This is a genomic window from Methylobacterium iners (genome assembly GCF_022179305.1).
GTDB lineage: Bacteria > Pseudomonadota > Alphaproteobacteria > Rhizobiales > Beijerinckiaceae > Methylobacterium > Methylobacterium iners.
The window spans coordinates 1-50,232 of sequence record NZ_BPQP01000065.1 but is presented as its reverse complement, the minus strand read 5'-3'; the positions used below and the strand labels follow the sequence as shown (position 1 = coordinate 50,232).

Annotated in this window: 43 protein-coding genes and 2 pseudogenes; 20 read left to right on the top strand and 25 right to left on the bottom strand. The window is 58.8% G+C overall.

Annotated features, from left to right (window positions below; translation table 11 throughout):
* Positions 1 to 116: 116 nt before the first annotated feature.
* A complete protein-coding gene (rfbA, locus tag MFF55_RS19375; protein WP_238245747.1) occupies positions 117 to 983 on the top strand; it encodes a glucose-1-phosphate thymidylyltransferase RfbA in 867 nt (288 codons plus the stop codon).
* A gap of 121 nt (positions 984 to 1,104) precedes the next feature.
* Here rfbA and MFF55_RS19370 read toward each other — a convergent pair whose 3' ends face one another.
* From MFF55_RS19370 to MFF55_RS19335, 9 genes and pseudogenes are all read right to left on the bottom strand, one after another.
* A complete protein-coding gene (locus MFF55_RS19370; protein WP_238245746.1) occupies positions 1,105 to 1,293 on the bottom strand; it encodes an ATP-binding protein in 189 nt (62 codons plus the stop codon).
* Positions 1,294 to 1,487: 194 nt separating this feature from the next.
* Entirely contained in the window at positions 1,488 to 1,643 is a 156-nt protein-coding gene (locus tag MFF55_RS19365; protein WP_238245745.1) for a hypothetical protein, read from the bottom strand.
* 8 nt (positions 1,644 to 1,651) lie between these two features.
* Positions 1,652 to 1,903: pseudogene (locus MFF55_RS27215) on the bottom strand (IS3 family transposase); the annotation flags it as partial.
* Between the two features lie 35 nt (positions 1,904 to 1,938).
* Entirely contained in the window at positions 1,939 to 2,073 is a 135-nt protein-coding gene (locus MFF55_RS27210) for a hypothetical protein (protein WP_373874842.1), read from the bottom strand.
* Between the two features lie 255 nt (positions 2,074 to 2,328).
* On the bottom strand, positions 2,329 to 3,495 hold the full coding sequence (locus tag MFF55_RS19355) for a DegT/DnrJ/EryC1/StrS family aminotransferase (protein ID WP_238245744.1): 1,167 nt from the start codon (positions 3,493 to 3,495) through the stop codon (positions 2,329 to 2,331).
* Positions 3,495 to 4,421: a GDP-L-fucose synthase family protein gene (locus tag MFF55_RS19350; RefSeq protein ID WP_238245743.1), complete on the bottom strand. Its 927-nt coding sequence runs from the start codon at positions 4,419 to 4,421 to the stop codon at positions 3,495 to 3,497. Before MFF55_RS19350 ends, MFF55_RS19355 begins: the two co-directional genes overlap by 1 nt.
* A complete protein-coding gene (gene gmd / locus MFF55_RS19345; RefSeq protein ID WP_238245742.1) occupies positions 4,418 to 5,521 on the bottom strand; it encodes a GDP-mannose 4,6-dehydratase in 1,104 nt (367 codons plus the stop codon). The genes MFF55_RS19350 and gmd overlap by 4 nt, the downstream gene beginning before the upstream one ends.
* A 55-nt stretch (positions 5,522 to 5,576) precedes the next feature.
* Positions 5,577 to 6,527 carry an NAD-dependent epimerase/dehydratase family protein gene (locus tag MFF55_RS19340; protein ID WP_238245741.1) on the bottom strand — a complete coding sequence of 317 codons (951 nt, stop codon included), beginning with the start codon at positions 6,525 to 6,527 and terminating at the stop codon, positions 5,577 to 5,579.
* Positions 6,528 to 6,982: 455 nt separating this feature from the next.
* Positions 6,983 to 8,146 (bottom strand): hypothetical protein, encoded by a 1,164-nt coding sequence (locus MFF55_RS19335; protein WP_238245740.1) that lies wholly within the window; start codon positions 8,144 to 8,146, stop codon positions 6,983 to 6,985.
* Positions 8,147 to 8,469: 323 nt separating this feature from the next.
* Here MFF55_RS19335 and MFF55_RS19330 point away from each other — a divergent pair, with 323 nt between their 5' ends.
* The 9 genes from MFF55_RS19330 to MFF55_RS19295 all read left to right on the top strand — a co-directional run bounded on the left by MFF55_RS19330 (position 8,470) and on the right by MFF55_RS19295 (position 19,758).
* On the top strand, positions 8,470 to 10,068 hold the full coding sequence (locus tag MFF55_RS19330; RefSeq protein WP_238245739.1) for a class I SAM-dependent methyltransferase: 1,599 nt from the start codon (positions 8,470 to 8,472) through the stop codon (positions 10,066 to 10,068).
* A complete protein-coding gene (locus MFF55_RS19325) occupies positions 10,068 to 12,845 on the top strand; it encodes a rhamnan synthesis F family protein (protein ID WP_238245738.1) in 2,778 nt (925 codons plus the stop codon). Before MFF55_RS19330 ends, MFF55_RS19325 begins: the two co-directional genes overlap by 1 nt.
* Before the next feature lie 285 nt (positions 12,846 to 13,130).
* Entirely contained in the window at positions 13,131 to 13,832 is a 702-nt protein-coding gene (locus tag MFF55_RS26870) for a class I SAM-dependent methyltransferase (RefSeq protein WP_283206772.1), read from the top strand.
* A gap of 598 nt (positions 13,833 to 14,430) precedes the next feature.
* Positions 14,431 to 14,730 carry a hypothetical protein gene (locus tag MFF55_RS19315; RefSeq protein ID WP_238245737.1) on the top strand — a complete coding sequence of 100 codons (300 nt, stop codon included), beginning with the start codon at positions 14,431 to 14,433 and terminating at the stop codon, positions 14,728 to 14,730.
* A gap of 244 nt (positions 14,731 to 14,974) precedes the next feature.
* Positions 14,975 to 15,181, top strand: a complete 207-nt coding sequence (locus tag MFF55_RS19310; protein WP_238245736.1) for a hypothetical protein — start codon at positions 14,975 to 14,977, stop codon at positions 15,179 to 15,181.
* Between the two features lie 616 nt (positions 15,182 to 15,797).
* A complete protein-coding gene (locus MFF55_RS19305; RefSeq protein ID WP_238245735.1) occupies positions 15,798 to 16,862 on the top strand; it encodes an inositol monophosphatase family protein in 1,065 nt (354 codons plus the stop codon).
* Positions 16,863 to 16,993: 131 nt separating this feature from the next.
* Entirely contained in the window at positions 16,994 to 18,265 is a 1,272-nt protein-coding gene (locus MFF55_RS19300; RefSeq protein WP_238245734.1) for a hypothetical protein, read from the top strand.
* A 203-nt stretch (positions 18,266 to 18,468) separates the two neighbouring features.
* Positions 18,469 to 18,597: a hypothetical protein gene (locus MFF55_RS26865; protein ID WP_283206771.1), complete on the top strand. Its 129-nt coding sequence runs from the start codon at positions 18,469 to 18,471 to the stop codon at positions 18,595 to 18,597.
* Positions 18,598 to 18,963: 366 nt separating this feature from the next.
* Entirely contained in the window at positions 18,964 to 19,758 is a 795-nt protein-coding gene (locus MFF55_RS19295) for an ABC transporter permease (RefSeq protein WP_238245733.1), read from the top strand.
* A 1,281-nt stretch (positions 19,759 to 21,039) separates the two neighbouring features.
* Here the strand turns inward: MFF55_RS19295 and MFF55_RS19290 are convergent.
* Both MFF55_RS19290 and MFF55_RS19285 read right to left on the bottom strand, forming a co-directional pair.
* Complete coding sequence (locus MFF55_RS19290) at positions 21,040 to 21,678, bottom strand: sulfotransferase family protein (protein WP_238245732.1); 639 nt, start codon at positions 21,676 to 21,678, stop codon at positions 21,040 to 21,042.
* Between the two features lie 233 nt (positions 21,679 to 21,911).
* Positions 21,912 to 22,115 carry a hypothetical protein gene (locus MFF55_RS19285; RefSeq protein WP_238245731.1) on the bottom strand — a complete coding sequence of 68 codons (204 nt, stop codon included), beginning with the start codon at positions 22,113 to 22,115 and terminating at the stop codon, positions 21,912 to 21,914.
* Between the two features lie 344 nt (positions 22,116 to 22,459).
* On the opposite strand from MFF55_RS19285, the pseudogene MFF55_RS19280 reads away from it, so the two are divergent.
* Positions 22,460 to 23,698: pseudogene (locus tag MFF55_RS19280) on the top strand (IS3 family transposase).
* Positions 23,699 to 23,817: 119 nt separating this feature from the next.
* Here MFF55_RS19280 and MFF55_RS19275 read toward each other — a convergent pair.
* The 3 genes from MFF55_RS19275 to MFF55_RS19265 form a co-directional block, all read right to left on the bottom strand.
* On the bottom strand, positions 23,818 to 23,958 hold the full coding sequence (locus MFF55_RS19275; RefSeq protein WP_238245730.1) for a hypothetical protein: 141 nt from the start codon (positions 23,956 to 23,958) through the stop codon (positions 23,818 to 23,820).
* 470 nt (positions 23,959 to 24,428) lie between these two features.
* A complete protein-coding gene (locus tag MFF55_RS19270) occupies positions 24,429 to 24,665 on the bottom strand; it encodes a hypothetical protein (RefSeq protein WP_238245729.1) in 237 nt (78 codons plus the stop codon).
* A 448-nt stretch (positions 24,666 to 25,113) separates the two neighbouring features.
* The gene (locus MFF55_RS19265; RefSeq protein WP_238245728.1) at positions 25,114 to 25,395 is read right to left on the bottom strand and encodes a hypothetical protein; all 282 of its coding nucleotides are present in this window, start codon (positions 25,393 to 25,395) and stop codon (positions 25,114 to 25,116) included.
* Between the two features lie 577 nt (positions 25,396 to 25,972).
* Here MFF55_RS19265 and MFF55_RS19255 point away from each other — a divergent pair.
* The 4 genes from MFF55_RS19255 (at position 25,973) to MFF55_RS19240 (ending at position 31,461) form a co-directional block, all read left to right on the top strand.
* Positions 25,973 to 29,239, top strand: coding sequence for a glycosyltransferase (locus tag MFF55_RS19255; protein WP_238245727.1), 3,267 nt, complete (start codon positions 25,973 to 25,975; stop codon positions 29,237 to 29,239).
* A 96-nt stretch (positions 29,240 to 29,335) separates the two neighbouring features.
* Entirely contained in the window at positions 29,336 to 29,806 is a 471-nt protein-coding gene (locus MFF55_RS19250) for a GspH/FimT family pseudopilin (protein WP_283206770.1), read from the top strand.
* Positions 29,807 to 29,903: 97 nt separating this feature from the next.
* Positions 29,904 to 30,590, top strand: coding sequence for a PulJ/GspJ family protein (locus MFF55_RS19245; protein ID WP_238245726.1), 687 nt, complete (start codon positions 29,904 to 29,906; stop codon positions 30,588 to 30,590).
* A gap of 1 nt (position 30,591) precedes the next feature.
* Positions 30,592 to 31,461, top strand: a complete 870-nt coding sequence (locus MFF55_RS19240; protein ID WP_238245725.1) for a type II secretion system minor pseudopilin — start codon at positions 30,592 to 30,594, stop codon at positions 31,459 to 31,461.
* Between the two features lie 17 nt (positions 31,462 to 31,478).
* On the opposite strand, the gene MFF55_RS19235 is transcribed toward MFF55_RS19240, so the two are convergent.
* From MFF55_RS19235 to gspD, 6 genes are all read right to left on the bottom strand, one after another.
* Complete coding sequence (locus MFF55_RS19235; RefSeq protein ID WP_238245724.1) at positions 31,479 to 32,552, bottom strand: class I SAM-dependent methyltransferase; 1,074 nt, start codon at positions 32,550 to 32,552, stop codon at positions 31,479 to 31,481.
* A gap of 73 nt (positions 32,553 to 32,625) precedes the next feature.
* Complete coding sequence (locus MFF55_RS19230) at positions 32,626 to 33,138, bottom strand: prepilin-type N-terminal cleavage/methylation domain-containing protein (RefSeq protein ID WP_283206769.1); 513 nt, start codon at positions 33,136 to 33,138, stop codon at positions 32,626 to 32,628.
* On the bottom strand, positions 33,119 to 33,568 hold the full coding sequence (gene gspG / locus MFF55_RS19225; RefSeq protein WP_238245722.1) for a type II secretion system major pseudopilin GspG: 450 nt from the start codon (positions 33,566 to 33,568) through the stop codon (positions 33,119 to 33,121). The genes MFF55_RS19230 and gspG overlap by 20 nt, the downstream gene beginning before the upstream one ends.
* A gap of 12 nt (positions 33,569 to 33,580) precedes the next feature.
* Entirely contained in the window at positions 33,581 to 34,801 is a 1,221-nt protein-coding gene (locus tag MFF55_RS19220; RefSeq protein WP_238245721.1) for a type II secretion system F family protein, read from the bottom strand.
* Positions 34,802 to 35,422, bottom strand: coding sequence for a prepilin peptidase (locus MFF55_RS19215; RefSeq protein ID WP_238245720.1), 621 nt, complete (start codon positions 35,420 to 35,422; stop codon positions 34,802 to 34,804).
* Positions 35,422 to 37,785, bottom strand: a complete 2,364-nt coding sequence (gene gspD, locus MFF55_RS19210) for a type II secretion system secretin GspD (RefSeq protein WP_238245719.1) — start codon at positions 37,783 to 37,785, stop codon at positions 35,422 to 35,424. The genes MFF55_RS19215 and gspD overlap by 1 nt, the downstream gene beginning before the upstream one ends.
* 300 nt (positions 37,786 to 38,085) lie before the next feature.
* Here gspD and MFF55_RS19205 point away from each other — a divergent pair, with 300 nt between their 5' ends.
* On the top strand, positions 38,086 to 38,979 hold the full coding sequence (locus MFF55_RS19205) for a ferritin-like domain-containing protein (protein WP_238245718.1): 894 nt from the start codon (positions 38,086 to 38,088) through the stop codon (positions 38,977 to 38,979).
* An 860-nt stretch (positions 38,980 to 39,839) separates the two neighbouring features.
* On the opposite strand, the gene gspM is transcribed toward MFF55_RS19205, so the two are convergent.
* From gspM to MFF55_RS19190, 3 genes are read right to left on the bottom strand one after another with little or no spacing between them, the layout of a single operon-like run.
* The gene (gspM, locus tag MFF55_RS19200) at positions 39,840 to 40,406 is read right to left on the bottom strand and encodes a type II secretion system protein GspM (protein ID WP_238245717.1); all 567 of its coding nucleotides are present in this window, start codon (positions 40,404 to 40,406) and stop codon (positions 39,840 to 39,842) included.
* Positions 40,403 to 41,470: a PilN domain-containing protein gene (locus MFF55_RS19195; protein ID WP_238245716.1), complete on the bottom strand. Its 1,068-nt coding sequence runs from the start codon at positions 41,468 to 41,470 to the stop codon at positions 40,403 to 40,405. Before MFF55_RS19195 ends, gspM begins: the two co-directional genes overlap by 4 nt.
* 31 nt (positions 41,471 to 41,501) lie before the next feature.
* On the bottom strand, positions 41,502 to 43,178 hold the full coding sequence (locus tag MFF55_RS19190; protein ID WP_238245715.1) for a GspE/PulE family protein: 1,677 nt from the start codon (positions 43,176 to 43,178) through the stop codon (positions 41,502 to 41,504).
* 359 nt (positions 43,179 to 43,537) lie between these two features.
* Here MFF55_RS19190 and MFF55_RS19185 point away from each other — a divergent pair, with 359 nt between their 5' ends.
* The 4 genes from MFF55_RS19185 (at position 43,538) to MFF55_RS19170 (ending at position 49,123) form a co-directional block, all read left to right on the top strand.
* On the top strand, positions 43,538 to 44,260 hold the full coding sequence (locus tag MFF55_RS19185; protein ID WP_238245714.1) for a hypothetical protein: 723 nt from the start codon (positions 43,538 to 43,540) through the stop codon (positions 44,258 to 44,260).
* A 140-nt stretch (positions 44,261 to 44,400) separates the two neighbouring features.
* On the top strand, positions 44,401 to 46,137 hold the full coding sequence (locus MFF55_RS19180; protein ID WP_306421464.1) for a glycosyltransferase: 1,737 nt from the start codon (positions 44,401 to 44,403) through the stop codon (positions 46,135 to 46,137).
* Positions 46,134 to 48,281, top strand: a complete 2,148-nt coding sequence (locus tag MFF55_RS19175; RefSeq protein ID WP_238245712.1) for a glycosyltransferase — start codon at positions 46,134 to 46,136, stop codon at positions 48,279 to 48,281. Before MFF55_RS19180 ends, MFF55_RS19175 begins: the two co-directional genes overlap by 4 nt.
* The gene (locus tag MFF55_RS19170) at positions 48,278 to 49,123 is read left to right on the top strand and encodes a hypothetical protein (protein ID WP_238245711.1); all 846 of its coding nucleotides are present in this window, start codon (positions 48,278 to 48,280) and stop codon (positions 49,121 to 49,123) included. Before MFF55_RS19175 ends, MFF55_RS19170 begins: the two co-directional genes overlap by 4 nt.
* A 258-nt stretch (positions 49,124 to 49,381) precedes the next feature.
* Here MFF55_RS19170 and MFF55_RS27205 read toward each other — a convergent pair whose 3' ends face one another.
* Both MFF55_RS27205 and MFF55_RS19165 read right to left on the bottom strand, forming a co-directional pair.
* On the bottom strand, positions 49,382 to 49,768 hold the full coding sequence (locus MFF55_RS27205) for an HNH endonuclease signature motif containing protein (protein ID WP_373874841.1): 387 nt from the start codon (positions 49,766 to 49,768) through the stop codon (positions 49,382 to 49,384).
* Complete coding sequence (locus MFF55_RS19165; protein WP_238245710.1) at positions 49,758 to 49,985, bottom strand: hypothetical protein; 228 nt, start codon at positions 49,983 to 49,985, stop codon at positions 49,758 to 49,760. The genes MFF55_RS27205 and MFF55_RS19165 overlap by 11 nt, the downstream gene beginning before the upstream one ends.
* Positions 49,986 to 50,232: the final 247 nt, after the last annotated feature.

Below are 50,232 nucleotides of genomic sequence, written 5' to 3'. Positions count from 1 at the left end.
CGAGGACCTCCTCGACCGGCTCGTCGGTCCGGTTCTTGCGGAACACAACCCGGTTCCTGCAGCAGACAACGTGGAAGACAGCCTCATGAAGGTCGCACCATGAAGGGCATCGTCATATGAAGGGCATCGTCCTGGCCGGCGGCTCCGGCACCCGGCTGCATCCGGCAACGCTGTCGATCAACAAGCAGCTCCTGCCCGTCTACGACAAGCCGATGATCTACTACCCCGTCTCGGTGCTGATGCTGGCCGGCATCCGCGAGATCCTGATCATCTCGTCTCCCGAGCACCTCGACAACTACAAGCGCCTGTTCGGCACGGGCGAGCAGTTCGGGCTGTCCTTCAGTTACGCGGTGCAGCCCCGGCCCGAGGGCCTGGCCCAGGCCTTCGTCATCGGCCGCGCGTTCGTCGGCTCCGACCCCGTCGCCCTGGTCCTGGGCGACAACCTGTTCTTCGGCTCGGGGCTGAGCGAGCTGCTGGCGCGCGCGCGGGAGCGCACGAGCGGGGCGACGGTGTTTGCCTACCATGTCGACAACCCGCAGGCCTACGGCGTGGTCAGCCTCGACAAGGCCGGCCGGCCGCTGCGGCTGGTCGAGAAGCCGCCCGAGCCCGACAGCCCCTGGGCGGTGACGGGGCTGTACTTCTACGACAACGAGGTGCTCGACATCGCCGCTGCGGTGACGCCCTCAGGCCGGGGCGAGCTGGAGATCACCAGCGTGAACCAGGCCTACCTGGAGCGCGGGCAGCTCTTCGTGGAGCGGATGAGCCGGGGCTATGCCTGGCTCGACACGGGCACGCATGACAGCCTCCTGGAGGCGGCCGAGTTCGTGCGCACGCTGCAGCACCGGCAGGGCTTGCAGGTGGCCTGCCTGGAGGAGATCGCCTACCTGCAGGGCTTCATCGGCCGCGACCAGCTCATCGCCCGCGGCGAGATGTTTGCCAAAACACCCTACGGCCAAAACCTGCTCAAATTGGCCCGCGAGTAGGTATTGCGTCGGTTCAAGCACTAACGTTCATCTTTATGCGAAAGGGGCACATCTGTGGACCGGCCTCGCGGCATCCGGCGGGAGTCTCTACCACCTACCTGGCGCTGGCTAACTCCAAGATCTAGAAGTGATGGGTGGAACGGGCGAGCAGAGCCCTCGTCATTTTGGCGTAGCCAACCACGCTTGGCCACTCGTCGAAGCGCCCGTTCGTCGACACGATCGCCGAGGTGCACTCGTACAGACGAATGATTAGGTGGAACAGCATCCGACAAATCAGCCATGGAAGCGGCAGATTCCCTAGCTCGTCCAAGATAACTAGGTCCGTGCGCGCGAGCTGCGTGGCCAGTCACCCCCTTCTTGCCTGCCTCCGTCTCCGCTTCCAGAGGGGTGATTAGATCGACCCTATTGAGGAAAAGTACCCAGACAATGCAATCGTGCACATGGGAAACATAAATCGCAATAGCACTGCCCGTAAGTGCCCGCGGCTCAGGAGCAGGGTCTCGTTCAAGCACCCGGCTCGGAGACGTCGTTGAACAGCTTCATGAACGCCCACCGGATTGGCTTGCCAGGGGCGACGCAGTGCCACTCCACCCCGAACTCCGGGCACCAGCGCAGGATTGGGATGGGGGTGAGTTCGGTGCCGTAATAGTTCGTTATCATGGGCAGCCTGCCAAGACATCGATCACGTTGGCTGCCTTGAGCTTGCGTGCGACCCGGATCGCCAAGCACTCGCGGGTGAACTCGTCGGTCACGTTGAGCATGCGCGCCTTCCGGCCATCGTGGGTGCGCGCTTCGACAAAGTCGTAGGACCAGGCGTGATCACGCCGCTCAGGCCGCAGCCGCAAGCAGGAGCCTTCGTTGTCCCAGAGCCGCCCGCGCCTGGGTTGGCGGACCGGCACCTTCAGCCCCTCGCGCCGCCATCCGCTCGACTCATCAGCCCGCCGAACTCACGGCGTCAGCGATAGTAAGTAACCCCGCTCACGCCGATCAACCAGTTTGCCTCCGCCACGCTCGTACCTTGGCCGACTAGCACGTCGGCTCGGCGCAGCTTCGCGACGATCTCCTCGGCCTCGGGTCGCTTCCTCGACATCGATCCGTCCTCCTGGCTCAAAAGCCATACTAAAGAACGGACCACTCGGCTGGCGACGGATCAGATGTGCCGCAGAAACAGGCGCTCAGATCACCACCGATTACCTTAACGTTGAATGCTCGTACCTATACAAATAAGCAGAGATCATCGCACATGAAGAGCCGTCACAAACCATTCTCAAGGAACAGCATCAGGAGCACAGAACGCAAACGTCTGATGTAGTAATAGTATATGATGGGCAGAGTGGCTGAAACCTCATAAAGCACCAAGCGCCGAAATGGCGTCTCGTATCTCATAATGATGGTTGCCGATGAACACACCATAGTTATGAACATGATCTGCATTCACAAGTTCACCAGCTATCTCCGAATACAAATGATTAATGACAGGATTCCGCGTGAAGTTTCCAGCTACGATGGGCCGAGACTCCAGTCCGACATTGTTCAACCGCTCAACAAGCGCTTTCCGCGTCAAATCCGAACCGCCGCGTATTACAAGACTAAAGCCAAACCAGCTACTCTCCCCTATCTCCTTCTGTATCATCAGGTCTGGGTGTTCCGACATAACCTCACAAAATAAAGCAGCATTGTCTCGACGAGCAGAAATGATACTAGGTAGCTTTTTCAACTGCTCAATACCTAAAGCCCCCGACATTTCCAGGGGCCGAACATTGTAGCCGGGCAACACAAACTTGAACGATTCGTCGAAATCATCGTCCGATTTTGTCCCCGTAACCAAATTATGCTTAGGAAGGTTGCGCGTCCAACCATGCGCGCGCAAGGACAGTAAAATGTGATAAAGTTCTTCGTCATCGGTCGCGATTAAGCCACCCTCCATCGTAGAAATATGATGCGAAAAAAACGTACTGAATGTACCCATGACCCCAAACGAGCCCGACCGCCGACCTTCAAATTTTGCGCCCATCGCCTCACAATTATCTTCGAGAACAAGAATATTGCGTCTTCCAATGATTTCCATGATGCTGCTAAAATCATTTGGATTGCCTAACAGATTGACCGCCAGCACCGCCCTAGTCCGATCAGTTATAGCATTGCGAAGCGACTCAAGATCAAAGTTTAGTGTCTCAATATCAATATCAACGAATTTCAACTTAAGCCCATATTGCGAAACCGGATAATAAGTCGTTGCCCAAGAAACGGCGGGCACAATTACTTCATCCCCCGCCTTTAATCTCAATTTCTCGTTGCCCGTAAACATCAAAGCTGCAATCATGAGAAGATTTGCTGAAGAACCTGAATTGACCATCACGGAGTACCGGCTACCTTGCCAGTCCGCAAATCTGTTTTCGAACTCATGCACCGCCCGCCCCATAGTGAAGGTCCCAGCAGCGATAACGCGCTGGAGAGCTTCATACTCGGCCTCGTCCCAGGTAGTAGTAGCCAAAGGGAATCGGTAAGACATCAGCGATTGATCTCCTGAAATCCGCGGTAGGTCATAGCCAGCCCGTCATAAAGGGTTGTCAAGGGGCGCCATCCCCACTCGGCCTGTCGTGTGACGTCAACTAATTTACGCCTCATGCCAACGGGCTTTGTTTCGTCGTAGGTAAAATAACCACGCCAATCTACCGCAGCAGCCGCAGCTTTATAATATTCCAAAACCGAGAAGTCATAACCTAGCCCAACGTTCATAAGTTCTGGCAGTCTTTCAAAGTCCCGAATCGCCCTCAATATCGCGTTTGCCAGATCGCCGGTGTAAAGAAACTCGCGACGCGCGGTGCCATCACCCCAAATTTCCACCGATTCGCTACCGAGCCTTTTTGCTGTCGCAATTTTTTGAATGGCGGCCGGAACGAGATGAGAAACCTCTGGATTAAAATGATCGTTCGGGCCGTAAAGATTGCAGGGAATTAACGTTTTGAAATACGCCGAGCCCGATTGGCGATTAAGATACTGACAAAGCCGCAAAGCAAAAATCTTCGCAATAGCATAACCTTCATTTGTGGGTTCAAGCGGCCCACTGAGGATGTCTTCCTCTCGCAAAGCAACATCCCGATCATTGGGGTAAACGCAAGAGCTAGCGAGATTGATAAACTTCCGCACTCCCGCAGCATTCGCACCTAAAATGACATTTCGCCCAATATCCGTATTCATAACCAAAAAATCCACAGGCTCAGATATGTTAGCCTGTATACCACCAACTCGGCCGGCAGCATGCACAATGGCATCCGGACGAAAATCCGCGATAAAAACCGCAGTGGCCCGAGCGTCAGTAAGGTCCAGTTCTGCTCTCGAGGGTGCGGCTATGGTCCACTCAGCCGGATCGAGTTGCTCCAACAACGTCCGACCAACCATCCCGCGGCCGCCCGTAACAAAGATGCGCGGCCTCATTTGACAACTCGGCTGGAGTTCGCCGACGCGAGACGAGACTCTGCGGTCCGAAGGTCAAATAGTGCCATTTCGCGCACAAGCTCTTCAAACGATGTTTTCGCTGACCATCCGAGCTTCGATCGAGCTCTGCTCGCATCTCCAAGCAGCGACTCGACCTCCGTCGGGCGAAAGTAACGGGGGTCAACGGTTACAATTGGTTTGCCTATCAATGGCGAAAGCGCCTCATCCAGCGCGGCAGTTAAAATGCCACGCTCACCAAGACCCGAGCCAACCCACTCGATCGTCATACCAAGCACAGCTGCAGATTTTTCAACGAACTCCCGAACGGAATGCTGCTCACCTGTAGCGATCACAAAATCTTCAGCTTCCGTCTGCTGCAACATCAACCACTGCATTTCGACATAATCACGAGCATGCCCCCAGTCACGCAGCGCGTCCATATTACCAAGCGCCAGCGAAGATTGCAGGCCTAATCGAATTTGCGCTAAGGCACGAGTGATCTTCCGCGTCACAAAGGTTTCACCGCGAATAGGCGATTCATGGTTAAATAGAATTCCATTGCACGCATACATTCCATATGCTTCCCGATAATTTACGGTTATCCAGTAGGCATAAAGCTTGGCAACCCCATAAGGTGACCGTGGGTAAAATGGTGTCCGTTCAGACTGAGGTACTTCCTGCACCAGACCATACAGCTCGGAGGTTGAAGCCTGATAGAAACGGGTTTTGCCCACTAGCCCTAAGATTCGTATCGCCTCAAGAATTCGCAGTACTCCCACTGCATCAGAGTTCGCAGTATATTCCGGCTCCTCAAAGCTCACAGCAACGTGGCTCTGCGCAGCCAGATTATATATCTCATCAGGTTGCACCTGTTGAATAATACGCAGAAGCGACGAGGAATCCGTCATGTCGCCATGATGTAGCACAAACGGTAGCTTGCCATCCTGAGACTCTGCAAAGAGATGATCGATACGCGCAGTATTGAATAGCGAAGTACGGCGTTTAACGCCATGAACCTCATAACCTTTATTCAAGAGGAACTCTGACAAATAGGCTCCGTCCTGCCCGGTAACGCCTGTGATGAGTGCAACTTTCTTCATTTCTCGTCCGTCTGCCTCTCGTGCCGTTTGAGTTCCAAAGTCCTGTGACTACGACTCAATAACTGTCTGGAAATTCTCGACCTTCGGCTAAGTTCGACAAGGTAAGTCGCATACCTTCCCGAAGTGTCAGCCGCGGAGACCAGCCGTAGACCCGTTTGATCCGTTCAACTGAAAGCACGTTTGCCGATACATCGAAGCTGCGTCCGACCAATCGTTGGACAGTAATCCGACGACCAATACCAGCTTCTAAATGCTCGACAAGTTGGTTGAGTGACGTTCCTAGACCACTTCCAACATTGAATATATATTCGTCCGAGATAGGAGCCTTGGCAATTTCAGCCAGACATATTGCGACGTCAGAAATGTGGATGTAATCACGAACGACCTCACCGTCACCGAAGATCGATATCGGTTCATTCTTCAATGCTTTGTCGATAAAAGTTGTCACTGCACCTAAGCCGCGAGCGACATTCTGCCCCGCCCCGTAAGGGTTTGCGATTCTAGCGATACGGCAGTCAACTCCGTGCATTTGGCGGTATAGCTGCAGGTACAACTCAGCCGTCGCCTTGCCCGTGCCGTAAGCAGTAACAGGCCGAATGGCATGATCTTCGGAAATCGGGAGTTGAAGGATGTTTCCGTAAACCGTCCCGCCGGAGGAGGCAAAGATTAAAGTTCCACTACCTCGGCGCACTAACGCATCAAGCAAATTTATTGTAGGACGAACATTCCGAGAAAGGTCGCCGCCCGGATCCTTGTTGGCACTCGCCGGAATGGAGTCCCAAGCGTAGTGATGAACCACGTCAGCCTGAGCGACCAAGTCGTCCCAATTAGGCGCGTCGAGTTCGGCTTGCCGCCAATTGACCCGCGTGCTTGCCTCACTCGGCAGAATAAAAGCCGGTGCGTTCCGATCGACAAGGGTCACGGTATCGCCATTGAGCGCTAGGCGATTTGCAACGTGACGACCTATGAACCCGCAACCGCCAAGGATGAGATGCCGACTCGTCAAGGCGTACTGCCCTTCTTTGATCCTCGCGTCAGCGAGAGTTGCGTCGGGAGTCGCCCTCCCGTTCTCTGGCTCATCGTGCAGCTAACGCACAATCGATGAGAGTGCCAGCAGCAATGAGTGCAGTGTCAAACCGAATGCGCCACCACTCAGATTTGCCAGCCTCGACGACCCTCGATTATCCCATGTTCCAGGAAGTGTATGAGTGGATTAGCTCCCGCATTGCGCACGTCGGGATTAGCGGCCAAATAACCTTGGACGCTGAAGTGGCGGCACGGGTTACGACCCTCCTTCCATCCATGTTCCAGAAAGTGCTGGAGTGGATCGCATCCCGCAGCAGCAACATCTGGATTCCAAAGAATATAATACTCGGTGTCAAATCCGAAAATCGGTCGGCGCAATTTCGCCGAACGGAACAACTTTTTAATCATTGAGATACCTCGGAACATCTTCGATCGCTAACCGACTACATCACCTTCCTCAATAAAGCGCGACATCCTCGACAGCATTGGCATGGTAAGTAGTTGATCAAGTCGCTTCACCAATCCACCCTTTCCATGATGAAAATTTGCGAGGGCTTGGTCGCGAGCAGCATTGCGCCAGGCGGCCGGATTGCTGCGACAGCGCTCCCAGCCGCTTTCAATTGTCTTGAATAGCGCGCGGAGCCGTTTCAAAGGATCATCAACCAAGTCATAACTCTGGTCGATTAATCCGTCGAAGGTGCAGAACCCCATTTCAGCTAAGCGCTGGACTGACCTGGGCGCACCGACGATAATGAAAGGCACCCCCATTGCCGCAGCTTTTACAGCCTTCTCAGTCACGCGTTCGATGCCAGGCACGAAGAAATCTGACTCGGTGACAATCGACAAATCGGAGTATGCATAAGATTTGACATCGAGTGTTAGAACTAGGTCATTTCCCGAACCAACGCTCGCGTCCATCTTCTCCGCACGCCGAGGGATCCAGTCCTCAATCCCTGCGACCAGATCACCGAATTCATTCTTGATTTCATCTGGAGGATTGTAGATATCAATTTCATTTGCTTTGCTGTTGTCAGGCCCAATTCCGTAAAATGACACCATGCCCTCTGAACTGAAGCCCCTGAGCGTGAGCCATCGATAAATCAGCACCCGGTGCCAACGAACCGCGGCGTTCTGACACATAAATGAAGATGGTGCATCCGCCGCCCGCAGTGGCGAGTAGTCGGCTCGTTCGAACGCCTTAGAACCAAATAGCCTCTGGCTGTCATGTTCCGAGAGCCAGTTTGCAATGGTTTGTACAAAGAACTCCGATTGCCAAAAAACGATTCCGTCGTTGTGGTAACGTCTATACTCAAGCGAGAGAAGACGATTCTGACTTACAAAAACAACACGGTGCATAGGTACACCACGAACAGCAAGCTGCCGATGGAGAGAATCGAAGATTTCTCGATCGTATGTAGGACCCTCATTTGACAAATCGAGTATGAGTAATGCGCGTCCTTCAATCAACGATTGGACATCGGAAACATTGAGTAGCCCGATCCGTCCATCATCATCCTTCAACGATAATCTAATATAATCTAACACTGGTAAAACAATCAAATACCGCTGGCCTACTGGTACGTCGACCATCTCGGCCAACTGGTCACTTCTATGGAGGAGCGTCGAGAGCAGGAAGTGATTATCGCTGCCTCGACGTACGAATGGAATAGAAGGCATAACCTGACCTTAAGGTGCTTGGTCGCTTCGGTATGGACACATAATACCCGCGAGGCCAAACGTCTTACAGCTTAACTTCGTTGAAGTCGACCTAAGAACCTAAGCCGAGCGGCTATTCTCGGCGGTAGACGTTCCACACCCTGTCCGATATGAGGACCTCGCTACAACGCGCGAGGGGCTTGGAATTGGGCGAAATTTTCGAGCGGAGGGTACCAGAGATACCTTTTCCCTGGACCGGCGAGCGAATGACCAGCGCTGTCAGCGGTCAAATAGAGATAGAACACCTTCACCGATATTTCCTTGCTCGACAGCTTTGCCGTGGCAGAGACGTCATAGACGTGGCATCCGGTGAAGGCTATGGATCAGCCTTGCTTGCACAAACGGCCTCAAGCGTAACGGGGATCGAGATTGATCAGAAGGCCGTTGATCATGCTAATGTCAACTACCGGAATTCGAATCTTCGATACTTACATGGAGATGCTCGGAAGCTACCAATATCGGACTCTTGCGCAGACGTCGTTGTCTCTTTTGAGACCATTGAGCATGTTGGCGATCAAATTAGCTTTTTGCAAGAAGTCAAGCGGGTACTTCGTCCTGGTGGCTTTTTTGTCGTATCCTCACCCAACCGTGATGTTTACTCTCCCGCAAATAGTGCGGCAAACCCATTTCATGTCTGCGAGCTAACTCCAGACGAGTTCGCGGACACATTGGCCGGCCATTTTGCTAATGTTCGGTTGTTATTTCAGCGTCCACTTGTCGGATCAGCTCTCATATATAGAGATTTGAGCAAGTCGGCATGCGAGTGGATGACGTTTGAGCGCCGTGGTAACTCGCATTTCGAAGCGTCAAATAGTGTTCCTCGTAGTCCTTACGTTGTCGCTATTGGATCGGATGGAGATCTTCCTCTCGCGCCTGCATCGATCTATATCCACACAGACGAGGTCGGGACAACGTTAAGTCACGCCAGTGCTTATCAATCTTTGATTGACGAGGTCGATAGACAAAGTAAGAGAGCGGAGGCTGCAGAACTCGAGCTGGCGGAGCTTAGAGGTTCCAACGGAAACTTAAATACTGTCGTTGCTGAGCTTCACGCAAGGTTAGCGGAAGCCGCGGATCATGCGGTGGCAGCTACTGCCGGGATGGAAGTGCGCCTCAGAGAAGCATGCGAAGTGAATGCCGAGATCGAGGCGGAGCTTCAGGTCACTCGGCACCGCCTTTCTCAAGGCGAGTTGGCCCTGAGTGAGCTGTCAGCTGCTCACCGAAATTCAGATGAAATCATCGCAGGTTTACGAGGTGAATTAGTCGCAGCCGGCGAGAGGGCTGGCGCCTCAGTAGCACAACTTCATATCGATCTTGAGAAAGCTTGCGCTAAAAACTCTAACATCGAAGAAGAGCTTAGATTGGCTCGTAAGAAGTTGGCTGCTCTGGAGCATCTAGAACGCAATCTCGCGCTTGCTCGGCGGCGTGAAATGATGCTGAGCGGAGGCTTACGTCGCTTAGCGGCTGATATTTTGCACGAGCGCCGAAGGCGTATCGTGGAGGTTGAACGTGTCCGCGATGACCTTTCAACCGACTTGCACCATGAACTAAAAAAAATTAGGGGCGAGCGCGACCTCCTTCAGGCGGACAAGGCTCGGCAAATAGCGAACGATCTTTCTTTGCGTTTCCAAGTCCGGCAAGCCGAGTCACGAGCTAAGAAAGCTGAGCTTTTAGCGCAAAAGGCAGAACGTATCGCGGTGGAATGGCGGATGCTTTACGATCTCGTCGTGAAGCAGGTAAGAGAACCGATTTACAAATGGATGCCCAAGGGTCTCCAGCGAAAAGTTCTGTTGGAGAAGCGATAATGAAAGCGCCTTCGCGACACGAAATGCCGCAGTCTGTTGAAAATGACGAACATAGACTTATCGCAGAAAGCGGTCTGTTCGACGAAGAGTTTTACCGTTCTCAAGTTGCAATACCATTTGAGCAGTCGGCCATTGATCACTACTTGAGTTCTGGTTGTGAAGAGGCTGCTCCGTCACGAATCTTTGATGGAGTTTTTTTAAAACCGTACTATGAGTTTGGGGGGCTCCGCGGCTCGGCCTTTTTTTCTTGGCTCATACTTCGGGCAGTCGATGAGAACGTTCCGGGAAACAGCGAAGCTGCGGCGGCTCGGGCGCATGTTATTTCGCAGTCTCCGTATTTCGATTCAGTTTGGTACGGCGCGGACTTACCTCCAGGTTTGGATCCCGCAATTCTCTACGCCCTGGTCGGGGAACCTCTGGGTCATCGGCCTTCGCCAAACTTCGATCCGTTGTACTACGTTGAGCGCTACCCCGATCTCAAAATTCCTGGTCTTCGCCTGTTGGACCATTTCAGCCATCATGGCGCCAGCGAGGGGCGCCGCGGAACTTCTGTGGCTGATGGTCTCGTTCTCGCGGAGGATTGGGAGCCTACTGACAGTGTTCTAGTTATTGCTCACGAAGCATCACGTACAGGAGCTCCGCTGCTTGCACTCGCGCTGGTACGCGAGTTGACCCAACTGCATACTGTTGTTTCAGTTGTCCTACGGGGGGGCGAGCTAATGGACGCCTTCACTGATGCTTCCCGTGCACTAGTCGGGCCTTTCGAGTATCAAGACTACGTGCAAACTGAGATGCGGAGGGTGGCTGAACGCATCGTTAAACAATATAGGCCCCGGTATGCGATAGCGAATAGCATTGAGACATCGGTGTTAGTGCCTCACTTGGCGGCGATGGGCGTGCCGGTGATTGCGCTGGTGCACGAATTTGCCAGCTACACGAGGCCGGTGTCAAAGCTGCACGACATGTTTCATTGGGCAGCTCACGTCGTTTTTCCAGCGCGAATTGTAGCTGAGTCGGCTTACGCAGTCATGCCTCAGCTGAGATCGCGCGGCAATATTCATGTAATCGCACAAGGGCGTGTGAACCTACCAAGCGTGGTGAGTAAAGCGATCACGGGCAAAGAGAAAACGCTAGATGCAGACCAGCTCCCAGACGGTTTCGTGATTCTTGGTGCAGGCCACGTGCAAATGCGCAAAGGCGTTGACATTTTCGTGTCCACTGCTGCGGCAGTTCGGCGTCTCGCCCCTGATCTTCATGTAAGCTTTGTATGGGTCGGTGGTGGCTACGATCCGGAAGAAGACATGGGATACTCAGTCTATCTTTCGGAGCAGATCGCAAGATCTGGACTCAGCGACACTGTTATTTTTCTGCCGCCCACCGATGAAATTGACAAGTATTATAGTCGAGCGAATACCTTTTTCATGTGCTCGCGGCTTGATCCACAGCCGAACGTCGGTATAGACGTGATGTTAAAAGGTGTTCCCTTAGTTGCATTTGATGGTGCTTCTGGAACCGCAGAAGTGTTGCTCAGTGATGAAACTGCTTGTGAATTGGTTGTACCACATCTGGACGTACAGGCGGCCGCACAGGTGTTCTGCCGCTTAGCAGGTGACCGCACTTGGTACGACCGTATGTCTGAGGCCGTCGCGGCGCTGGCGGCGCGCACGTATCGAATGTCAACTTACGTCGAGCAAATAGATCGCTTTGGCGTAGAAGCGGCTCGTCTAACTGGTGGCGCTGATTTAGACGCCCTAATTCACGATGAATTTCTTGATGCGGATTTGATCGCATTTCCAGCGGCGCCAATTGCAGACCCGCTGGAACTGGCAAACGTGGTGATGCAGCAGTGGGCGGCAAACGGCCTTGTTCTTGATCCCTCCAATCCGTTTTTCCGGCGGCCAACGGCAGGGTTTCACCCCCAGGTTTATGCTGCCGCACATGCTGACGAGTGCCTTAAGGAGGGACGCAATCCTTATGTACATTGGCGTCAGAACGGACAATTACATGGTGCATGGAGCCGTGAGGTTTTAGTACCCTCGGCCAAGCCTTCAGCCACAAGGTTGCGCCTTGCACTGCATGCTCATTTTCATTATCTCGATCACGCCTGGGATCTTGCTTACCGCCTTTCGTTGAATTCCTCGTCAGTAGATCTTTATATAACTACCGATATACAATCGAAAGCTAAAGAGTTAGATCTTGTTTTCCGGAGTCATCGGGGAGACGTGAGAATTATCGTTCTACCTAACCGTGGCCGTGATATAGCACCATTCATACATGTTTTGTCAGAGCTCGAAGGCCACAATTATGAGCTTGTTGGGCACGTACACGGAAAAAAAAGTTCCACTACTGACGAGGTTATGGGGGCTGAGTGGTGCCGGTTTCTTTTTGAAAACTTAATTGGTGGCGCAACTCCTGCTATGGACGCGATTGCGAATGCTCTCGAATCGCGTCCAAATGTCGGTCTGATTATGGCTGAGGATCCTCATATCGTAGGCTGGAATAAGAATAAGTCCATAGCGGCTGATTTAGCGAGTGCTATGGGGATCGCTCCGGTCAACGTCGAATTACCTGATTTCTTTGATTTTCCGCTCGGTACAATGTTCTGGGCTAGACCCTCTGCCATTAATAGGTTGACTTCGGTTGCACTGGATTATCCGGTGGAGCCTGTCGCCGACGACGGCACAATCCTCCATGCCCTTGAACGGTTGATTCCATTCATTGTGCGGGCTGCAGGGTTCGATGTACTAGGCGTTCGCGTACCTGGTACAACTTGGTAGGGATACCGGTACGTGTCTAGTGTGAGTGTCGGGGTAGTATTTCAAATAGAGCGCTTATGCGTCTTCGATCGTTTGTTGCGCGGGTTTCAATCTTCAATTGATGAGGTGAATATTGGACTAATAGGTCGCATCTGCCGGGTTGCTAGTTAAATTAATTTATGCAAGTTGGTTGAAGGCTTATCTTAACTAAAAAATCTTCATACACCTCCGCTTACTTTAATAGCGAGTCTGCTTGCGATGTAAGGACAATGATCCTTTGACAACCCTCGAGGAAAGGGCTTCGGTATGGGCACGGTAGGGCAAATTGTCTGCTCGGTGTGCGGCGGTCAAGCATTTAATGCCACTTATCCAGTCTTATGGCCTGATTTGATTAATGCGTGGCAGTTATCTAGTTATGAGGTCGAATACATTGACGCCCAACAGGGGCGGTGTTGCTCGAGATGTGGTTCAAATCTAAGGTCAATTGCCTTAGCTAAAGCAGTTTTGGCCGCGGTTGTGGCTGACGGTTCACTATCGGAATTTGTAAGTTCAGCGAAATCTGCTACTTTTAAGATTCTAGAAATAAACGAGGCGGGCACTCTTAATCCATTTCTCAAGCAGTTACCTGGTCATACTTTCGGTAGTTACCCTCAGGTTGACATGCACGCGCTGCCGTACGCAGATAGGAGTTTCGACCTCGTAATTCACTCAGATACTTTGGAGCACGTAAGTAGTCCGCTTCATGCGCTTTTGGAGTGTGCCCGCGTTTTGAAGAGCGGCGGTGCTATCTGCTATACTGTGCCAGTTGTTATCGGTAGACTAACGCGGTCGAGAGAAGGTTTACCGAAAAGCTGGCATGGTGATCCTACGCAGACTGGTGACGACTGGCTTGTCTACACGGAATTCGGGGCTGATTTTTGGACCTTACCTCTTCAAGCTGGATTTAGAAACGTCTCGATCTTTGCTGTTGAGTTCCCAGCTGCTATTTCAATTTGTGCTTACGTTTAAAAAAATTTAGGCTTGTCATTGTTTTATCCTAAATCAGCGACTTGCTACGAGGCAGCTGCTTCAGGTCGAATATTGCGGTTATTGTTTGGACGTGTCACTGCCTCGTGCCGCGCGGCTTCTATAAATGGCGGGTTGATGCCTTAATCGTCGCGTACGTTAAGCGTGCCGTCGTTGATGTGGGTGAAGTAGCGCAGCATAGGACTTTCCATGACTGAGGCACGCTATCGTGAAGCATGGGCTAGCCGCGCTAACGTTCGGCAAGCCTGCTGGTAGTCGATGCGACTTTCACATGTCGGTGTCCCCTCCATGGGCGAGGTCCGAGCCGTGTAGCTACACGATCTGTGAAGAGTGGTCCTTAGGAGCGCTCGGGGGGACGGTTCGACGTCGCCGCCATCCTCAAGGATTGCCGTCCATGCGTTCGAGCAGGGCGATGAGCTGGTCAGCCGTTCGGCCAACGGTCGTGTTGCGGCCGCTGAAGAACGGACGCATGACGCCGAGGATCGGTTTGCCCGTTCACCGAGGCAGTCCGTGAAGAGTTCAAGCTCGCGCAAGGCACCGCTCAAGCGCATGTGTATGCGGCGGCAGCCTGATGGCACGCTTGGCCAAGGCTGCCCCTGCGGAACGCGCTGCCTCGAACCAGGTCAGGCCACACCTAGTGCCGGGGCATGCGAACGTGCTGGGCCATCCGGTCTCGCAGGCCAGCAGCTCGATCTTAGGTTGGAGAGACAATGTCGTACCGTTGGTGCCACTGGCGCCCTTGGGAGCAGATCAGGAGACCAACCTCGACAAAGACTTATCCAGCAGCTTGGATCTGATCCGCCAGGTTGCCGCGCGCACCCGCAAGCAGCAGCAGGATGCCCGCTGCCTCGTGCAGCGCTCACAAGAACTCGCCAAGTAGTGTGTGGCCCAGGCCTCTGCTACGGCAAAGGCTGCTGAGGAACGTGCTGAGGCTGCGGACGCTCTGGTTCGCTCGCTTTCCCATCAAGTGCAGCAAACGAAACTGCGCCTGCAAGGGACCGAGGAGCAGCTGCAGCAAGCACAGGCCAGGGGGGACTAGTTTCGCTTGTGGCTGAAGCGTCTACACGACAGCATCGACGTGGAGTTCCACAGCCTCACCGTAAGGTGAGGCCGGACCAGTTGTTATGGCGGGTATCGCTGAGAGCCAATTCTCCGGCCTCAGTCCCTTGATCCGCGAGGCCGAAGAACGCCGCACCGAGCAGACGCTCTACATGGCATTCCTGGTGGCGGACGACGCGGATACCGACGAGGCAGAGGACGGACTGCGGCAGATTAAGGCGCTGCTCATGCGTATGCGGGTGCAGCATTTCATTTACAGCCGAAGAGCTTGAGGCGATTGCGGGTTGGTGCGATGAGCGTAGGACGGACGGGCTCACCATCTTGCCCGCGTCCGTCGCGCTGTTCGCCGAAGGCATTCGCACCTTGACAAGGGAGCGGAGGAAGGGCTCATCACGTTTCCGCCTCTTCGTCGCGCGGCAGCAACCCCATGCTAAAAGTCCGCTGGCTATGGAGTCAGACCCTTCGTCGCCCTGCCAGTCTGACGTTGCGGCTGCCCTCCTGAAGGAGGTGATCGCTGCCCTGCGCACGGCCGGTAAAATCGTTCAGCGACCGTCCAACGAAATTGGCGAGTTCAGCGTTGACGGTAGTCCGCCGCTTACGACCGGTTAGGTGGTAGCGCTGGCCTGGGGATCAGGCCTGATGGAGGAGCCGGCTGGATTGCAGTAGCGATGGGGGGCAGACCGTGGAAGCTGAGTCGATTGCGCCTGTCGATATTCTCCTCTTTCACGAGGCGATTTCAGCTCTGCGCCTTGCCCACCAGGGCGTCGTAGTGGTGGCCGATCGGTTCGGCCTCCATTGTATTGACCAAAACCTCGCGCTCTCGTCTCAACAGGTTGTTGGCATGGCTCAGGGGATGGGCTTAACCTTGTCGCACAACGAGGCTTAGCTATGGCTGAGCCGACGACGGGCGAGCTGTTCAAGGCCAAGACCATCGTCGAGGGAGACGTTGCGAAGGCGGTCCAGGCTCTGCTCGACGGCGATCGAAGCGAGCTACAGGCGGAACATGACCCGCACGGTGATCCTGCTAGCTCGGCCGGTGAGGGCATGAGCCATGTGGAAAGTGCTCAGGCCGATGTGGTCACCCGCATGCTTCGCTTCGCCGAGGATGCATCACAAATCGCGCTTAAACTCCGGGCCGATGGGCTCTCAGTTTCCTACAAGGGCGCCGATCTCGGACAAGCGTTGACAGAGGCTGACCTAGCGATCAGCAGGATGCTGCACGCTCAGTTCGGGCCGCGGCTGATCGAGGAGGAGACGGCGGATGCCATGGGCTTCGATCGGGCCCGGGACCTTCTCGCACAGAAAGACTGGACCTTCATCGGCGACCCCATCGATGGCACCAAGCCATACGCCGGGGGCCTGCCCGGCTGGGGAACGATGATCGCGGCCTGCCGACACGGCTGGCCGATCGCGAGCGTAATGGCTCTTCCCGCCTGGTTCGACGATCGCACGGCGCCTGTCGTGCACGAACCCGCAACAGAGCAGCGCGGCATTCTGCTGGCTGGCTACGACGGCGGATCGTATTGGAGCCCCATGGTGGACGGCCGCATGCAGGGTCCTCTTCGTCCCTTGCAGCCCCCGATCCGGCGGACCCATCACATTGGCTGGCTGCCGGTCGCTGCACAGCGCTATACGTTGGACTACACGAAGGGACTCTTCCCCTGGTGCGAAAGTGCAGCAATCGCGGATGCAGCGTTGGTCGCGACCGGTCGCCTCGACGCCACCCTAGTCAATCATAAGCTCTGGGATCTAGCACCGATCCTGCCCGTGCTGCAGCCGCTGGGCTTTCGCCTATTTCACTGGATGGACATGGCTCCGTGTCCACTATCAATGATCAATTTATTCGACCACGAGTTCCGAGCGCATGGTGATCTTTGGCTTCTTTGTCGCGACGAGGAGCAGGCCTTGAGACTAAGCCAGGCTATCCTGTTGGCGCGGCCGATGGAGGATTGAGGCGTACTCATGCCTTTTGAAGTTCACTTGTTCGCGGCCAAAGCCCATTTCATGGAATAGAGGAGGGGCGCCCGCCATCCAGTGACGGGACGCTTCGTTCTGCAGACCCTCATACGCTCAAGGGTATCTCGATGCGTCTCATTATTCGCATGCTCGCCATTGCGCTTTATTGCTCACCGTCCCCAGTGTTGGCGCAGAGCAACAACGTCCAGCGTTTGCCTTCGCGCGATTCGAACTCGTCTCAAGCCGCCCGTGGAACAACTGACCCACAGACAATCCTTTCTGAAGCTGACCCGCTAGAAAACCTGGCGGTGGGAAATCCCCGCCCGCAGCAGGAATGGAAGGGTCGACACTTTCTACTGCGAACCGCCCCTGGGCCTCGCCCAAATTATGGCTATATCGGCGACCATGTAACAATCATCGACAATGGCGCTGGGCAGAATGGCCCCTCCACTGCTGGCTACGCTCGTGGCACCAGCATCCTGAAATCAGGTTTTCCGCTGACAAGTTCGCCAGTGGGTGAACTTGACGGCCAACTAGTTTTTGTGAGGCAGTCGGGTCCTACCCCAACAGACGAATCAAGCGCTTCCGATCTCGACGGCATACAGATTAACGTCCAGCAGGCCGGAGATCCTGGCTATATGGCTGGGACTGAATTGCTGGCCACTCGCATCAACCCCAACGCACCATATTCGCAGACGCATTCTGTCGGCGTCCAGTTGGCGATTGTCGACCCGTTCGGTAAAAATGGAGAGACAGGGCGGTCGCGATATAGTGGGGTAAACCGCCTTAGTTTCGGTATAGCAGCGTTAGCCAATCTTGGGGCGCTTGACCGCGCTTTCTACGCTACCAACACGGCCAGCGGCACATGGGAGGATTTTGCCTATTTCGGCTCGCCGGGTATTCCGCTTTTCCGCGTCAAAGGCACCGACGGGTCTATAGTTTTGGGCAACAATTCGAACTCGGTCATTTTATCAAAGAACGAACTAAACCAACTTACGGTAAAGTCATCAAACGGACCGGCGGCCCAAGTTCAGACTGTGCCTGGCCCTTGGTCAACCTACACGCCAGACGTCGCTGCTCAAGCTGGAGGCGCTCTGGGCAAAGTGAACTCTTCCGGTCGATTCCAGATCGTGGGGAAACGCCTGGACCTCATTGTGCGAGTTCAATGGGGTGCGGGTGGCAGAGGCACTGGAACGGGAGGACTAGTCGTTGGACTTCCGTCAAACTTGACCGCTCGTGGTTTTTGTGTTGGGGCAGGGCGAGACCAAGCCAACGGCTCGATGTTGCAAGGCTTTATTACGTCGGGTGGCTCGACGTTGAACATCAATCGCTACGACAACGGGTCGCCCATTGTTAGTGCAGCCGACATCAACGTCTCACTGGTATGTGAGATCAATTAGACTGCGCCGCTTCTCACCGTGTGCGTGATTATGCTCTCGCAATCCAGCCTTACCCGACATCACTGCCTGATGCTGCACTCGCGCAAGAGACGACGCCGATCTCGGCTTACGGTGTGATCAAGCTCTACAGGTTGCACATCTGATCCGCCGCCAGCCGAGTGGTCCGCCCTTTAGTATGGCTTTTGAGCCAGGCGGACGGATCGATGTCGAGGAAGCGACCCAAGCCCGAGGAGATCGTTGCGAAGCTGCGCCGAGCCGACGGGCTCCTGGACGCCTTCACACCAGCCGAATGCAGCAACTACTTCGCCGCAGCCGGATACGACGCTACGTGAGCGGATTCCGCTCTAGAGCGCTTAGTACGTGCCAGAGAAGTCAAGCACCATGAACACCGTCGACAACGTTTCCATCAAAGATGCTGATCGAGACGGACATCGACGCAAGCATGCCTAGAAAGAATAGACTCAAAAAACTTCGATAAATAGACATCTATTGTATTAAAATCAACATTTGACGAATTAAAATAAACCTATCATTCACGTCAGTTAAAATATACAAATATTAATTTACAACAACAATTTCATCAATATTTATAATGTCAAAGCGCTCTTACTAAATCATCTGCTTGCTCAAGCAACATATTTTGGTCGCTATCTAAGCTCACACAGCAATTTCATATGCCAGAATTGAGGCAAGCCTCCATGCGCAACGAGCGTCCGGACGTTTCGGCAAAACTTAATAAAATGGACGGCTACCTACAAGTGCTCCGCGCACTAATGTTACGGGACATGCGCACACGATTCGGTGGTTCGCACATCGGTTACGGTGTGGTCGTATTGTGGCCCGTCTTCCACGTCTTCTTGTTAGTTGGGATATTTGTTTTTCAAAAACTTCCATCACCGATGAGTTTAGATACGGCAACATTTATTGCCACGGGGGCCGTGCCTTGCCTGATTTTTCAATACATTTCACGTGAGGTAATGAAGTCAGTGATAACAAACAAGCCTCTCACATACTACCCTCAGGTAAAACTCTTTGACGTTCTGATTGCCCGGATCATAGTTGAAATTGTCACCGGATTTCTCGCGCTTATAGTCGTATTTGCTGTTTTCTTTGCAATTGGTATTGATCCTCTTCCATCTGACCCTTTTGTTGCAGTTTCAGCCTACACCGCTGCCATTATGCTTGGTATCGGCCTAGGTACTATCAATGTCGGAATAATTTCCTTCTTTCCTGGATGGCTTATGGGGTACATGTTGTTTGGAATCGTCCTGTATGTAACCAGTGGAGTTATGTTTCTCCCGAGTGTATTCCCCAACGAAGTCTACGAGTGGTTCAAGTACAATCCAGTAGTGCAGATTATTGAATGGATGAGACTTGCCTATGAGCCAAGCGCAAATTTAACGATCGATTATATCTATATCATGATCTGGACACTGGGATCATTAAGCATTGGGCTTTTATTAGAACGTTTTGTTGTCCGTAAGAGGGGCTGAAAAGACATCAAACCGCGACCTAGCGCTTTTGTGTTCCGCGCTCGCTTACGTAGTCGTGCTATGTCAATCAATGTCTTGTCTATGTAATACAACCGACAGATTTCCAACTGCGGTCAAGTTAGATTTTTGAGGTGATGCCGCCGGGAGGCGCTGAACGTCGGACCGGCTCTGCTCGGATGCGTATGACGTCTACCGGCCGACAATAGGCCCTAGTCGGCACGCCCCGCGCCCTCGCGCAAGCCAGGCTTGAGCTTAACGGAAGCGATATAATTTGGGTGGAAAACCGCCGAGTAGGGCGGGAGGGAAAGAAACTGCGTGCCTGCCACTTCAGTGGTCGAGCGCACGGCCAACCCTTTGCGGCTGCCCAGCTTATCCATCAGGACAGTATCACCGGGCGAGACTTCCGGTACCAGCACGTGCTTGGCATCGGCCTAGAAGGTTTCGCAGTCGAGTGGCCCACGAGCACAACCGTTGTAGCGATTCCAGGTAGGCGCAGAACCACCACAAAGGTCGTGGTCTATAGTGACGGCGCGGCACAGGGCAGCGTAGCCCCCCTTCCGAGAAAAGCGTTCGCGCGCGTTGGGCGTATTGGCTTTTGATACGTTAGAATGCGCGCATCAAGGAGGCTCCACACACTTCCAAGCCCAACCATATGGTCGTACTCGTCCAGTGATGCCGGCGGTTTTAGCAACGCAGTGATCTGCCCCCATGGGGTGCTTCGACATGGAGGGTCACCTTGCCGACGAGCGGGACGGGGTCGTGGTACCGCTCTGCGCTGACGCGGTTCTCGGACCACTTTCGATCCCTACGGCGATCCCGTCGGCTTCTTTCCGCACCTCCGGGAGCCGACCCGCCGCATGCTTGAACAGATCCGGCCCGAGCACATCGCCGACGCAAATGCCCGAGGTTACCAGCAAGTTTACCACGAACCTATGCTCCGATGATACTAACCATGTTCAAGAGGCTGTTAAGTTAACTTAGGACGCCAAGACAGTTAGGCAGTTCATCAAGTATCTGACCGTAGCTCTCAATGCGGTCTTCGGCGGCGACGTAGCCTCCGGAGAAAGCCTGCTCAAGTTTGCCGAATGGTTCTTGCAGAGAGTCAAGCCATGATCCAGAAGATGGTTTTCGGCTGGTGCTCAATCTTGCTGATCGCCGTACCGTTCGTAACTGAACTTGCTATTGCGGATCGCCAGCTGTCGGCCATGTTCCAATAAGTACTCAAGAGACCTTTGAAAGCCACACACGGAAACTTACAAGGCGACTGACCTCTCCTGCACTTTACAATCGGCTCCACAAGCTCCGCGTCTTGTCGTAAAATCGTATATCGTCAGCTAATATAGATGATAGGTCTGCCCTAAGACTCGCATCGCTTTCAATTTCCAGCTTTTCAGGATCTTCCTTCGTTCTGTTCTCATGCAATGATCCATCTAACTCTAAGCCCAGCTCACCTGAAAGACGCTTGAAGCTGGCCATCCGATCTTCATGAAATCCAACGAAGTCAAATCGCTCCATATCGTAATTATTGAAGAACACCTTCGTCATCAAATTCTTCATCTCATCGTACTGCGCGAACTCTCGAAGCTTTGGGCGTTCCCGCTGAAATCTGTGCAACACACTCACGTTCTCAAAATTTGGCCAATTCTTCCAAAAAAAATAAATCGAAATAAGGTTGTCTATTGGGTGTCTTAGAAAGGTGAATTTGAATGCATCTGTAGCACTGTACCTCTGTGCAGTAAAATGCCCGTGCACCAATCGCTTTCCGGCAGGAAACACCGCGGTAGGCTCAACATACTCAGAAAAAGGATTGGCACCCCAATCCAAAACCATCTGCTCGCCGAGCGCTTCCTGTAGTTGGATCTTCAACGAAGATCCTCCTGCTTTCGGAAAATGCAAGGACACGACACGTTCCGGAATCATGCAGAATCCGCCATCGGGGCACTTTCAACACTAGCCCGCTCGTCGCCGCGACATTCCCACAGATTGCAAATTTAGCCAACCTGGCATTTTAACGAAGGCTTCATGCATCTTCAGGGTCGGCATAGCCGATAGAGATGAGCCTCGTCGAAGGCTGAGTTGACGAGGGTGCCTAGGGCCTCACGGTGACGGTCGCGCACATCGTAGCGTCGTTGCTCGCTCCTTGAGCATACAATCTAACGCAGGCGCGCCACGATTGATGCGAAGTCCGGCTGGAGGATGCCGTGCTTCTTCAGGGTGTCTTTGAAAAACGCAAAGAGCTTCAGCAGGGCCACGTTCTCTTCGCAATCTTCCACGAAGTTGCCGGCGATCGCGGTTTCTGTCACCGGCAATTCGACGATGTTGCGCTCCGTCGCCTCGAACCCGCACCCCAACAGCATGACATGCTCATGCGTTGGCGGGATGAACTTGCGCTGCCAACAAGGGAGAGCGCTCGTTTAAACGTCGCCATCGTTCAGGCGGTGCATGATGTGGGCGCGAGAGACTGGGCGGTTCAGCCAGTGACACCGCAGCTTGTCGGGGAGCCTGTCCTAACTCCAGAGCGTGACGGTTTTCTTCGGTGCCAGCGTCGGTTGGTGCGCCTGTAGGTTAGATCTCAAGTTCGGCGAGCTTACAATGGCTCGCCATCGCCGTTCAGCGCCCGCGTCGACGTGGGTAGCCATTGAACCGCACCCCGTTTTGACCGGACAGGTGGCATAGCTCACGAAGGCATAGGCGTTGGCCTATGGGTAAGGCTATGTCATCCGATCCGACCACCCCGCCGGTGCATGGCGAGATCCTGACCGGCGTGCAGCGCCGCCGCCGCTGGTCCACCACCGAGAAGATCCGCCTCTTCGAGGAGAGCCAGCAGCCCGGCTCTTCCGTGTCGTTCGTGGCCCGCCGCTACGGCATCTCGCCCAGCCTGCTGTTCTCCTGGAAGCGACGCATGCTGGAGGGCGGCCATCAGGCCGTGCACGCCGACGAGGAGGTCGTCGGCACCAGCCGCGTGCGCGAGTTGGAGCGGCGCGTGCGCGACCTCGAACGCCTGCTCGGGCGTAAGACCATGGAGGTCGAGATCCTGAAGGAGGCGCTCGACCTCGCGCGCGCAAAAAAACCGACCTCGCCGCTCACCTCCTGGAGCGGCCCGACAGGCGGTTCGCGACGAAGGCGGTCGCCGATACGCTCGGCGTGGCCCGCTCCCACCTGGCCGAGCGCCTGAGTCGACCTGCTCGGCCGCGTGGCCCCTACCGCAAACCCGAGGATGCGCGGCTGTTGCCAACGATCCGCGCGATCGTCGATGCCCGCCCGAGCTACGGCTATCGCCGCGTCACCGCGCTGGTGAACCGGGTGCTGCGCTCGCGCGGCGAGGCGAGCGTCAATGCCAAGCGGGTGCTGCGCATCCTGCGGGCGAACGGGCTCACCCTCGCGCCGCACACCGCCCGCCGTCCCAGCCGAACCCACGACGGCATCGTGGTGGCGTTGCGCTCGAACGTGCGCTGGTGCTCGGACCACCTCGAACTGCGCTGCCGGGACGGTGCGGTCGTCCGCGTGCTGTTTGCCATCGATGCCTGCGACCGCGAGATCATGGCGTGGTCGGCTGCCACGACGGGTATCTCGGCCGAGATGGTCTGCGACCTGATGATCGCCTGCTGCGAGCGCCGGTTCGGCGCGACGAAGACGCCGCACCCAGTCGAGTGGCTGTCCGACAACGGCTCCGCTGACAACCGCCAAGGAGACCGTGCAGACGGCCGCCGCGCTCGGCCTGCGGCTTCTGTTCACCCCGGTACGCTCCCCGCAGAGCAACGGCATCGCGGAGGCGTTCGTGAAGACGCTTAAGCGGGACTACGCCCGCCTCGCCATCTTGGCCGACGCCAAGACCGTGATGCGGCTTCTGCCGGCTTGGTTCGAGGACTACAACACGATCCACCCGCACTCCGGCCTGCGCATGCTCTCGCCCCGAGAGTTCCTCAGCCGGAGTGCATAAACCCACCCCGCTGCCTGTCCGGTCAAATGGGGTGCACTCCAGCCATTTCACTACCCCGCCGGCACCTGCCGTGCGAAGCTTTTTGTTGACTGTCGTCGAACGCCTTATGAACCCGCGCGCTAGGTGACGAAGGCCGAGTTGTGGCCGCCCGGCGGCGGAACAAGCACGATCGCCAGATCAACATCGCTGATGGATTGTGCCGTATCCTTTACGCTGCGTCCGGAGAGCTGCAGTTCACTGATGGTGTCGTGCGGCTCCACTCAGGAGATTAGCTTTGTGCAAAGCTCGGCGTAGGCCTTGCCGCTTGTCTCGGAGGTCCTCGTTAATGTTATTTTACACTAAATCTCCGCCGCCAGCTCCAGACCCCCAAACCGATCTGTGATCGCCCGCGGCAAAGCCTTCGCCGCCATCGTGACGCCGATCCTCCCGTGCCGGTTCCAAGCAGCACCCGCTGTCCAGGCGCTCAATGTGGACATAGCTGACGCAGAGGATGATTTTAGGCCCGTGGCATAATGCCATCAATAAGCCGGGTAACGCCTCCGATGCCGTCAATTATCGACGCCTTACGGTGCACGAGTTGCAGTCGGAACCCACACATTGGGGCGGTCTGCAGTAGTGGGCGGATGCGCTCTGATGAGTCAATCTCGGTCCGGTCAACTAGGACGTCGGGGAAGGTACGCGGCTGTAGTCATAGGTCCCGCGCCAGGGCAACGGACCAACACAGACATTCTCAACCACTGGACGGCTCGTCCCAGGTATCGTCACACCAGATCGCACCTTGCTTGGCCGCCATGCGATTGTCGATGGCAAGGATCATGGCCTTGAGGTCCGACTGGGCATCGGACGAGGAGCCTTCGCTCGAGATCCTCGCTTGAGCCCACCTGCGCACGTCTCGCAAAGCTTGCACGTAGCCGTCCGTGTGCGCGGTGGCGAGCGTCCTAGTTAATCTTCGGGGCATCTCGGTCATTGCTTCACTAGTCTCGCCAATAGGATCGCCGTGCAAAATGCATCTATCTTTGCCGTCTCGTTAGTGTTGAGGTTGAAGATTCTGCAGCTTACGTGAATCTCGGCCCGAATTGCTCCCGTGAGGTCCAGACGATGACCATCAGCAGTTGAGCTAAGCTCGCTGCGAGTTGCCGGCAAGAACCGCAGCAATGGTCGCTCCGCCTTTGTCGTCGAGCGTCACGATACCCTCATAAAGCCCTTGGGCGTCAGTCTCACAACCACCGCTAAGCTATCCTTCCGATATGTTCATAATGCGAGTTTCCTCTTTCAGTTAAAACCGTGCGGCCCAGCGCCGCCTTACCTCAAACCCGCCGTGCTACCCGGCTTAAGCCAAACAATAGGCTGTCCCTTGTCGCCCCCGCTGCGTCCATTCACTTGAAAAATCGACCAAAAGTTGAGAGTCTCAACCTTCAACCCACGATCTGGATCGTTTGCGGGAGATGAGCAGCATCCACGTAGCCTGCCTCGTGGATCATGATCTCGAGAACGAATGCCTCATCTGGCCCAGTATCCGTCCAAAGAATGATGCCCGTCGTCGTCTGTCTCACCTGAAATACTCGCATCGCGTACTCCGTCGGTTGTAAACTCGACGGGTCAAGGCCTGAGCGTTCGACCGGTTCCGCTCTCCCTCTAACTAACACTGCAAGACCATCCATCACCAGAATCAATTTCAGGCGGGCGCTGAAGATCATCCTCCTATCTGAGCTGCCCCCCACACTTACCCCATCGTCTCAGGGATCGCGCGCCACTTGGGTCCGTATCGGTGACGTCAGAGGATCGCCGACAACGTCCGACGCAGATCACTCAGCAGTGTCTTCCCTCTGGGTCGATAGGCCTTCACTAGCGGCTTCGATATGGTCCAGTGCACCTTCTTAAGATAGATCTCCTCGTACAAAGGGGCAGAACGCCAACGCCTGAAACAGGTTCAAGAGACGACTGGCCCTAGACGCATAAGGGCTTGAGACGTTAGTCTGTGCTTGCATCAGTCTTGCACCCAGTAACTAATGCCTGCTCAGTTGAGCGGGATTTTGGGCCCGATCCGCGTCGCGAACGAGCCATCCTACGAATCTCCAGGCTTTCGAAATAAGATGCTTCGGTCAAAGATAGATTGCACAGATACGCGTTAAGTAAAGGCGTTATACAAGTTTATCGACGACAAGAAATTCACGGATTGAGAATGCCTCAAGTCAAGCCTACAGACGATGCATGTCGCTGGCGTATAATTCTCGGTAGAAAACCTTTGGTCAGTGCTCGACAGAGCGCAGCGAAATGAAATTTTTTCCGTTCAAGCGCCGCAGTCGAATTTCTCCCAGCATTCAGGCATGCACCGAACGCGTTCGAACCTCGAGCCTTTTCGATGAAGAGTGGTATCTCAGAAAGTATCCTGACGTCAGGACATCAGATGCAGGTCCATTGGCTCATTTCTGCGAGCACGGCATGTACGAGCATCGGGATCCCGGCCCGAATTTTGACACGCGCCGATATCTGAATGCGCTCCCCGAGGCTGGGTTGGATCCAATGCCACCTTTCCTACGGGCACTTGATGAGGGCGAGCAAGGTGAAGAGCCACCACATTGGCTCTCAAATGATGATGAGTCTCTGATTTATCTTCTCCGCACAAGCGGTCTGCTCGACGAGGCTTGGTATTACGAGGCTTACCCGGACGTCGCACGAAGCGGTAAAGACGCGCTTATACATTACCTAGAATATGGGGCAGTTGAGCTACGTAATCCTGGCCCGGGCTTCGATGCCGAACATTATGCCCTTACGTACCCGGAGTACCGCGTTAACTTCCCAAGTCCGATTGTGCATTTCCTCCGGATTGGTCTGCGGAGAGGATATCTTCCGACGGGTAGCTCACGCTATGAGCGATGGCTTGCAGTTTACGATGATTTTACTGAAAAAGACCGCAAAATAATTATCGCTAGCCCGAAGTTGCCGGCCGTTCGTTGCCTCTTTCTCGTCGATGAGCAAAGTGTCACTAAACTCAAGGAATTTCTAAAGGCCATTACCGATCAGATTGGCGCAGATTGGTGCGCGTGTTTGTTGCGCGCTCCGTGTTTGGACACCTCGTCATGGGCGACGGTTGTCGCACTAGCAACGGCTGAGCCTCGGGTGTTCTGCGTCGACACTATCGGCAGTGCGCTGGATAGTCTCAAGGACGGTGAGGTCATCCTCCTCGGCACCGGAGTATGCCGATTGCGGCCTCACGCCTGTCATACGTTCGCGTTTGCACTCAGCCACTCGGGGGCAGAAGCTGCCTATAGCGACCACGATCGAATTGATCATGTTGGTGTGCGGCATGCGCCCGTGTTCAAGCCGTCGATGTCCCCCGTCTTCATGCGGCAGGTGCCCTACGCCGGTTTGCTAGTCGCTTTGCGCAACGGATCACGCACGCGCAAGGCGATATCCATTGCTCTCACCCAGCCAGGCAACTCCGATAGGAAATGGGCTGATCTGCTGCTTCAGTTCAATCATTCGCAGGTCGTGCGCATTCCACTTATCCTCTACCATCAAATTGTCGAGGAGGCTGTGCTGCCATCGCGGATGAATCAACCCGTACCCGGTGCTGATAGAACATGGTTGCCGTTTACTATGGCGCTCGTTTCGCTCCCAACCGTTGATATTATCATTCCAACGCGCGATCGGAGTGGCTTACTGCGAGATTGTATCGACAGCATTCTCGCAGTGACTGATTACAGCGCGGACCGATATCGTATCATTATAGTGGACAATGACTCTGTCGAGGATGAAACCTTTGAGTATTTCGATCGGATCGTATCGAGTTCTCGAGTGTGTGTTGTCGTTTCGTCTGGAACATTCAACTTCTCGAAAATCTGCAACGACGGTGCAGCAAAATCGGCTTCAGAGATCCTAATTTTCCTCAACAACGATATAACAATCCGGCAGGAGGACTGGCTGCGAAAGCTTGTTTGTCTAGCCAAGCTGCCTGACGTTGGTGCCGTCGGTGCACAACTGCTTTATCCGGATGACACAGTGCAGCACGGCGGGGTGGTGCTCGGAATAGACAACATTGGCGGGCACGTCCTTGTTGATCTGCCGGCTGCCACTGCGCGCAATGTAGACACGACCCGCGAGATTGGTGCGGTCACCGGTGCCTGCCTTGCAATCCGACGCGCGCTCTTTGAAGAGCTCGGCGGCTTCGATCCATTGTTGCGTATCGACTTCAACGACGTGGACCTCTGCTGCAGAGCAAGCGAGGCCGGGTATCGCAACCTCTACGTTGCCGAGCCCCTTCTCTATCATCACGAGTCACTCTCGCGCGGTCGAACGGTAAGTCGTGCCGCTCGGAGCCGCAGCATCCGCGAGGGCAACCTGGTACGACGTCGACATGCCTCCGTCATCCGGGACGATCCGTTCTACAATCCGAACTTGTCATTGACGAAGGTCGGTCACCTTGCTGTGCCGCCGCGGGTGGTTCCTCGTTGGCGACGTCGCGCCTGCGGGACTCACAGGGTGTTGCTCTTGAGCAGTCTTCTAGGAGTTGGAAGCCATGTCGGGCGCATGGTCGCGGAGCAGCAAGTTTCTCTATTATCCCGGGACTTCGAAGTCATTATCGGTGGTCTTGATCAAGCGCGCGATCTTGAGGTCCATGACTGCCGGCACGTCGTACTTGCAGATGTTGGAGAGGCCGCGACCTTCGCAATAAAGGAGGGTGTCGATGCGATCGTTGCTCATACCGCACCGTTCTTCGCGGTCACCCGCCTTCTCGGCCGACGCCCACTCGTCTATCTGATAGATCATGGCGACCCTTCCCCAGATCTGTTTCCGGATCGCGATGAACGGGAGGATGCAATCCTAGAGAAGCGCGTCTGCGCCTCGCTGGCACGTCGCGTCTTTTGCACCTCGGTCGCGGCACAGGATGCACTGTTCGGTCAGGAAACGGTTCTCCTTCGCGACGGCCCCGTGCCGAACGCGGTTTGGTCGAACGTTTGGGAGGAGCGCCGATCGACCTTGCGTGAGAAATTCGGCTTTTCCGACCGGTTCGTTGTGCTCAGTTACTGCCATACGGGCGAAGCCGAGAGTCGATATAACGGCTTTAACGACTTGGTTGCCCTTGCAGCTGAATATGCTTTCACTGATCCGGCGCTTGCAGGGCGTGCGCTATTCGTGGCGGTGGATCGAGGCCCCATTGGCTACCCAGCCAATCGTCTGCCGACGGACCTCGTGGCACATGGCGGCGTGAGCAACGCTGACCTCGTCGAATTGTTGGCAGCCAGTGACCTTTATGTGACGACGCAGCGCTGGCAAGGCGCTGATTGCGGCATCGCTTTGGCGCTCGCGATGGGACTACCGGTTATAGCTTCCGATATTACGACGCACCGCGTCTACCCCATCGAAACGACGCCCGACGTCCCGGGGCTGTGCAGGTTAATCGCGCCGCATGCTGAGCGCTGGCGTTCGGGAATCGTAGGCCGACAGTCCGTGATCTTACCTGGCCCTGACCCACTGGCTGTGCTGGCTGATACGATTGCTGCTGATATCGATCAGGACTCGGTTGAGCACTGGATCTGAACGCGATGGGCGCGGCGCCTCGAATTTGACGCGCTGGGAGACTAACGCTGCTTAATCAAGGCCGTCTCGGCCCAAAGGCAGGTTTTCTCACGCAGCATGATACGCGCACGTGCCGCCTGCCGCAGACCGGATGACGCCGGGTTCACCTTGGTCGAGATGACACTCGTGCTTGCGATTATCAGCTTGATCGCGGTTCTTGCATTGCCGCGCGTGTCCTTCTCGGGCGGTGCGACCAGCCTGCGGATCAAAGGGTTCGAGGTTGTGGCGATGCTGCGAGCCGATCGCGATGAGGCGCTTCGGAGTGGCCGGCCGGTCACCACTCTTGTTGACCTGGTCAATGGCAGGCTGCGTTCGAGCGCCAACAACGGTGAGGTCGTCATCCCAACAACCCTCTTCCTGCGCGTGTCTGGCGCGGCACTCGACGGCGTCCGTTTCTTGCCCGATGGCAGCGCGTCGGGAGGCGAGATCTTCCTGATGCGCGCTGATCGGGCTGGCATCCTTGCGGTTCGCGTGAACCCGCTCACTGGCGCGGTCGACCTCGAGAGGGGCGCCACCCGTGATGAGTAGGGCAGGTCTAAGGCCGAGGCACGACAAGAGCCCGCGTAATGGACTTGCCGCTGAGTCGAGAACGGCGGGGTTTCTGCTGACCGAAGCCCTCTCGACGATGGCGATCGGCGCAGTGATCCTCGTCGGCGTGGGCTCCTTGCTGGGATTGATGTCGCGGCAGGCTGATCTCACGGCGCAGCAGACTGACCGCGTGGACGCCGCTACCCGGGGTCTCGCTGCCATGTCACGCGATCTCGAGACGGTAGCCCGCGCCCGGTGGGCTGGTCCAGGGCCACGGGGCTTCGTCTTTACCGGATCGCCCAACCGGGTGCTGCTCGCCCTCGATCGCCTCGACGCCGATCGTTTAGGGCAGACCGCGGCGGTGCTTCTTCAAAGCTCCGAGACGAGGGACGGCGGCAGCGTCTTTCGCGCCGAGGCGCCCCTGTCGCCGCTCGATCGTGACGCCTCCACCCTAGATTTCGGACCGGCGCGGTCCCTCTATGCCGGACCGGCCCGGGTCCGCTTCGCGTATGTCGGCGCCGTGAGCGCGGGCGGTCCGGAACTCGTGCTCGACGATTGGCCCATCAGCGACGCGATGCCGGTGGCCGTGCGCATTGCCTTCACCGATCCGGCGAGCGGCAGCACTCTGTCGAGCCTGCGTGTTCCCCTGAGGATCGAGGCAGAGCCGGGCTGCGCCGTACCGCGGAAGGCCTTCTGCAGCCGTGTCGACGATCAGGCCGGCGAGGGCCAGGGCGAGGCCGGTGCGCCCCTCCCTGACGCAACCGCCGCGCGCGGGGCACGCTGATATGCGCGGCGGTCGCCGGGATGGGTTCGTCCTCGTCGCCGTGCTCGGTATCATGGCGCTGCTCTTGAGCCTCACCGGAGGGACGGCTCTCCTTGTGCGATCAGCCCTCGTCGGGGTCCGGAGCACGGCCGACGACCTGAGGCTTGAGGGCTTGTTGCGCGCTGGGATTGATGTGGCGGCCTACGAACTGTTCGACCTGAAGCTGCCGGTCTCCCGCATCCGCGAGCAGCGGATTACTCTCGACAGCGGAGTGATCATCGTCACGGCCGAAGATGAATCTGGGCGCATCGACCTGAACTGGTCTGATCCCATTTTGCTCGCCGGCGCCTACCAGGCGGCAGGGCTGACGAGCTTGAAGCCGGATGAGTTCGCCGCCCGCGTCGTGCAATGGCGCGACCGCTACGAGGACAAACCGCCGCCGAACGTCGATCCGGCAAGGATTAACTTGGCGGCCAAGCCCGTGGGCCGCGGCAAGGACGGGTTCCGCAAGGTCGCCGAGTTGCGCTGGCTCGCCGGTGTGTCGGAGGACGACGTCGCGGCCATCGCACCGCTGCTCACCGTCGAAAACGTGCAGGGCCGTGTGAACGCCCTGGAAGCCTCCACAGCAGTCCTGATGGCGCTGCCTGAGATGACGCCGAGCCTGGCCGCTCGGATTCTCGCTCTTCGCAACAGCCCGAGCGCCACGGTCGCGGATCAGCTTAAGGCGCTCCTGCCCAAGCAGCACACGCTGCTCACCACGGTGCGCGGCGCTGCCTTCCGGGTCCGGGTAACGGCGATCAGCGTCGGATCGGCTACACGCAGCGTCGTCGTGACCCTGACCCGCGCCCCGACGCGCGAGGCACCCTACTACGTCACCGCCTGGCAGAGGTGAGACGCAGGCGGCTTCGTTCAGATCCGGTCGGTGGGCTTCACCACGAAGTAGAGGTCGTCCGAGGCGATCACACGAGTCTCGATTGCCAACCGCTCGATCATCATTATGAGGTCGAGGATCGCGTGATCGCTCTCACTTTGAAAATTTCCGGCGCGGTCGGCGAGCAGGTTGCGCAAGAGAGTTCCGCCCATGGGCAGGACCTCCACCACGTCGAAGGCTGAGAAGAGCATCGAGCGAAGGTCCGCGCTGCGCGGCGCCTCGCTCGGATCGTATGAGGCGACCGACTGGATCGTTGGCAGCGTCAGGCGCTCGTCGACCTGACCCGCCCGCTCCGCCTTCAAGTTCACGCGCAGGTGCTCAGGGAGAGAGGCGAAGATTTCGTCGGCGAGCTGGCGTGCCTCCCGGTCCATTTGCAGGCGCGGCGGACCGAAATAGTCGAGGCCGAGGATCAGGCCGCCGGGAGAAACGATCCGGTTGAGGAAGGGGAGGAAGCGTTCGAGATCGGAGCAGTGGTGGAGCGCGTGGCAGAAGAACACCACGTCGAAGCTCCGGTCGACGGCTGGCGGGTGGTTGAAGTCGAAGGCGAGAAACTCGGATTCAATAGGGAAGACCTGGATCTTGCGCTGCGCATCCTGAAGCAGGGCTTCGTCGTATTCGTAGAGCGTGATCTTCCTGAGAGGCCAGCCGCCGTCGCGCAGGATGGCCTCCTCGATCCCGCCCGGCCCGCACCCGAAGGAGGCCAGGCTGAGGTCGCGACCGAGCCGCTGCCGTAGGGGCGTAAGGTGGCGGTCGAGGGTCCAGTCGAGCCACATGCCGCGCTCAGCAAGGTTGCGGCCCGTCATCAGCTGAGCGACGTAGTTGTGGACCTGCGGCAGGCCCTTCCAGTCGAGGACCCTGCGCTTCGCGTCCCAGTCGGGATCGAGGACCTGCCGCCACGTCGTCTCGCCCTCGACGATCGGCGCAGGTGCCGGAGAGGCCGCGGGGAGGGGAGATGCTGAGAGGAGCCTTGTCGCCGGATCGAGGGAAGACTGATCCTGCGCGCGGTCTCGCGCGCGGGAGAATCGCTTCAGCAGACCGCCGATGTGCCTCACGTCGCTTATCCTTTGACACCCGCGCAGGAATTGCGCGCCGCGGTCATCCCACTCATCGAGGGCAGACCAGCCTTTATTGGATTGGCGGCGTCGGCCCAAGCCGGATGGTTTCGAGAGTCAATGAAACGCCGCGATGGGTCACGACCTCGATGTCTTGCCGCAGAGGCTGCCAGCGGACCCGCTGCGATGGGTCCTCGGCACCGGCCCCCGCGTCACAGCCACCGGTTGATGGCGGGCACCTGCCGCCATCGCCGCGTTCCGCCTCCGGCAGCGGCACCTCGAGCGCGGAGAGCCGGATCGCGTAGCGATAGCCGTCCAGGGTCCCCGTTCGACCGCCATCGCCCACGTCCCTCAGCCGGACCGGCTCAGCCAGGAGCGAGCGCATGACGCGCTCGGCCCCGAGACGATCCTCGACGGCGACGAGACCAAGGCGGGATTGGACCACGCTCCTCTGCACTACGAGGCTCAGAACCGCCACGATCGCGAAGGCTGCCAAGGCCTCGATCAGCGTGAAACCGGCCGAACCGCATTCCCGACGCGATGGATGCGAGCGTCGTGTTTGAGGATCATTCTTTGCCGATGACATTGGCGCCACCCTTCACCCCCTCAGCACCGAGGGACAAGATAGCGTACGGCGCGGTTTTGCCCGGCGTCCTGTACTCGTACGGGCGACCCCAAGGGTCTGGAGGCACGCTGCCTTGCTTGAGGTAAGGGCCGCTCCAGTTTTCGGCGGCGGGCGGGCGCTGCACCAGGGATTGCAGGCCTTCGCTCGTCGATGGGTAGCGGCCGTTGTCGAGATAGAATAGGTCGAGCGCCGCGGCGAAGGACTCGATCTGAAGCTTAGCGGCCTTGTCGCGCGAACTCGACAGGTACCCAAGCACGCGTGGGCCGGCGAGCCCCATCACAAGGCCGAGGATCACCAGCACGACAAGCAGCTCGACGAGAGTAAACCCACCTTTCGTGTCACGCCTGGCGCAGCTGGACCGGTGAGAAGGAGAACGCAGGAAGGCGATCATCGGAACGAAACCTTAGACCAGAAGATCATTGATGCTCATTAGCGCGGTCATCACAGAGATAATGAGCCAGGCGATTAGGAGGCTGACCAAGACCATGACGGCTGGCCCCACCACCGCGATGACGCGGCTCAGTGCGGCATCAAGTTTGGCCTCGTAGAACACGGCAACGCGGCTCGCACTGTCAGCGAGATCGCCAGATTCCTCGCCGACGCGGAGCATCTGCACCACGTGTCGTGGAAAGAGCTTGCGCCGCGACAAAGTCTCGGAGAGGCGCTGGCCCTGGCGCACGTCGGCGATGACGCGATCGATCTCGGGACCAGCACCCGGAAGACGCACCACGCCGCGGATCAGTCGCAAGGCCGTCGAGATATCGACGCGGTTGCGCACCAGGATCGCGAGCGTCCGGCAGAAGGTGACGGTGAGTTCGTTGGCAAGCACCGCACGGCTGAACGGTAGGCGCGCGAGCAGGGTGAGCCAAAGCCCTCGCTGCTGCCCCACCCGATTCAGCAGCACGGCCGCGCCGACGAGGCAAGCGAGCGACAGCACCACAAGATCGAGGTTGCGGTTTAGGAACCCCGATAGCTCGAACACCACCAGGGCGGAAGGATCAATCTTGTCGCGAAACCCCTGCAGCGCGATCTCGAATTTCGGGATCAGGTAGATCAGAATGAAGAACAAGACACCGACTGCTGCAACGACGAGGAAGCAGGGATAGGAGATCGCCGAGATGAAGCGCTTGCGAAGGCGCTCGCCCCGTTGGCGCTCCGCGGCGAGCCCGCTCAGCGCCTCTTCGAGCCGCCCCGAGGTTTCGGCGACCTCGACCATCTTCACGTAGATGGGCGGAAAGAGTTTTGGATGCTGGCCGATCGCCTCAGACAGGCTCTTGCCCTGGCTGAGCGAGGTATGCAGGTCCTTCAGGACCCGCACCAGCCATCTGCGGCTTTCCATTTGCGTGAGGATCTGCAGGGCCTCGGTCAACGCGACGCCACCCTTCAGCAGCATCGCGAGATCTAGAGTGAGGCCGGTAATGTCCTCCGGGCGCGGGTCCGGCGTCAGCAGGTCCCTGAGGGAGCGACGCGTCGACGGCGCGCCACTGGCCTGCGCCTTCACCGAGATCGGCGTACACCCGATGCGGTCGAGGTGAGCCAGAACCTCTTTGCTCGCCTCAGCCTCCATCGTCCCCTTCAGGAGGCGGCCGCTGGCATCAAGGGCCATATAGGCGAAGGTCGACATTCAGAACCGCGCCAGCGTGCCTGGTTGGATCTGCCCGACGAGCCACGTCGCCCACAAAAACGGCGCGAGGACGGCGCCGAATGCAATCCGGTCGGTCACCCGCACGACCTGCGAAGCCCACGGCAAAATTCTCACTGTGGCGACGATGGCAAGGCCGGCCAGACTAGCGCCGAGGATTGCCCAAGACAGCCCGACGGTTCCGAGAAGGATTCCGCCAGCCGCGGCGAGCTTCACATCGCCGAGTCCAACGCCGTCATAGCCGCGACGGCGGTAGAAGCATTCGCGCAGAGCCAAGAGCACTCCACCGCAGCAGACCGCGTCAAGTATCGCGAACCCGAGGATCGCGGCGACCGGATCGCCCGTGCTGGCGCCGTCCCCGATCCGGGCCGTCAGGCCAAGCAATCCAACGGCGACCGACGCAGTATCGGAGATCGTGAACTCGGCCAGGTCCTGCCAGACAATCCGGAGGCCGACGACGGCCAAGGCGAGCGCGATGGCACAGGTCGCGGTCAGCCCCGGTCCGTTCCAAGCGGCAAGCCCTGAGCCAAACAAGCCGACGCCGAGCACCAGCCCGGCGATCCCCTTCGCTTCGATGTCTTGGGCAAGCATGGCGTCGCCCATTAGGGCTTATGGACCGGGCGGCGGGTGGGCGCGATGCCGCGGCGGGCGCCGGCGTCAAGCAGCTTGCCGCGGTAATCTTCCGCCACCCGCTGAGCGTCCCGCCCCGAGCGCACCACCACAGGACGAATGAACACCACCAGTTCTGTCCGCTGAGCGCCATTGTCGACGGAGCTGAAGAGATCGCCGACATTGGGCAACCGGTTCAGAAAGGGAATACCGTCACGAGACGCTTGCTGCTTCTCGCTGATCAGGCCTGCAAGGAGCACCGTCTGGCCGTTCGCCACCGAGATGGTGCTCGCCACCCGCCGCTTCGAAATCGTCGGCGTCAGGGTGTTCGAGGCCCCGACCACGGCCGAAATTTCCTGCTCGATTTGCATCGTCACGGCATCGTTCTGTCCGATGCGCGGGATCACGTTCAGGATAATTCCCGTGTCGCGAAACTCGACTTGGCTGACCAGCGGCGCTCCGGGCACCGTGATACCCTGAGCTTGCGTCGTGGTGATCGGCACCGAGTCGCCAACTTGGAGCGAGGCCGGTTGATTCTCGAGCACCACAAGCGAGGGTGACGACAGGATTTTGACGTCGGTGAAGCCGTCGAGGGCCGAGAGCACAATGTCCGGGCCGGAATAGCCGCCGACGAGAAAGTTGAAGCCGCCGCCGGCCGCGGGGCTCAGCAGGTTGCTCGCACCGCCTGCCGTGGCTGCGGCTGCGCTCAAGAGGCCGATCGAGCCCTTGTTCTTACCGAGGCCGAGGCTTTGCGAGTCGAGGAAGTACTGCACGCCGTACTTAAGCTGGTCGGTAAGCGTCACCTCAGCAATCGTCACGTTGACGGCAACCTGGACCGGTGTCGCGTCGAGTTGGCGCAAAGCTGCGTTGATCTTACGGTAGGTCTCGCCGTCGGCGTAGGTGACGACCGAGTTGTTCGCTTGATCAGCGCTGACCGAAACCCGGCGCGCGCCGTTGCCGCGCCGCGTGAAGTCGAGGCTATCGCTGCTAGCTCCTAGCGCCGTTGGCGAGCCCCCGTCGGCCATGCCGTTGTTCGGAACGGCGTCGCCGTAAGCGGAAGCGAAGCGTGCCCGCAGCAGGTCGGCTCCGTTATTCTGCTGGCCGCCGTTGTTCTGGCTCCCCGAGTTGCCCTGTCCGAGGCCGCCGCCGTAGCCGGAGTTGCCGCCATTCAGACCACCCTGGTTGCCACCGCCGAAGTTCCGGCCCTGCCCCTGACCCGAACCGTTGAGACCTCCAAGCCCGGCGCCCTGCGGCCCCGTATTCGTGTTCAGGCTCGAATTCCCTGTCCCAAAGAGGCCGTTGATAATGCGAGCGAGCTCCTTCGCGTCGCGGTAACGGGCCTTGTAGATGAATACCGTTTCCTCGGCGGCTTCGACGGTGCCGTCAAGCTTGCGCACGAAGGTTTCGGCCCGACGGATCAGCGACGGATTCTTCGACATTGCCATAACGGCGCGGAGGCGCGCGATCGGCTTAAATTGGATCAGGCCGGAACTCGCTCCATTCTCTCCAGTATCGAAGAGCTGTGTCAGCTCCGCGACCACCGTCTCGGGCCGGGCCCGACGCAATTCAAACAGGCTCACCGATTGCCCACGCATCCAATCCGCATCGAAGGCGAGGATGGCGCTCACCGCCTCCTGCCGCCGTGAGCCGGGGCCCTTCACGATGATGGTGTTGCGGCCCGTATCGAAGCGCAGCCCGTCGGCCTCCGTGACGAAGCCTGAGACGAGCTTCGACATTACAGCGGCCGAGACGTAACGCAGCGGGACCACCGACACGCCGTAGCCCGGCGCCTGCGCATTGCCGAAGCTGACATTGCCGATGCTAGTGGCGGCCGCAGTGATCCGGTACCCGGCGGCGTTGCGGGTCATGGTGTAGCCCTGGCCCGTCAGCACCGTCTCCAGGGCCGCCAGGAGTTCGACCCGGCTCATCGGCCGCGGCGAGGAAATCGTGATCAGCCCGGCTACGTCCGCGGCCATCGTATAATTCAAGCCGAGGGTGTCATTTAGGATTGCGTGGACGACATCTTTGACCTCAGCCCGCTCGAAGTTGAGCCGATAGCTCCCGGACTCCGATGTCGGCGCGCCGATCTCCTGAGGCTCTGCGCCGAGTGCAGCCGTCGATTCGATATCCTCGGGCTTGAAATTGAAGGTCCGACCCTCGCTGCGATCAGGCCCGACCACGGCGTCGTTGGAAGGCTTGCCGGCGGCAAGCCTTCGCAAGGGGCGCGCCGACAAATCCACCTCGGTTTCCGGACCGGTCAGGCTGGCGCGCGGCGGCCCCGCATCACGACCAAAAGCGGCGCTGCCGAAAAGTCCTGCGGAGCAGATCACAGCAAAAGACAGCCGCATCAAAGACATAGGAGATTTTTCCGATCCCGGCGCTGCGTTAACGTATCCTTCATTCTTCCGTCTGCCCACCGGAATGGGCGTCACTTTACAGCTTTCTCAACTGAGTGTGCCTAATCAAACACGTTCGAAGAAAATGCCGAAACGGTAAGGTTATTTTAGGAGAACTGTCATTGTCGCGAATCACCATAAGGCTAAGTTGCCCGCCGACGCTGCGATTTAAAACTGCAGGTCCGTCGGAGGGAGTGAATCATGACCAATAAGCAGACGGCCAACGAGAGCGAGGTTTCGGGCCTCGAGCCCGGCACGAGCGTGATCAACCTGGAGAAGGGCCGCCGCGCCTTCCTGCAGACGCTCGGTCTCGGCCTCGCCGGCACGGCCATTCTCGGCGCAACCGGTACTTCGGCTCAGGCTCAAGTCGCGCCGGACGTAACCGACGCCGACATCGTGAACTTCGCGCTCAACCTCGAGTACCTCGAGGCCGAGTTCTACCTGAACGCCGTGAACGGCTCGGGCCTGAAGGCAGGCGACATCCAGGGCGTCGGTGCTGTTGGTGCCGTCAACGGTGGCGGTCGCGCCGTTCCCTTTAGCGATGCGAACGTCCGCCGTTACGCCTTCGAGATCGCGGCCGACGAAGAAGCACACGTTCGCACCCTGCGCGCGGCGCTGGGCAGCGCCGCCGTCAGCCGCCCGCGGCTCGACATCGACTTCGCCTTCACGGCGGCCGCTCGCGCCGCCGGACTGATCGGCCCGAGCGACCGCTTTGACGCCTATGCCAACGACAACAACTTCCTGCTCGCCTCGTTCATCTTCGAGGACGTTGGCGTCACCGCGTATCTCGGCGCTGCCCCCCTTATTCGGGATAAGGGTATCCTTGCCGCGGCCGCCAGCATTTTGGCGGTTGAAGCCTACCACGCTGGCATTATCCGGACGACGCTGTTCGCTCGTGGTCTGATCGCTCAAGCCGATGCGATCTCCAACGCTCGCGACTCGCTCGACGGGGCCTCAGATCTTGACCAGGGCATTGACGGGCTTCAGTCCGCAACGCCGGGCTTCAATCGGGGCGATGCCAACTTGGTGCCTACTGACCGCAACGGCCTCGCCTTTGCACGGACCCCAGGTCAGGTGCTCAACATCGTCTACTTGAACACCACGCAGAGCCCGGGCGGCTTCATCCCGGGCGGCCTCAACGGGCGTCTGCGCTAGTGCTTCCCAAGCGAAGCGGAGGGTCGGCTCGCAGATAGTATATGCGAGCCGACAGAGCGATAGCGCCTTCTCCTTGGTCAAGTGATCATGGAGGGTGGGTTAGCTCACACCTTGGCGCTGTTTAACACCTGTCAGGTGTCGAACAGCGCCGTTTCCCTCTTTTTGTCGCCGATGGTCGAGACCCTACAGCCCCCAAGCCACTCGGCTTGAGAGGGCGTTCTCGAGTTTCGTGCAGGGTGGTCCGCTCATCAGCCTCTCGCGTCGCGAAGCGTTGAGCGCGCGAAGCTAGCGGGTACCCGAATTGCTGAGTTGCGGGAGATTGGAGATGCGGGAGGCAGGCTGCTGGCTCGGCAGGCCTCCGACGCTGAACAGCCGGTAAGTCTTCTCCCGGTTGCCGTTGCGCAGACTCACGCGGTCTGGACCGATCGCATCAACCCGCCACGCGTCAACTGTGTCCCCGACCTTTAGGTTTAGCGCAGGGCCGCCCGCCTGCCGACGCAGGATCGCAACAGCCCTGTCGGCCCCCGCGATGACGCCAACGAGACGCAGATCCGGCGGCGGCACTTCCACCGGTATCGGTATTGGTACTGCAAGGACGGCTTGGCGTGGCGGCGGAGGCCGTCTTGAGGGTGCAAAGAGTGGTCGCCCTTTGAACCCATTCAGCGCGGCGGGATCCAGAGCGCCCAGGGGGTTCAGGTTTGTAGCCTTTGCAGGTTCCGACGCTGCGGCCGTGCGGACAGGAGGAGGCGCGCCATCAGCAACTTGCGCCCCTGGGCGATTGATTGCGGATCCAAGCAGGAGCAGCGCCAGCGCGACACTCCAACCATTGGCACGTCGGATTGAGCAAGGGAGCGGGCGACTCACTGGGTGTCCCCCCTACGATGGCCGCGGACGGCCAGGGCAACGCGAAGCGTCGGGTCGGCCTCCTCGCTGTTCGCGTTCCGACCTGAAACAGGTCGGATGTTGACGGCTTCGACGGTCAGAAGCGGAAGGCCAGCCTCAAGCGCGAGAAGCAGATCGAACAGCCCCTCGTTGCCAATATCGAGGCTCAGCCGCAGCAGGATACTACGTGGCGACGTCGCATCCGGCGCTTCATCACCGCGAACCTCGATCAGCCGGCCACCCGCACGTTCGACGAGGATGACAAGCCGCTGCTGCAACTCAGCATGCGCGAGGCTGTCGGTGCCAGCGGTAAGGTAGATGGTCGAGAGGTCACCCCGCGTCGGCGCCGGTCGGCCAGCCTCGGTGCGAACGCGCGCTTCAACCTGAGCAAGATGGCCGGCAGTCGCGTCCGTCGCCGCGGCGGCTTCCGACCAGCGCAGGAGATTGGCGATCATCACCGACAGGAGCAGAAGGGGGGTGCCGATGACGAGCGCTACGGCGAGCGGCCCGAACCAGCGTGCGTTTTGGGCCTGCGAGAGCGTCATCGCGATCTCCTCGACCCATCGGTTCCTGTGGCATCGCTCCTCGTTGCGATGAGATCAAACGCGTCCCGCTTGTCCGCATCCCGGATCACAGGGGCGGCAAAGCGGAGGTTCTTCAAGCCAGCTTCAGCCTCCAGGCGTTCGATCAGCGCGGGTGCGTCCGTCGAACGTCCGACGAGGCGGATCCGGGTCGGATCGATGTCAAGTTCGCGCAGGACCGTTCCATCGGGCAGAGCCTTGCTCAGTTTATCGATCAGCACGATTGTCGCGCTGTCCGGGCGCTTCGCCTCGATCAACGTCCGCTCGCGCGAGGTCCCGCCGTCCCGGGAGGCAAGCTTGCTACGGAGCGTCGCGAGGCGCTGTTCCGTATCCTGCAGGTCGGCCTCGGCGGAGGTTGCGAGAACGGTGCTGACGAGGCAAGCGGCCGCAAGGACTGCGAGGATGATTGCAAGGTATCGACCAGTCCCTGAACGCAACCGTCCGTCGGTGGCCTGCGCTCGGTCCTTGTACAGGTCGAACCGCAAGGGCGCATCGAGCGGCTCGGCCGCGCTTCCCAGAGAGGTGACGCTGAGGCCCGCCGCCTCCAGCCGTGCGATGTGGGGTGAGGCGAGATCGATCGAGGTTGCCAGCAGTTCCACGCCGATGGTCCCGTCCTCGGACACTCCATCGACGACGCTGTAGCCATAGAGCACCTTGTCGGCCCGCCACGGCGTAAGCCGCTCAAGCCGGTGTGCGATAATCGGCTCGAGATAGCTGCGCCCGGCGTCGGGGAGGCGAAGCGTCCGCGTCAGGAACAGCTCGGGCGGCAGCCTCAACTGCACTTCGCCCGAGCGGAACGCATCGGGTGCCCGAGCGCCGGTGGCAAGTTGAAATCCTTCGCCGATTCCGCCCTTCCGCAGCGCATACAGCACAAGCCCGTCCGGCGTGATGACCGCCACGTGACGCGCCGTCATCGCCGTGCGGGCGACGAGCGGGCGGACACTCGAGACGAAGGCGTCGAGCAACGCTGCGCCCACGTCGCGTATCGCCGTTGCTGCCGATCGTGCCGGGACCGTGATATTCAGCACGCCCGAACTTCCCTTCCGCCTTCGTTTCTCGTCATCCCGAGATCCGCAAAACCTCGTCAAGGGAGGTGAGCCCGCGGCTCGCCTTCTCGATCCCGTCGTCGAGCATCGTGGTCATACCGGCACTGCGCGCCGCCTGCAGAATCACTCGGGGATCAGGCTGGCCTCGAATCAGCACGCGCAAATCATCATTGACGGCCATCGCTTCGAAAACGCCGACACGTCCGCGATAGCCGCTCTCGTTACAATGGGCACAGCCGACCGCGCGATGAAAGGCCTGACCCATCGCCCCGACGCCGCCTCGGCGCGCGAGAATGTCCTGGGCGATGCCCTGGCTCTTCGGATCGGGAACGCGGCAGCGTTCGCACAATCGACGGACGAGGCGTTGGCCGATCACGCCGCGCAGGCTGGAGGCGATGAGATACGGCTCGATACCCATATCGACGAGGCGCACCACCGCATCGACGGCACTGTTGGTGTGGAGCGTCGTCAGCACCAGATGGCCGGTGAGCGCGGCTTGGATGCCGATTGCCGCCGTCTCGCGGTCGCGCATCTCGCCGACCATGATCACGTCGGGGTCATGGCGCAGGAACGAGCGAAGGGCAGTGGCGAAGGTCAGCCCGATCGCCGGCTTGATCTGAGTCTGATGGATGCCCGGAAGCTGATACTCGACCGGGTCCTCGACGGTGACAATCTTTCGCGCCGGATCGTTCAGAAGCGAGATTGCGGTCGCGAGTGTTGTGGTCTTGCCGCTTCCCGTAGGACCGGTGACGATGATGATGCCGTGCGGCTCGGCCAACAACGCGACCACTGCGTCCCGGTCACGATCGGACAGGCCGACGCGCTTGAAGTCGAGAAGCCGCGTGTCCTTGAGCAGGATGCGCAGCACTGCCGTCTCGCCATAGAGCGTCGGCATGATCGCGACGCGCAGATCCGCTTCGGTGTTGCCAACCTTGACGTTGGTACGCCCATCCTGCGGCAGGCGGCGCTCGGCGATGTCGAGGCTGGCAAGAATCTTGACGCGCGAGATCACCGCTGCTGCCATGTGGCGCGGCATGGTCTGCTGCGCGCGGAGGTGTCCGTCGACACGGAACCGGACCTTGAGCTCCTCGCGGCCCGTCTCGATATGGATATCGGTCGCACCAGCCTGGATCGCGCGCTCCAACAACCCGTCAATCACGCGAACGATGGGGGCGCCGCGCGCGAGATCCTGAAGGGTTTCGATGTCGTCCGACAGGGCGTAGTCCGACGATGCCTCGGCCTTGTCGCGGGGCACATCGACCGGGCGGCTGCGCTCGAACAACTCGTCGATTTCCTCGAAGGAGAGCACGACGAGGGGGACCGGGCCACCAAGGGCGAGGCTTACGGCTCGAATCGGTTCGAGATAGCCAGGATCGGCGACTGCCAGCAACGGCCGCTCGTCCCGCTTGACCGGGTAAAGGTAGGCCTCACGCAGGAAGTCGCGGGAGAGGTCGGCGAGCGCGTGCGGCAGGGCGGCGATCGCGTCGCGATCTGCCCGTGGGACGCCATGGTAAGCCGCTACCGCATCAGCGAGATCGACGGCGGAGACTGTCCCCTCGCGCCAAATGGCCTCGGCTGCTCCCCCGTTGGCACGGGCTGAGGGAAGTACCGTTGTGAGCCCGCGACGTCGCCGGAGAAATTCGGCGAGCGTTTCGCCCGTTACAGCTGTCGCTTGAGCATCTGTCAGCATGCGTCGCCCTCCCATGCCGCGACGGATCTGGAATGTTGAAGTCTATACGCATTGCTCAGTTCGCGAGCGAAGGAGATGGTGAAGTTCCGGCAAAACCGCTCGCTGTGTCCTCTTAGCGACATCCGAGGTTTGTCCAAGAACACACCTTTGATCGATACCGGCTGATCGCTTCCCTGAAGGCTGACGTGCGGCCTCAGCCGGGCTTGTCTGTCAATGACCACAGGGCTACCAACCCGCGTCCCTGGCATGGAGGCCGGCCCGGCGCGGCCGTTCTGAAGCGATCGAGAACCTCAAAGCGCGAATGAGATCCACTGAACGGGCGACGATGCGTGACGATGTCATTCTCCGGCAGGAAGTCGATGACCGCCTTGATCGCGCGTGAAGGGTCCTGCCCCCTGCTCGTCGGCCGTACTTCTCGCATCGGGTCCGATTGGGCCTTCTGCAGCTTTCGTCTTCCGACCTCAATGCCCATCCCGCTCGCGGTGATCTCCCCGGTGGACGTGGAACTTGCGACCTGGGCTTTCACCGGCATGAAAGCGCCGGCGCATCAGCCGACCTGCCTCTTGCTGGTACGGCCCCGTAGCGCGGCCGCCGCGACTGCTATTGCGAACGGGACGGAGCTCGTTCTCAGGACGCATTTTCGCGACATCGCCATCGCGACGGGTCCGGCTGAAGGTGCGAGCCACCTGTCCTCAGGTGAGCGCGCCGTCGCCGCCCGCGCCGTGTTGTCTTCGATTGCAGACGCAAATGTCGCGGCCCTTGCTGACCCCATTACCCTGCTTTTGCCGGACCTTCATTTCCTTCCAGAGCCAACGAAAGGGCTGGATCTTACCATTTCAAATGACACTGGCTCATCCTGCACGCTGTCGGGCGTGGACGTGCCGAATTTTATTCTTTTCGAATCCGATGTCGGAACACGCTGCGCTCGCGTCGCGGCAGCGCGCCTGACCTTCTCGCCGAACCCGCTGATGGATCTCGACCTCGAACCAGTCTGGGGACCCGAAACTTTCCCTCCTGCCCGCGCGATCCTCATTGGTCACAGACGTTTTCGTGCGGTCCGTGTCCCTAAGATTGCTGCGTAATGGCTGAGTTGCCTACCGCAGGGCGAGAGACGGCACCGACGGTACTTGTCGTAGCGCCGATGCCTGCAGCCCCAGCCAGCGCTGGGAACCGGCGTCGGCTTGCTATGACCTGCTCGGCTTTGCAGCGGATGGGCTTTGCCGTGGATTTTGCCTATTTCGCTCACGAAGATCAGATCTATCGGCGTTTCGGCCAGCATCCACCGACCGATTTCGCCACAATGAAAGCGGCCTTCCAGCGTACGTTCCTTATCGAGGCGGAGGACACGATCCCGCTCAAGACCCGCTCCCCTGCCTTCGGGATCGACGAATGGGCCTCGGGAACGCTCGACCGTTTCGTAGCGTGGTATGCCGCCGAGCATCCCGACACGGTGGCGATCCTCGTCAACTACGTCTTCCTGTCGCGCTGCCTGGAGCAGGCGCCGGGGATGCTGAAGCTCATCGACACGCACGACCGCTTCGCCGACCGGCAATTGCAGTATCGTCCGTTCCGCGCCGAGCCCAACTTCTTCTACACCGACCGTCGGAGCGAGGCCTTGGCGCTCGATCGTGCCGACGTGGTGCTGGCGATCCAGTCGGAGGAGGCGGCCTATTTCGCTTCCCTGACGAACCGGCCGGTGCTGCTGCTGCCGCCAGCCTTTCCGGTCAATGCCCCGTTCGCGGCCCCAAGCCGGATTGCGCGGATTGGATTCGTCGGGCACGGCAACGACCCCAACCTATTCTCGATCAGCAAGTTCGCCCATGAATGGGCGGCCGGCTGGACCTCGGACAGACCGCAACTGCGGATCGCGGGGGAGATCTGCAACGCACTCGGCGGCCTCGATCTGCCGGGCGTCCAGCTGCTCGGCTACATCGACCATCTTTCCGATTTTTATCGCGAAACCGATGTAATCGTGGCGCCGATGCTGATGGGCAGCGGCCTTAAGATGAAGGTTGGCGAAGCGCTGTCCTACGGCGTTCCGGTTGTCGGCACCGAACTCGCCTTCGAGGGGTTCGGCGCCGAGGTGTCCGCTCATCGATGTGCTGGCGTGCGTGAGGTCAAGGCGACGATCCTGTCGCTCCAGGCAGATGCGACCGGGATCGCGGCCTTGACCGAGGCTTGCGCCACGCTGTTTGCCCGCTTCAACGCGACCGCACATCGATCGGAGGCCGAGCTCGGTGACTTGATCCGAGCCGCCGTTCCAAGCCGCCCTTATGCCGGCTCGAGGCGCGCGGTCGTCTCGCCCCCGGAGCGAATGATACAAACTTGGCCGACCTGCATTCGTTCGGCCGGCTGCGTGGTCATGGACGATCCCGGCCTCGGCCGACTTCTCGCGACCGAGCGCCTTGGCGAGGAGGCGGCCCGCGCCGCTAGATACGCCCCGGAGCGCCGGCGCTGGTACGCCGAGTCCCAGCCGCCTTCGGCGACGATTTCGTCTGTGGGTGCCCTACACGTCGCCTTTTCACCGGAATGGATTCGTGAGAAGCGGCTGCCGCGGGAGGTTCGCGAGTCCGCAGCACGCGCGTTCCGCGATGTCCAGCCTGACTGGACGACGCATGCAAGGCGCATCGGCGGAAATGCGAGCAGTTTCGATCTGGCGCTCGTTCTGCCGAGCTACCTGCTCACCGCTTCCCGTGCCGTCGCTGCCTTTCTGATCGAGGCGGCCACGGACCGCGCTCACGAACTGACTGTCGATGGGATCGCCCCGCTGAGCTTATCGCCGGGCTACGCCTTCGACGCAGAACGCACGGACCTCACCCCAGTGCCGGCGGCGGTCCATTTCTCCAGCGCTGCTTCCAACCACCTTTCTGCGGACGGGACCGTGCTGTTCCTTACCGACGATATGATCGGCCGGATCGTGATCGTGAATGCGCGCGACGGCGAGAACATCGGATCATGAGCGAGATGTCCGTCACCAATGACCTCAAGGTCGGCACGGCTCAGGAAGATGCCGCCGAGGGTGATGCGTCTCAAAACAATTCATCCGAGGCCGAGCCCTTCGACGCCATTGATGCAGGAATCGGCCGACGGGTCGTGGTCGCCGAAGCGCGCCTCATCTGGGATGCCCTATTCCTCAACGACGTGCGGATCGCCTTTCGCGCGGAAGACGCGCCGCTCGTTTCTATCGTTATCGTCTCGCTCAATGCCCGCCACGTCCTGGCCCTTACGCTCTGGCGCCTCGCGGCGCAGCAGGCGCTTGCGGGGTTGCCCTTCGAAGTCATCGTCGTCGACAACGCCTCGGCGCCGGAGACCCGTGTCCTGTTCGATCACGTCGACGGTGCGACGATCATTCGGAACGACGCGAATGTCGGGTTCGGACCAGCTTGTAACGCCGGCGCGGAGAGGGCCCGTGGCCGCTTCCTTTTGTTTTTGAACCCCGATGTCGACTTAATGCCAGGCGCACTACGCGTGATGGCCAGAACCTTCAGCGAACTCGACCATGTGGGGATCGTCGGCGCACGCCTGGTCTTCCCCGGAGGCATCTTGCAGGAAGCCGGAGCCACCTTCCGCGACGACGCGCAGGTCACGCATCCCAATTTCAGGGGCGTACCAGACCCATTCGCGCCGGAAGCCAGCTTCACACGCGATGCGGGCTACGTCTCAGGCGCCGTGCTGATGATTGAGCGAGCGCTATTCCAAGCGCTCGACGGTTTCGACGACGCCTACGCGCCCGCATACTTCGAGGACACCGACCTCTGCGTGCGTTGCCACCAGGCAGGACGGCGCGTGATATATCAGGCCCGCGCGACCGCGGTGCATTTCGAGAATGCCACCAGCGCCAAGCGCGCCGACGTCGAGAGGCTACTCGACCGCAATCGGGCGCTGTTCCTGGACCGGCATCGCACATGGCTGTTCCGTCAGGGACCATCGCGGCATGGTTTTGCCGCGCGGGACCAAGACCCCTGGGCATTGCGCGTTCTGTTTATCGATGACACCGTGCCTCATCTCGACATGGGCGCCGGCTACCCGCGTGCCAACCACATCGTCAACACGTTAGCTCGGCTCGGCTATGCCGTGACGCTCTATCCGATCTATCGCGCGGATGCCGAGCAGGCTCAGCGTTGTCGCGACATCGACGCGCGGGTCGAGATCTTGACCGCCGACGGTCGCGACGGTCTCGAACGGCTGATCGTCGAGCGGCCCAGCTATTTCGACGTGCTCTGGGTTAGCCGGCCGCACAACATCGGTCTCGTTGTGCAGACCCTGCAGGATGCAGGGTCGAGCCCACGAACCTTCGCCAAAACCCGGGTCGTATTCGACTCCGAGGCGCTGTTCGCGTCACGCGCCTTCGTCGCGGCGGTCGCGGAAGACGGCTTCGGCATTGCGGCGGATCTCGCCGAGAAGGCTATATCCGAAACGCGGCATTACGCGATCGCCGATCAGGTGGTCTGTGTATCGCAAGCTGAGGCGCGGCTTCTCGCCAACTACACCCGGGTCAATGCGACGGTTCTCGGCCATGCCATGGCGCCGCGGGAGACCACTCCCCCGGACTTCGCGTCGCGGCGAGGTTACCTGTTCATCGGCGCGCTGTCCGCGGAGGGACAGCCGAACGTCGACTCGCTGGACTGGTTATTCGACGAGGTATGGCTGCGGCTGCGCACGCGAATGCCCGATGCGACCCTCTGCATTGTCGGCAGCATCACGCCGGCAATCCGGGCACGCTATCAGCGGCCCGGCGTCACAGTGATGGGTCGTGTCGCTGACGCGGAGCCCTTCTTCGATGCGGCTCGCGTCTGTCTCGCTCCAACGCGGTTCGCGGCGGGCATTCCACACAAGGTCCATGAGGCAGTGCGGCACGGGCTGCCGTGTTTCCTCACGCCCATCCTTGCCGCGCAGATCGGCTGGGAGGAGGGCGAAGGCTTCGAAAGTTGCGATTGGCTTGATCCGATTGCCTTCGCTGAAGGCCTCATTCGCCTTCATGAGACGCCCGATCTCTGGCGACGCGTGCAGGATGCGGGACTGACACGTATCCGCGAGGAGTGCGCGCCGGATACCTATCGCGAACAACTTCGCCGCATCTGCGAGGCGTCGACCTTCGCATGACCAATATCGCTGCGCCGCACCTGAACCGTAGACTCACGGGTATGTTGCGCCGGCTCGTATTTGGCCGGGTGCCGAAACTCTTCGACACAGCCTATTACTTGAAGACCCATCCCGATGCGGCGGCTTCCTGGCTCGATCCGTACCTCCACTACATCCTCGTCGGTGGGCGCCGTGGTTACGACCCTAACGACAACTTCGACACGGCCTTCTACCGGACCCAGATCAAGACGCGTGGCAACCCGCTGCGCCACTACATCGAAATCGGCGCGGCGATGGGCCTCGATCCGCACCCGCAGTTCAGCACGTTCAGTTATCTCGGACGGTACCCGGACGTCGCCGCGAACAAGGCGAACCCCCTTCAGCATTATCGTGAGCATGGTCGGCCGGAGCGGCGCATTGCCGATCAATCAACGCTCCTGCCACGCGCGATAGTCGCTCTGGCCGGCATTCCGTCCGCGCATCACTGGATGCTGCCAGCCCAGGGGGTGCATCAGTTCAGCCTCGCCCTGCTACGTTCTCCGCCAAATGGATCGACAGCGGAGCCGATCCTCCGGTTGCGCGTATCGATCAGCCTGGATTTTGATGCAGTGGACGGGGTCGCAGAGGTCATCACTCGTTTTTCGACGGGCGTGCAGGATACCGTTGTTCTTACTCTAAATGCCGACCCTGTACGGGGTGGCGGAGTGCCGAGTCTCATCCTGGCACTCGACCATTGCTACGTTTACCCCATCGCCGACGATGGCAAGCGGATCGTACGATACACGCAAGCCGTGGTGTGGGACGTTCGACCGAGCACACCACGTGTCATGTCGACTCTTCCGAATGGCACGCTTCGCATTTAGACGTCGCGCAGCTTCTTCCAGCAAGGTGGCAACGGCCGACCCCCCAATCAGTTACCCGGCTTCGAAACTAGCGGATCGTTAGTTGCGTGACGATGGCGAGCTGAGCGGGCGGTCCTGAGCCGCTCGGTTGAGTTGGCGAGGTGGCAACCGCTCGCGCAGGCGGGTGGTAGCCCAAACCCGGGTGTGGGCGAACAACGTTAAAGCGTGCCCTCATTTCCGCTTAGGCTCGGCGTCAAGTTCAACCCGCGAACCCAAACTCTAAAGTGTGGGCTCGCGTCGCAAAACAGTCCCGTTAAGCTTTCGTTTAAAGTGGCTGGTGCGTGAGCCAGGCAAGGGATTGAATGACTTGACAACGCCAAGGTGACGCATCTTTCTGCGCTTAGCCTGGGCAGCTTTTGCGTGATCGAGCCGCGTCTTCTCACGCCCGCATAATTCATGGGCTGGACCCATGTTCTCGATCTCGTCGGCTCCACCGAGTTCAAGCGCCCGGATATGCTCAACAATCCACCGTTCACGGACGCCATCAATGCGGCGGTCGCATACCACGCAGGTACCACCGGTCCGCTCCCAGGCTTGAAGCCGACGTCGGCGCGATAGCGACAGACGACGCGTCGTCCCTACGTCTTCAGGGAGGTCAAAAGCCATTACGGTCCTCCCTCAGATGAAAGGGACGGTCAGCAAGGGTTCTTAGCGCACGGTAAGACAAGCTCTCCCAGTCACAGAGAAGCTGTTCGTAGTGCTCGATGAGATCTCTGAGTTCCGCGTCGTCCTCGTAGGCCACGAGTTTCACCTGCAGTCCTAGTGAGGCCACGGTGGCGCGTGCGGGATCGGCCGCGCGTTCGCGCGGTTTCTGTCTGGGCATGAGATGCCTCGTACTTGATTAGTGGGTATGAATTTAGAAGGCTGGATCAAACCGACTTCGGCCTACCCGGTCGCGTTATGGAAGCGAGCTCAAAACTGCCGGCGCTATCCCGGAAATCCTGGGCTTGCTCAGTCACGCAGCAACCACTTGGGTGCCCGGCTTTGGCTTTGAGCGTTTTGCCAAAATCGTCGGGGAGACTTCCACATTCTTCTCTAAGATCCCGACCCCGCCTTCCATGACGTTCACG

Bases quoted from the DNA above. Each gene is read 5' to 3' on its own strand.
- MFF55_RS19165 (WP_238245710.1), bottom strand. From the start codon at position 49,985: ATGCCCAGACAGAAACCGCGCGAACGCGCGGCCGATCCCGCACGCGCC.
- MFF55_RS19265 (WP_238245728.1), bottom strand. From the start codon at position 25,395: ATGATCTTCAGCGCCCGCCTGAAATTGATTCTGGTGATGGATGGTCTT.
- MFF55_RS27210 (WP_373874842.1), bottom strand. From the start codon at position 2,073: ATGTCGAGGAAGCGACCCGAGGCCGAGGAGATCGTCGCGAAGCTGCGC.
- MFF55_RS19270 (WP_238245729.1), bottom strand. From the start codon at position 24,665: ATGACCGAGATGCCCCGAAGATTAACTAGGACGCTCGCCACCGCGCAC.
- MFF55_RS19295 (WP_238245733.1), top strand. From the start codon at position 18,964: ATGCGCAACGAGCGTCCGGACGTTTCGGCAAAACTTAATAAAATGGAC.
- gspG (WP_238245722.1), bottom strand. From the start codon at position 33,568: ATGATCGCCTTCCTGCGTTCTCCTTCTCACCGGTCCAGCTGCGCCAGG.
- MFF55_RS19300 (WP_238245734.1), top strand. From the start codon at position 16,994: ATGCGTCTCATTATTCGCATGCTCGCCATTGCGCTTTATTGCTCACCG.
- gmd (WP_238245742.1), bottom strand. From the start codon at position 5,521: ATGAAGAAAGTTGCACTCATCACAGGCGTTACCGGGCAGGACGGAGCC.
- rfbA (WP_238245747.1), top strand. From the start codon at position 117: ATGAAGGGCATCGTCCTGGCCGGCGGCTCCGGCACCCGGCTGCATCCG.
- MFF55_RS19305 (WP_238245735.1), top strand. From the start codon at position 15,798: ATGGCTGAGCCGACGACGGGCGAGCTGTTCAAGGCCAAGACCATCGTC.
- MFF55_RS26865 (WP_283206771.1), top strand. From the start codon at position 18,469: ATGTCGAGGAAGCGACCCAAGCCCGAGGAGATCGTTGCGAAGCTGCGC.
- MFF55_RS19250 (WP_283206770.1), top strand. From the start codon at position 29,336: ATGATACGCGCACGTGCCGCCTGCCGCAGACCGGATGACGCCGGGTTC.
- MFF55_RS19190 (WP_238245715.1), bottom strand. From the start codon at position 43,178: ATGCTGACAGATGCTCAAGCGACAGCTGTAACGGGCGAAACGCTCGCC.
- MFF55_RS19245 (WP_238245726.1), top strand. From the start codon at position 29,904: ATGGCGATCGGCGCAGTGATCCTCGTCGGCGTGGGCTCCTTGCTGGGA.
- MFF55_RS19170 (WP_238245711.1), top strand. From the start codon at position 48,278: ATGACCAATATCGCTGCGCCGCACCTGAACCGTAGACTCACGGGTATG.
- MFF55_RS19215 (WP_238245720.1), bottom strand. From the start codon at position 35,422: ATGGGCGACGCCATGCTTGCCCAAGACATCGAAGCGAAGGGGATCGCC.
- MFF55_RS26870 (WP_283206772.1), top strand. From the start codon at position 13,131: ATGGGCACGGTAGGGCAAATTGTCTGCTCGGTGTGCGGCGGTCAAGCA.
- MFF55_RS19255 (WP_238245727.1), top strand. From the start codon at position 25,973: ATGAAATTTTTTCCGTTCAAGCGCCGCAGTCGAATTTCTCCCAGCATT.
- MFF55_RS19365 (WP_238245745.1), bottom strand. From the start codon at position 1,643: ATGATAACGAACTATTACGGCACCGAACTCACCCCCATCCCAATCCTG.
- gspM (WP_238245717.1), bottom strand. From the start codon at position 40,406: ATGACGCTCTCGCAGGCCCAAAACGCACGCTGGTTCGGGCCGCTCGCC.
- MFF55_RS19310 (WP_238245736.1), top strand. From the start codon at position 14,975: ATGGCGGGTATCGCTGAGAGCCAATTCTCCGGCCTCAGTCCCTTGATC.
- MFF55_RS19240 (WP_238245725.1), top strand. From the start codon at position 30,592: ATGCGCGGCGGTCGCCGGGATGGGTTCGTCCTCGTCGCCGTGCTCGGT.
- MFF55_RS19355 (WP_238245744.1), bottom strand. From the start codon at position 3,495: ATGTCTTACCGATTCCCTTTGGCTACTACTACCTGGGACGAGGCCGAG.
- MFF55_RS19230 (WP_283206769.1), bottom strand. From the start codon at position 33,138: ATGTCATCGGCAAAGAATGATCCTCAAACACGACGCTCGCATCCATCG.
- MFF55_RS19330 (WP_238245739.1), top strand. From the start codon at position 8,470: ATGACCAGCGCTGTCAGCGGTCAAATAGAGATAGAACACCTTCACCGA.
- MFF55_RS19175 (WP_238245712.1), top strand. From the start codon at position 46,134: ATGAGCGAGATGTCCGTCACCAATGACCTCAAGGTCGGCACGGCTCAG.
- MFF55_RS19290 (WP_238245732.1), bottom strand. From the start codon at position 21,678: ATGATTCCGGAACGTGTCGTGTCCTTGCATTTTCCGAAAGCAGGAGGA.
- gspD (WP_238245719.1), bottom strand. From the start codon at position 37,785: ATGTCTTTGATGCGGCTGTCTTTTGCTGTGATCTGCTCCGCAGGACTT.
- MFF55_RS19350 (WP_238245743.1), bottom strand. From the start codon at position 4,421: ATGAGGCCGCGCATCTTTGTTACGGGCGGCCGCGGGATGGTTGGTCGG.
- MFF55_RS19185 (WP_238245714.1), top strand. From the start codon at position 43,538: ATGACCGCCTTGATCGCGCGTGAAGGGTCCTGCCCCCTGCTCGTCGGC.
- MFF55_RS27205 (WP_373874841.1), bottom strand. From the start codon at position 49,768: ATGGCTTTTGACCTCCCTGAAGACGTAGGGACGACGCGTCGTCTGTCG.
- MFF55_RS19220 (WP_238245721.1), bottom strand. From the start codon at position 34,801: ATGTCGACCTTCGCCTATATGGCCCTTGATGCCAGCGGCCGCCTCCTG.
- MFF55_RS19285 (WP_238245731.1), bottom strand. From the start codon at position 22,115: ATGCTGTTGGGGTGCGGGTTCGAGGCGACGGAGCGCAACATCGTCGAA.
- MFF55_RS19325 (WP_238245738.1), top strand. From the start codon at position 10,068: ATGAAAGCGCCTTCGCGACACGAAATGCCGCAGTCTGTTGAAAATGAC.